General features: G+C 51.1%; 38 protein-coding genes, 1 pseudogene and 2 riboswitches. Of the genes and pseudogenes, 22 read left to right on the top strand and 17 right to left on the bottom strand.

Annotation, left to right across the window (positions count from 1 at the left end):
• Positions 1-298: 298 nt before the first annotated feature.
• Positions 299-1621 (top strand): MFS transporter, encoded by a 1323-nt coding sequence (locus tag HK25_RS03135; RefSeq protein ID WP_086635274.1) that lies wholly within the window; start codon positions 299-301, stop codon positions 1619-1621.
• 84 nt (positions 1622-1705) lie between these two features.
• On the opposite strand, the gene HK25_RS03130 is transcribed toward HK25_RS03135, so the two are convergent.
• From HK25_RS03130 to HK25_RS03120, 3 genes are all read right to left on the bottom strand, one after another.
• On the bottom strand, positions 1706-2182 hold the full coding sequence (locus HK25_RS03130) for a MarR family winged helix-turn-helix transcriptional regulator (RefSeq protein ID WP_233127632.1): 477 nt from the start codon (positions 2180-2182) through the stop codon (positions 1706-1708).
• A 161-nt stretch (positions 2183-2343) separates the two neighbouring features.
• A complete protein-coding gene (locus tag HK25_RS03125; RefSeq protein ID WP_086635273.1) occupies positions 2344-4455 on the bottom strand; it encodes a PQQ-dependent dehydrogenase, methanol/ethanol family in 2112 nt (703 codons plus the stop codon).
• Positions 4456-4475: 20 nt separating this feature from the next.
• On the bottom strand, positions 4476-5969 hold the full coding sequence (locus HK25_RS03120; protein WP_086554584.1) for an aldehyde dehydrogenase family protein: 1494 nt from the start codon (positions 5967-5969) through the stop codon (positions 4476-4478).
• 428 nt (positions 5970-6397) lie between these two features.
• On the opposite strand from HK25_RS03120, the gene HK25_RS03115 reads away from it, so the two are divergent.
• From HK25_RS03115 to HK25_RS03065, 11 genes are all read left to right on the top strand, one after another.
• The gene (locus HK25_RS03115; protein ID WP_086554585.1) at positions 6398-7549 is read left to right on the top strand and encodes an acyl-CoA dehydrogenase family protein; all 1152 of its coding nucleotides are present in this window, start codon (positions 6398-6400) and stop codon (positions 7547-7549) included.
• A gap of 60 nt (positions 7550-7609) precedes the next feature.
• Positions 7610-8890: a Rieske 2Fe-2S domain-containing protein gene (locus HK25_RS03110; RefSeq protein WP_086554641.1), complete on the top strand. Its 1281-nt coding sequence runs from the start codon at positions 7610-7612 to the stop codon at positions 8888-8890.
• A complete protein-coding gene (locus tag HK25_RS03105; RefSeq protein ID WP_086554586.1) occupies positions 8887-9360 on the top strand; it encodes an aromatic-ring-hydroxylating dioxygenase subunit beta in 474 nt (157 codons plus the stop codon). Before HK25_RS03110 ends, HK25_RS03105 begins: the two co-directional genes overlap by 4 nt.
• Positions 9360-10091: an SDR family NAD(P)-dependent oxidoreductase gene (locus tag HK25_RS03100; RefSeq protein WP_086635272.1), complete on the top strand. Its 732-nt coding sequence runs from the start codon at positions 9360-9362 to the stop codon at positions 10089-10091. Before HK25_RS03105 ends, HK25_RS03100 begins: the two co-directional genes overlap by 1 nt.
• Positions 10088-11047: a PDR/VanB family oxidoreductase gene (locus HK25_RS03095; protein ID WP_086635271.1), complete on the top strand. Its 960-nt coding sequence runs from the start codon at positions 10088-10090 to the stop codon at positions 11045-11047. Before HK25_RS03100 ends, HK25_RS03095 begins: the two co-directional genes overlap by 4 nt.
• A 51-nt stretch (positions 11048-11098) precedes the next feature.
• Positions 11099-11581, top strand: coding sequence for a flavin reductase family protein (locus HK25_RS03090; RefSeq protein WP_086554589.1), 483 nt, complete (start codon positions 11099-11101; stop codon positions 11579-11581).
• Between the two features lie 39 nt (positions 11582-11620).
• Positions 11621-12880 carry an amidase gene (locus HK25_RS03085; RefSeq protein WP_086635270.1) on the top strand — a complete coding sequence of 420 codons (1260 nt, stop codon included), beginning with the start codon at positions 11621-11623 and terminating at the stop codon, positions 12878-12880.
• A 2-nt stretch (positions 12881-12882) separates the two neighbouring features.
• The gene (locus HK25_RS03080) at positions 12883-13455 is read left to right on the top strand and encodes a nuclear transport factor 2 family protein (RefSeq protein WP_086554591.1); all 573 of its coding nucleotides are present in this window, start codon (positions 12883-12885) and stop codon (positions 13453-13455) included.
• A gap of 34 nt (positions 13456-13489) precedes the next feature.
• Positions 13490-13885 (top strand): hypothetical protein, encoded by a 396-nt coding sequence (locus HK25_RS03075; protein WP_086635269.1) that lies wholly within the window; start codon positions 13490-13492, stop codon positions 13883-13885.
• 469 nt (positions 13886-14354) lie between these two features.
• A complete protein-coding gene (locus HK25_RS03070) occupies positions 14355-14726 on the top strand; it encodes a hypothetical protein (RefSeq protein WP_086635268.1) in 372 nt (123 codons plus the stop codon).
• Positions 14727-14795: 69 nt separating this feature from the next.
• Positions 14796-15284 (top strand): TM2 domain-containing protein, encoded by a 489-nt coding sequence (locus HK25_RS03065; protein WP_086635267.1) that lies wholly within the window; start codon positions 14796-14798, stop codon positions 15282-15284.
• Between the two features lie 11 nt (positions 15285-15295).
• On the opposite strand, the gene petA is transcribed toward HK25_RS03065, so the two are convergent.
• Positions 15296-15955 carry a ubiquinol-cytochrome c reductase iron-sulfur subunit gene (petA, locus tag HK25_RS03060; protein ID WP_086635266.1) on the bottom strand — a complete coding sequence of 220 codons (660 nt, stop codon included), beginning with the start codon at positions 15953-15955 and terminating at the stop codon, positions 15296-15298.
• Positions 15956-16175: 220 nt separating this feature from the next.
• A riboswitch (FMN riboswitch) is annotated at positions 16176-16319 on the top strand.
• Between the two features lie 139 nt (positions 16320-16458).
• Between petA and ribD the strand changes: the two genes are divergently transcribed.
• The 5 genes from ribD (at position 16459) to HK25_RS03035 (ending at position 22671) form a co-directional block, all read left to right on the top strand.
• Positions 16459-17478, top strand: coding sequence for a bifunctional diaminohydroxyphosphoribosylaminopyrimidine deaminase/5-amino-6-(5-phosphoribosylamino)uracil reductase RibD (gene ribD, locus HK25_RS03055; protein ID WP_086635265.1), 1020 nt, complete (start codon positions 16459-16461; stop codon positions 17476-17478).
• Entirely contained in the window at positions 17460-18062 is a 603-nt protein-coding gene (locus tag HK25_RS03050) for a riboflavin synthase (RefSeq protein ID WP_086554597.1), read from the top strand. The genes ribD and HK25_RS03050 overlap by 19 nt, the downstream gene beginning before the upstream one ends.
• The gene (gene ribB / locus HK25_RS03045) at positions 18047-19384 is read left to right on the top strand and encodes a 3,4-dihydroxy-2-butanone-4-phosphate synthase (RefSeq protein WP_304528635.1); all 1338 of its coding nucleotides are present in this window, start codon (positions 18047-18049) and stop codon (positions 19382-19384) included. Before HK25_RS03050 ends, ribB begins: the two co-directional genes overlap by 16 nt.
• Positions 19385-19413: 29 nt before the next feature.
• A complete protein-coding gene (gene ribH / locus HK25_RS03040) occupies positions 19414-19899 on the top strand; it encodes a 6,7-dimethyl-8-ribityllumazine synthase (RefSeq protein WP_086554599.1) in 486 nt (161 codons plus the stop codon).
• Positions 19900-20076: 177 nt separating this feature from the next.
• Positions 20077-22671 (top strand): MMPL family transporter, encoded by a 2595-nt coding sequence (locus tag HK25_RS03035; RefSeq protein WP_086635263.1) that lies wholly within the window; start codon positions 20077-20079, stop codon positions 22669-22671.
• A 78-nt stretch (positions 22672-22749) separates the two neighbouring features.
• On the opposite strand, the gene HK25_RS03030 is transcribed toward HK25_RS03035, so the two are convergent.
• The 8 genes from HK25_RS03030 to HK25_RS02995 form a co-directional block, all read right to left on the bottom strand.
• The gene (locus tag HK25_RS03030) at positions 22750-24009 is read right to left on the bottom strand and encodes an FAD/NAD(P)-binding oxidoreductase (RefSeq protein WP_086635262.1); all 1260 of its coding nucleotides are present in this window, start codon (positions 24007-24009) and stop codon (positions 22750-22752) included.
• A gap of 122 nt (positions 24010-24131) precedes the next feature.
• Positions 24132-24371 (bottom strand): DUF3297 family protein, encoded by a 240-nt coding sequence (locus HK25_RS03025; RefSeq protein ID WP_086554602.1) that lies wholly within the window; start codon positions 24369-24371, stop codon positions 24132-24134.
• Between the two features lie 152 nt (positions 24372-24523).
• A complete protein-coding gene (locus HK25_RS03020) occupies positions 24524-27877 on the bottom strand; it encodes an efflux RND transporter permease subunit (RefSeq protein WP_086635261.1) in 3354 nt (1117 codons plus the stop codon).
• Between the two features lie 120 nt (positions 27878-27997).
• Positions 27998-28786, bottom strand: coding sequence for a hypothetical protein (locus tag HK25_RS03015; RefSeq protein WP_086635260.1), 789 nt, complete (start codon positions 28784-28786; stop codon positions 27998-28000).
• 62 nt (positions 28787-28848) lie between these two features.
• Positions 28849-29811, bottom strand: coding sequence for an HlyD family secretion protein (locus HK25_RS03010; RefSeq protein WP_086554605.1), 963 nt, complete (start codon positions 29809-29811; stop codon positions 28849-28851).
• 15 nt (positions 29812-29826) lie between these two features.
• Positions 29827-30033, bottom strand: a complete 207-nt coding sequence (locus HK25_RS03005) for a DUF1656 domain-containing protein (protein ID WP_086554642.1) — start codon at positions 30031-30033, stop codon at positions 29827-29829.
• The gene (locus HK25_RS03000; protein WP_086554606.1) at positions 30033-32120 is read right to left on the bottom strand and encodes an FUSC family protein; all 2088 of its coding nucleotides are present in this window, start codon (positions 32118-32120) and stop codon (positions 30033-30035) included. Before HK25_RS03000 ends, HK25_RS03005 begins: the two co-directional genes overlap by 1 nt.
• Positions 32121-32156: 36 nt before the next feature.
• A complete protein-coding gene (locus HK25_RS02995; RefSeq protein WP_086635259.1) occupies positions 32157-32504 on the bottom strand; it encodes a protease inhibitor I42 family protein in 348 nt (115 codons plus the stop codon).
• A 166-nt stretch (positions 32505-32670) separates the two neighbouring features.
• Here HK25_RS02995 and HK25_RS02990 point away from each other — a divergent pair, with 166 nt between their 5' ends.
• The 4 genes from HK25_RS02990 to HK25_RS02975 all read left to right on the top strand — a co-directional run bounded on the left by HK25_RS02990 (position 32671) and on the right by HK25_RS02975 (position 37730).
• A complete protein-coding gene (locus HK25_RS02990; protein ID WP_086635258.1) occupies positions 32671-33819 on the top strand; it encodes a metallophosphoesterase in 1149 nt (382 codons plus the stop codon).
• Entirely contained in the window at positions 33816-36530 is a 2715-nt protein-coding gene (locus HK25_RS02985; protein WP_086635257.1) for an AAA family ATPase, read from the top strand. Before HK25_RS02990 ends, HK25_RS02985 begins: the two co-directional genes overlap by 4 nt.
• Before the next feature lie 74 nt (positions 36531-36604).
• Positions 36605-37159, top strand: coding sequence for a molybdenum cofactor biosynthesis protein B (moaB, locus tag HK25_RS02980; RefSeq protein WP_086554610.1), 555 nt, complete (start codon positions 36605-36607; stop codon positions 37157-37159).
• Complete coding sequence (locus HK25_RS02975; protein WP_086554611.1) at positions 37152-37730, top strand: DJ-1/PfpI family protein; 579 nt, start codon at positions 37152-37154, stop codon at positions 37728-37730. Before moaB ends, HK25_RS02975 begins: the two co-directional genes overlap by 8 nt.
• A gap of 50 nt (positions 37731-37780) precedes the next feature.
• Here the strand turns inward: HK25_RS02975 and folE are convergent, their stop codons facing one another.
• The 5 genes and pseudogenes from folE to HK25_RS02950 all read right to left on the bottom strand — a co-directional run bounded on the left by folE (position 37781) and on the right by HK25_RS02950 (position 41881).
• Positions 37781-38392, bottom strand: a complete 612-nt coding sequence (gene folE / locus HK25_RS02970; RefSeq protein WP_086554612.1) for a GTP cyclohydrolase I FolE — start codon at positions 38390-38392, stop codon at positions 37781-37783.
• 27 nt (positions 38393-38419) lie between these two features.
• Positions 38420-38893: a Co2+/Mg2+ efflux protein ApaG gene (gene apaG / locus HK25_RS02965; protein WP_086554613.1), complete on the bottom strand. Its 474-nt coding sequence runs from the start codon at positions 38891-38893 to the stop codon at positions 38420-38422.
• Positions 38894-39086: 193 nt separating this feature from the next.
• Positions 39087-40289 (bottom strand): O-succinylhomoserine sulfhydrylase, encoded by a 1203-nt coding sequence (metZ, locus tag HK25_RS02960; RefSeq protein WP_086635256.1) that lies wholly within the window; start codon positions 40287-40289, stop codon positions 39087-39089.
• A 118-nt stretch (positions 40290-40407) separates the two neighbouring features.
• Positions 40408-40487: riboswitch (SAM riboswitch) on the bottom strand.
• A 78-nt stretch (positions 40488-40565) separates the two neighbouring features.
• A pseudogene (gene mutT, locus HK25_RS02955) lies at positions 40566-41003 on the bottom strand (8-oxo-dGTP diphosphatase MutT); the annotation flags it as partial.
• A complete protein-coding gene (locus HK25_RS02950) occupies positions 40988-41881 on the bottom strand; it encodes an ATP-binding protein (protein ID WP_086554643.1) in 894 nt (297 codons plus the stop codon). The gene HK25_RS02950 and the pseudogene mutT, both read right to left, overlap by 16 nt.
• 182 nt (positions 41882-42063) lie before the next feature.
• On the opposite strand from HK25_RS02950, the gene yajC reads away from it, so the two are divergent.
• Positions 42064-42435, top strand: a complete 372-nt coding sequence (gene yajC, locus HK25_RS02945; RefSeq protein ID WP_173559383.1) for a preprotein translocase subunit YajC — start codon at positions 42064-42066, stop codon at positions 42433-42435.
• The last annotated feature ends 129 nt before the right edge of the window (positions 42436-42564 follow it).

The following is a 42564-nucleotide window of genomic DNA, read 5'->3' as shown; positions in this document are numbered from 1 at the left end:
GATAAATAATTTTTTTATCCTTTTTTTATCTCATCATTAATGAAAATAGATTGACAAAAGGAGGTGGCTTCTGTTCTCATTTTGATATCGAAATTAACAGAGCGAGTGTAAGGAAAATTAAATTCCGGGCTCTCTTCTTCAAAGATAATTACGTGAAATATCAACTGTGATGGTGGTGTGAACCATGCTCTTTTGCAGGGCTTGTTCTGATGTCATGCCTGCACAGGTCACTATGTTATCAGCCCAGGAGATGACAGTCCTTACTTTGCTCTGATCTTATGTGACATGGAGACCGGGGATGAGCCGATTGCGGCAGGCGAATGCCATTACGTTATTTATGCTGGCTTATCTGTTGTCTTATATAGACAGGCAGATTCTTTCTTTGCTGATTGGTCCGATACAGGCGGATTTGCATCTGGGTGATACGCAGTTTGCCTGCCTTAATGGCCTGGCATTTTCTCTTCTGTATGCTGTTCTTGGTTTTCCGCTGGCCAGTCTGAGTGACCGCAAGCCTCGCCCGCCTATTATTGTGGCAGGCGTCATTCTGTGGAGCCTTGCAACAATGGCCTGTGGTCTTTGTAACGGTTTCTGGTCGCTTTTTACGTGTCGCGTGCTTGTCGGGCTGGGAGAGGCCGCTCTTGCCCCGGCTGTTTATTCCTATCTGGCTGATATTGTACCAAAAGAAAAACTGGCAGGTACACTCTCAGTTTTTTTTCTGGGGTCTTTTCTCGGTTCGGGCTGTGCGTTTCTGTTTGGTGGCAGCCTGCTAAGTGTTGCGCAGCATTATAACATGACCTCTCTTCATGCCTGGCAGGTGTGCTTTCTGGTTGTTGGTTTACCTGGTTTGCTTCTGGGGCTGATCATTGCGACAAGTGTGCGCGAGCCGGCTCAGCGTCGTGTTGCCGGGCCGCACGTACCTGCGGCACAGGCCATTGCTTTTTTCCGGCAACATAAAATGTTTTTCAGCCTGCATATGCTGGGTTACACCCTGCTGGCTGTGACATTGTTTTCTCTGTTTAGCTGGATGCCAGCACAGATGATGCGTATCCACCATATGAGCCACACAGAGCTTGGCCTGGTACTGGGCAGTATTGTTATTATCTGCGGCAGTGCAGGGGTATTTACCAGCGGGCGCTGCATTGACTATCTGACGCACCGTGGTGTGGTCTGTGCATCGCAGATTGTTGCTGTTACAGGCGCGTTCCTTGCGTGTGTGCCTCTGGTTATCAGTGTTCTGACAACTGACCGTCATCTGGCCGTGCCATGTTTTGCACTGGCATTCTTTTTTGCTTCTTTCCCCATGCCACCATCAGCAACTGTGCTTCAGATTGTGGTGCCGGTGCCGATGCGGGCACGTTTCTCAGCCACTATGTTGTTTTGTAACGCGATAGGTGGGTTGTCAGGCGGGTCAATTCTGATCGGTATGCTTAATGACAGGGTGTTTCAGTCTCCGCTTGCCATTGGCTTGTCTATGGCAATTGTTGCCGGCACAGCCAGTGTTCTGGGTGGTGTTCTGTTGCTGCTATGCATGCCGTCATATCGCAGGCTTTATGGTGCGCAGCAGCACCATCAGCATGTTTACGACGCAGTAAGCACGGGAGTGAGAGAACAGGCAGCCTGAAGAGGGTCTGTTAAAAATTAAAGAGTATATAGTGGCCTTTGTATTGCGGGTAATAATTTTACCTTAAATGCAGGGGCCATTTTTTTAATAAAGATTGTTATATAGTTTACGGCAGATTTTGAGGAGAGTTTGTATCTCATCATCATCGCAGTCATGAAAAGCGCGTTCGAAAATGAGCGAGGCAACAGAGCGCACTCCCTCAAAGGCTTCACGTCCTTTACTGGTCAGGCGTACTTCCGTCACGCGGCCATCCTGCTCTGAGACAGATGTGCTCGTCAGGCCTTCATTTTCCATACGGTAGATAAGCTTGGTCGTTGTTGAGATGCGAAACACTGCCAGCTCAGCAATGCGGCTCATCGGGGCACATTCTTCTTCATGCAGAATGGCAAGCACACGCCAGCGCGACATATCCATCCCCACACGCTTGAGGTGTGTATCCATGCGGAGCTGATACAGCCCCACCAGTCGGGCCAGGTGGAAAAAAGGTGAGGAGTCAGCAGAAAACAGAGGGTCCTGGGGGTCAGCAGAGCGCCATGTCTTGCTGGTCTTTTTTCTGATCACTGCACGTCTCACTTTCCTGAATATTGCCTTCTCCCTAGCGTTTTTACCGGGGTGTGTGAAGTTATCTTATAGAAGTTTGCTGCGTGCAGCAGCCAGCCAGGGTGTTAAGGAGGGGTGCTGAGCAGCCTCCTTAACACTTATGCTGGTGATTATGGCTGATATTACTGAGGTTTCTGGGAGAGTGAACGGCGAATTAAAAACTGCCGGATGTCGTCGATATCCTGTGGGGTTAAGACTTTTGAAAAGCCCACCATGCCATAGTTTTCAAGTGCGCCACGGCCCACAACGGCATAAAAACCCTCTTTGCTGTCCAGCGTGCCTGATGAGCGCAGGTCAGGCAGTACGCCGCCGGCAACAGCATTGTCGCCGTGACAGGCCATGCAGAAATGCTGGTAAAGGTCATACCCTCTGGTTGCATGTGCAGGGTCAAATGTTGCCGTTGTGCGAATGGGTATCTGGCCGGTATGTGTCTCCTGGGGCAGAGTTTCTTTTCCGTCCAGGGCAAACACCAGCAGGCGGGAGTGGTTAACGCTTTTATTGGCATAGCGCGCCATGGCACCACCCATCAGGGGGAATACACCACCCCAGCCCACTTCAACGGCAATATACTGACGGCCATTCACAGCGTAAGAGACCGGTGGCGCTACAATGCCGCTATGAGCATCAAAGTGGTAGAGAGGTTTACCGGTGCGGGCGTCATATGCTTCAAACCCACCCGTAGCCAGCCCCTGAAACACCAGGTTACCTGCTGTTGCCAGTACACCACCGTTCCATGGTGTTGCATGTGGCACAGTAAAGGCAACTTTGCGGGCAACGGGGTCCCATGCCTCAAGCCAGCCTTTCAGGCCACTGTCAACGGCATCGATAATCTTCTGGTCATCTGGCAGACCAGCCATATCAATGCCGAGATTAACGCCCATTTTATGGAGCTTAAAGTTCTTCTCGGTATGGAATGGTTCTGGCAGCTGCTGCGCCGGTATATAAACATAGCCAGTGTCAGGGCTATAAGCCATAGGAGCCCAGTTATGTCCTCCCAGCGAGCCGGGAATGCCCATCCATGTTTTGCCTGTGAGTGACCATAAAGCATCAGGCACAAAGTTAGGCCGGCCTGTTTTCGGGTCTACACCCTTCGCCCAGTTGAGGAATGTATAAGGTGTAGCAGAAATAAATTCACCTGTGGCGGCGTCAAGCAGATAGAAAAAGCCGTTTTTAGGCGCCTGTGCCAGCACGTGGCGTTTTTGCCCGTTAATAATCAGATCAAGAATCATCATGGGCTGTGAGGCTGTAAAGTCCCACTGGTCCATTGGTGTTTCCTGAAAATGCCATACATACTCACCAGTTTCTGGCCGAACGGCAACGATGCTTCCAAGGAAGAGGTTATCGCCTGTGCCGTTTGAACGTATGCTGTAGTTCCAGGGTGAGCCATTGCCAACGCCCAGATAAACGAGGTCGGTCTCAGGGTCATAGACGATAGAATCCCATACGGTGCCACCACCGCCAGATTGCGTCCAGGCCCCGGTCGGGCTCCATGTTTTGTAAACTTTGTTGTGCAGCACGCTGTCTGATGCTGCACCATCTGGTTTGTTGCCAGGGGCCGGAACAGTGTAAAAACGCCATTTCAGCGCACCGGTTTTCGCATCAAAGCCAGAGACAAAGCCTCGCGCACCAAATTCTGAGCCGCCGTTGCCGATAATCACAACGCCTTTGGCTACGCGGGGTGCACCATCAATGGTGTAGGAGCGAATGCCACCCAGTGTGGCCTCTTCAGGTATGGTGTTGACGCTCCACAGCAGGGTGCCGGTTTTTGCATCCAGTGCCTGAAGGCGGCCGTCGTAAGTGCCAACAAAGACACGACCGTCAGAGTAAGCTGCTCCGCGGTTGACCGTATCACAGCACCCGCGCACGGCAACATTGCCAGGTACACGCGGGTCATAGCGCCATAAAACTTCGCCGGTATCAGCTTTAACAGCCTCTACCTTGCTCCAGTTAGTGGTGACATACATCACCCCGTCAATAACCAGGGGGGTGCCTTCCTGGCCCCGCAGGGTGTCAAAGTCCTGATACCAGGCCAGGCCAAGGCGGGAAATTGTTTCGGTATTAATCTGCTTCAGCGGGCTGAAACGTTGCTCAGTCGTTGTGCGGCCATGCATAGGCCAGTTTGCAGCAGCAGGCTCCGGAGTTTGTGCAGCCGCGGGGGCAGCTGCACTCAGAGCGATGGCGGCACCAAGCCCTGAAAGGCGGCGCCGGGCAGAAAAGGAGAGGGGGCGACGCATAGCGGAATAAACCTTTTCTGTTAGTGGCGGATGCAGATCGCCTTTGTTTCTGTAAAAGCATCGAGCCAGCCGGTGCCAAAATCTTTGCCAAGGCCAGAGTTTTTAACGCCGCCAAAAGGCATGTTGGGGTCGATCATAACGTGGCTGTTAACCCATACGGTGCCGGCCTGCATGCGAGGCGGCAGCTCCATTGCCTGTGCCAGGCTGCGGGTCCAGACACTGGCTGCAAGCCCAAACTCGCAGTCATTGGCTAAAGCCAGACCTTCTTCAGCGCTTTCTACGCGTGTAAGGGTCATGACAGGTCCGAACACTTCTTCTCGTGCAAGTCTGAGTGATGGGTCGGGATTGAGGATCAGGGCCGGGCGTACATAAAAACCGCCATTTTGTGGTGGCTCCTGTCCCCATGCAATGTCAGCGCCTGCATTAACGGCATCCTGAATATAGCTGAGAACTTTTTGCTGGTGAGCCAGAGACGCAACCGGATTAATCTGTGTTGTTTCATCCATGCCGGGGCCGGGTTTCATGCTGGCTAAAGCATTTTTCAGGCCTTCGGCAATGGTATCAAACAGAGGGCCTTCAATATATACGCGTGAGCAGGCGGCACAGACCTGCCCCTGGTTTATATAGCCTGCCATAGCAAGGCCTGAAATGACCTGTTCAGGGTCGGCATCAGCCAGCACCAGAGCCGGGTTTTTCCCTCCCAGTTCGAGAGAGAGGCGGGTCAGGCGATCCGCGCTGACAGCGGCAATATGTTTGCCGACAGGAGTTGAGCCGGTAAAGCTGATTTTTGCAATTTGCGGATGACGGATAAGCGCATCCCCGGTTGTTGTGCCTGCACCGGTGACAACATTAAAAACTCCGTCTGGCACGCCGGCTTCAGTTGCCAGATGTGCCAGATAAAGGAGCGTCAGCGGAGTGGTGTCAGCAGGTTTGGCGACAACGCAGCAGCCGGCAGCCAGTGCCGGCAGGACTTTCCACACAGCGATTAACAGGGGGAAATTCCATGGCACAATACCCGCGACAACGCCCACGGGCTCCTTGCGGGTCATGGCTGTATAACGTGCCCCGGGTGGGAGAGGTATGGAAACATCCAGTGTCTGACCGGTGATTTTAGTAGAAAGTCCGGCAACATAACGTATCCAGTTACACGCACCACCTGCTTCGAGAATGCGTGACAGAACGACAGACTGCCCTTGCTCAAGTGTTTCCAGCTGCGCCAGAATTTCTGCGTCGCGCTCGACCAGAGTTGCGAGTTTAAGGAGGGTGGCTTCACGTGCGCAGGGGGGCAGGTTGCGCCACACACCTGATGTGAATGCCTTGTGCGCTGAAGTAACAGCACGATTAACATCTTCTGCTGAAGCATTGGGAACGGAGCTGATTTGCTGGCCTGTAGCCGGGTTGAATACAGCAAGCGTGTCAGTGCTTTGCGCCGGTGTATAGCGGCCATCAATATAGAGCTGGTGTGTCTGCTCTATAAAAGTCTGGACGGCAGGCAAAATAGAAATTTCAGGCATGGCACGACCTTTATGATGATGGGGGTGGTCCGGTCGGGGGATGTATTATATCGAAACAGCAATGACATTAAGGGTGATAATTTTCATTTTCAAGAGAATGTTCATGTATAAAATTTTGTTTTTTACAGAAGGTGCAGGAAACTGCGCCGCAGAGTTTATTTTAATGTGACCGAAAGAACTTAAACTATTTTTTACAATTAAAAATAAAGGGTTTTTCTGAGTTTGATTCGTAAAAATGGTGATTAATCCGGCACTTTAAACGAAAAGATGTTCGCTAAAATCGATTCGATATCGATAGAAAATTTACTTGAAATGGATAGCAATATAACGTAGACAAAAATCAGAGGACACGGAGCAGTCTGTTCCGCAAGTCCATGGTGAACTGAGGGGCAGAACACCTGTTCCCGTGACTGATCGAGAATATACAGATGCTTAATAATTCTCCCCGGGCGGCAGAGGTATTTCTGGAAGGCGGTGTCCTTGAAGAGACGCTGGCGATCATCCGGAAAAATGCCCTCGATTATCGCGCCATGCGCCGTATTCCTCAGGATATTGTAAACAGATTTCGCACTATTGGTGTGTATCGTGCTCTGGTTTTAAAACAGTTTGGCGGTCTCGAGCTTGGTCCGGCTGATTTTCTTGGCCTCGTAGAGACAATAGCTGAAGCCGATGCCTCATGCGGCTGGGTGGCAAGCTTTGGTGTGTCAGCAACGTATCTTGCAGCTTTACCGCTTGAAACCCTGCATAAATTTTATGCCGACGGGCCGGATGTCGTGTTTGCCGGCGCTATCTTCCCGCCGCAAAAAGTGCAGGCTGGTGACGGTGGTTTTGTGGTGAGTGGTCGCTGGCCTTATGCCAGCGGGTGCACCGGAGCATCGATGATTGGTGTCGGTATCGCCGTAGAAGGTGAAAGCAGCGGGTTGCCCCGCACGGCTGTTATGCCAGCTTCTGCAGTAACGATTGATGAAACCTGGAACACAATTGGTCTGAGCGCAACAGGCAGCCATGATGTGGTCGTGGATAAAGTCTTTGTATCAGAAGAATGGACATTTACCCGCGGTGGTAAGCCCACTCTTGAAAGCCCGCTTTATGCTTACCCCTCTCTTGCTCTTGCAGCTCAGGTGCTGAGTGTGGTCGGGCTGGGTTGTGCCCGGCGTGCTCTTAACGAAGTTCTTATTATGGGAGAGCGTCGCTCTATCACCGGTGCGCCGGCTCTGGGTGACCGCCCTTATGTGCAGTTGCTGGTGGGTGAGGCTGAGGCAGAGCTGTCTGCCGCCCGTGCGCTTTTTTATGAGACAACCCATAACGTCTGGGCGCGCCTGAGTGCAGGAGAGAGTGCCACCGAAGCAGATGCAAATGCTGTGCGTCTGGCTGCAACTCATGCTGCCCAGGCTTCTTTCAGCGTGGCCCGTAAATGTTTCACAATCGGTGGGATTGCCGCTGTTCAGGCTGACCATATTCTGGGTCGCTGCCTGCAGGACTGCGCAGTCGTTGCACAGCATGCCTTTATGGCTTCCGGCAATTATGAAGCAGCCGGAAAAGTAGAACTTGGACGCGGGGGACGGCCCGGTTACCCCTGAGGCTTCCAGGGCCAGACACGTCGCAATATGCCTGACTATACAGAGTAAGGATGAAAAAATATGACCATTCTTCCAGATCCCGCATCCCTGGTAAATGAAGACCGTGCGGATGGTTCAATTTATAATAATGCCGCTCTCTACGATATGGAGATGGACAGTATTTTTAAGCGTAACTGGATATGGGTTGCGCATCGCAGTGACCTGCCTGAACCAGGAAGCTTTATAACCACCTTCATCGGTCAGCATCCTGTTATTGTCTCACGCGACCGTAAGGGTGAGCTGCATGTGCTGCTGAACCGCTGCCGCCATCGCGGAGCAACGGTGTGTGAGCATAAAAGTGGCAAAACAGCCAGCTTTGTCTGCCCTTATCATGGCTGGGCTTATGGGCAGGATGGTGCTTTGCGTGCTGTGCCCCAGCCCAAAGGCTATGGTGAGAGCCTGGATAAGAGCAAACTGCCGCTCGTGTCTTTAAAGGTTGCAGAATATAACGGTATGATTTTTGCGACGTTTAACCAGGATATCATGCCGCTTGACGAATGGCTTGGCCCGGCAAAAATCTGGATCGACCTGTTTATGAAGCAGGGTGCAGGCTGGCCGGTTAAAACCATGGGTGAGCATAAATTTACTTTCCCTGGTAACTGGAAAATTCAGCTCGAAAACACGACCGACGCTTATCACTTCCCGATTGTTCATAAATCATTCCTTGATTCCGTTGATAACGAAACACAGAACATCTTCGACTTTGTTGAAGGCGATGGTTTTGTTGAAGATCTGGGTAATGGTCACTCTGTGATGGTCATGATCCCTGAGCTGATTGACCTTGAAGAAAACCTTGATGCGCCTGTTCCGGAGCGTTTTCAGGAGCTGGCAGATGCTCTTTCTAAAGACTATCCGCCTGAGAAAGTAAGGCAGATCGTAAGAGCTGTTGGTGGTTCAGGCTTTAACCTTAACCTCTATCCTAATGTCGCCTGCTCAATGGCTTTCTTCCGTGTGCTGCGTCCGCTTGCTGTTGATCAGACAGAAATACGTCATATCGCGATTGGTATGGATGGCGGGCCTGATATTGCTAACGAAGTGCGTCTGCGCCTGCATGAGCATTTCCAGGGGCCGATGGGCTTTGGTACGCCTGATGATTCTGAAGCCTGGGACCGTGTGCAGCGTGGTGCTCTGGCCGGTTATAACATCGACATTCTGCTTAACCGTGGTCTTGACCATGAAGCAAAGCGTGAAAGCGGTAACCTGTTCAGTGATGTCACTGCTGAAACCGGCATGCGCGCTGCCTACAAGCAGTGGCTGGTTGACCTGACCTGTGAAACTGCTGCTGAGGAGGCTGCACAATGAGCATTACTCTCAACGATGCAATTGAGTTCATTACTCTTGAGGCCGACCTGCTTGACTATGGTCAGTTTAAAGAGTGGCTGTCTCTCTACACGCCTGAAGGTCTCTATATTGTTCCGATTGATCCGGATGCAACGGATTATGAAAAAACACTGAATTATGCATATGATAATGCAGAAATGCGTCAAAACCGTGTGACGCGTCTGCTGGGTGGGCGTGCTATTTCAGCCATGCCACCGGCACGCACGGTGCGCATGCACGGGCGTTATCGCATGCTTGAGGCTGATGAGACAAAATGTGTTGTGCGCTGCGCACAGATGCTCACAGAGCTGCGTCAGGGGCGTGAGCGCTATTACTCAGCTAATGTGACCTTCCATCTGGTGAAAACTGATGCTGGTCTCAAAATTGATCGTAAAATCGTCAGCCTCCTGACATCGACTGAAGCTCTGACCGCTGTGAGCTACATCCTTTGATGCCCGTCGCTCTTATCACCGGTGGTGGTAAGGGGCTGGGTGCCTGCATTGCGCGGCACCTGGTCTCTGAAGGGTATAAGGTTGTTATTGCTGATATTGATGGAGCTCAGGCTCAGGAAACAGCTGACGAGATTGGCGATCAGGCGATAGCCATTACGCTTGATGTCTCATCTGAATCTGCGGTTGAAGAGGCTCTCGATGTCGTTGAGCAGCGTTGTGGTCTGCCCTGGCTGCTGGTCAATAATGCAGCCATTATGAAAGCAGAAAAACTGCTCGAAATTAGCATGGGCAGCTTTGACAGCATTGTTTCGGTTAATCTTCGCGGCACATTTCTGGTTAGTCAGCGTTTTGCGCGACGTCTGCGTGCTGTTGATAAAAGCGGCCGCATTGTCAATATCGGCTCTCTTGCCGGGCAGAACGGTGGCACAGCAACAGGGGCACATTATGCCGCATCAAAGGGAGCGGTGCATACACTGACAAAAGTGTTTGCCCGTGACCTGGCACCACACGGTATTACCGTTAATGCTATAGCCCCTGGCCCGCTTGACCTGCCGTCAGTTGCTGAAACAATCGGGGCAGAAAACGCAAAACGAGCCTTTGCCAGCCTGCCCACAGGTGAACCCGGACGGCCGGAAACCGTGGCGCGAATGGTGGCTGAAATGGCCCGTCCTGATGCCGGGGCAATGACCGGCTCTATTATCGACATTAACAGCGGACTTTATATGCGATGACAGACAGACAGGTTCCGCAGTCTTTTGCGGTTAAAGTGAACAGTGTTGAACAGCTTGGTGACGTACTGTCGTTTTCCGTAAGTATGCCCGATGCTTCGCCCATGCCGGAGTGGGAGGCAGGAGCGCATGTGGACCTGTTTCTCGGCGATGATATTGTGCGTCAGTACTCTCTGTGCGGCAATCCGGCAGACCGTTCGTGCTATCGTCTGGCAGTTTTGCTCGAACCTGCCTCACGGGGCGGGTCACGTGCGGTGCACGCTACTGTAAAGCCTGGTGCGACGCTGACGATTGGTGCACCACGTAATCTTTTCCCGCTGGCAAAAGATGGCACACATGCTGTGCTGGTGGGTGGCGGTATTGGTATTACGCCTCTCATTGCGATGGCTTACGAGCTTTATGACCGAGGCACATCATTTGCACTGCATTATGCAGCACGCAGCCCGGTTTTTGCACCTTTTCTGGCTTCGTTATCGTTTGCTGATTCAGTTGTTGTTCATGACTGCAGCCAGCCTGAGAATGCGTTATTCTCTCCGGGTGAGGTACTCGGTGGTGTCGCTGATAAAACCCGTACGCATGTTTACACCTGTGGTCCGGCTGGTCTGATGGATGCCGTTTTTACAGCAGGCGAAACACTGGGTTATGCCGGATCGAACCTGCACCGTGAGGCCTTTTCTGCTGAGCCTGTTACGGGTGGTGAAGGCTTTGAGGTTCTTGCCGCTAAGTCAGGCGTGAGGGTTGAGGTTAAACCTGATGAAACCATCATTAACGCTCTGAAAAGAGTGGGCGTTAAAGTTAACGTCAGCTGTGAGCAGGGTATCTGTGGCAGTTGCGTCGTCAGCGTGCTGGAAGGTGAACCTGAGCACCGTGACGAATATCTGACAGATGATGAACGCAGTGATCAGATTGCTTTGTGCTGCTCACGTTCGCGCTCACCCCTTCTTGTGGTTGATGCCTGAAATATAAAATGCACATCTGTAGTTGTATCTTTGGGAAAGGAATACACTATCATGACTTCGGTTACATCTGACGCATTTCGTAGTGCTATGTCTCATTTTGCAACCGGTGTTGCCGTGATTACCGCGCGTGGCACTGAGGGCGAGTGTGGTGCCACTATCAGCGCGTTTAGTTCAGTTTCACTCGATCCGCTGACTTTGCTGATCTGCCTGCATCATAAAAGTGCGACCTGTCGTGCGATTGAAGAAACCGGGAAATTCGGCATCAGTATTCTGAGAAGCGATCAGAAAGACATGGCCATGCATTTTGCCGGCCGGTCAGAGGGTAAGTCCTTCGATCAGTATTGTGTCAGAGATGAGAACGGGCATTTCTTTGTCAAAGACGCTCTGGTGCAGATAAGCGTAAGTGTCGTTGAAACCCTGCGTGGTGGCACGCATGAAATCTTTCTGGCGCGGCCTGAAAGCATAGAATTTCATCAGGATCAGAGCAGCCAGCCTCTCGTTTACTTCCGGGGTGCTTTCGACCTCGCTGCATAAGCCTTCACTCCTTTATTACCCATCAGGAAGACACAGATTATGACACAGCCACAGGTGACATCGCAGGATCATGCTGCGGCTCTTATCAGGCGTCTTGAAGCATGCGAGCCTGATGTGAAAGCTTTTACGACTTATGATCCGGTGCGTATTCGCTCTGATGCAGCGACAGCAAAAACCGGTCCGCTGACAGGGGTCAGCGTCGGAGTAAAAGATATCATTGATATGGCTGGTTATGTGACTGGTCATGGCTCTGCTATTTATGAAGGGAATTATGCGCGGGCAGATGCAGCCTGTGTCACACAGCTGCGTAATGCCGGGGCACTTTGTGCCGGTAAAACAGTAACAACAGAGTTCGCGTTTTTCCGCCCTGGTGCCACAGTTAATCCTTATGGTCCGGCACATACGCCTGGCGGCTCTTCAACAGGTTCAGCCGCTGCGGTCGCTGCTGGTATTGTTGACATTGGTCTGGCCTCGCAGACAGCCGCTTCCCTGACACGTCCCGCCTCATATTGTGGTATTGTTGGCTTTAAACCCAGCTATGGTCGTTATGCCGCTGCAGGTGTCAAAAGTCTGGCACCATCATTTGACACGCTAGGCACTGTGACGCGCGATGTTGCAACGGCTGCTCTTGCTGATGCGGTGTTAAAAGGGCCGGTTGCTGCACCTGTTACACTTGCTGCGACGAAGCCTGAGCGTGTGCTGCTGTGCCGCACACCGCACTGGGATGAAGCTGATGAGAGTACGCATAATGCGGTAGAAAAAGCAGCCGCTCTTATGGGGGCTCATGTCCCTGTGACTGAGCTGGATATGCGAGTATTTTCTGATGCTGCGGCTTTGCACATTACGATTATGAGTTATGAGGCCTCACAGGCTCTTGCCTGGGAATATACACATAAGCGCGACATGCTCAGCCAGCAGATTACAGGCCTGCTCGAAGCCGGACAAAAGATTTCCTACGCAACATACCGTGCCGCACTGGAAAAAGCGCAGGCTCTTCGCGAGGCTATAGCAGCTTTTGCAACACCCGGCACTGTCATGCTGGCTCCCGCTGCACCGGGGGAGGCACCTTTGCTGACTGAAGGCACAGGCAGCCCGATTTTCAGCAGGTTATGGACATTGCTGCGCCTGCCAACACTCACTCTGCCTGGTCTGACGGGTAAAAATGGCCTGCCGGTGGGTGTGCAGCTGCTCGCAGGCTTTGGTGCGGATGAAGAGCTGCTGAACTACTCCGCCTGGGCGGAAACAGTTCTGCCTTCACTGCCTGCGCCTGTCCTTTGCTTCAATAATGGGAATGTATAACGATGACGGTTAATGAGGCAGATTTCACAACACGTCTCAGCGCGCTTGAGCGACGTATTGAGGTGCTTGAAGCTGAAGCTGACATTCGTCGTATTCAGGCGCGCTATATGTTCCTGTGTGACACGCCATGCCCTGAATATGGGGTGACAGATGATGCCATGCGTATTGACCTGATTATGGATCTCTACACAGAGGATGCAATCTGGGAAGGTGTTGGTGAGTATTACGATAACCAGTTTGGCCGCGCTGTTGGTAAGGAAGCAATTCGTAACCACTTTAACGGGTTCTGGGGGCAGAAGCGCGATCCGGCTCTGTTGCTGAACGCGCATTATCTGACGTCTGAGCAGATTCATGTAAAGGGCGATGAAGCAGATGGGCAGTGGATTCATTGCCAGCCCTGGGTTTTTTCTGACGGGTCGTCACTGCTGCGCTCAAGCCGGCTGAACAACCTGTTTCGTAAAGTTGATGGTGTATGGAAAATTGCCCGTACCCGTACAGAAAACGTCTTTGTTGCCCCGCTTCAAAATGGCTGGGTTGAAAGTATGCCGACTTACTCTGTGCTGATGAAAGAGTAAGTCATTTTAAGATTACAAAGAAGAAGAGAGACCTATGGATCTGAAAGTTGCGGCACATAAAGAAATCGTTGATCTGCATGTTTTATTGCAGAGCTGGTTTCGCGGGGAGGGTGAGGCCAGCCCTCAGCTTATTCTGAACCACTTTACACCAGATTATGCTATGCTTGGAGCTGCAGGCCGGCCGGTTGCGCGTGATACTTTCGCTGAAGTTTTGCCGAAGCTTTTTGGTTCACGCCCTGGTCTGGTAATGGAAATTGAGGATGTTGTTGTCAGAGCTTCATTTTCTGACGGGTATTTTGTAACCTATAAAGAAATTCAGACACAGAATGGTAAGCGCGATGAGCGTGGATCAGCTGTTATGTTCCGTAAAGGTACAGCAGAGCAGCCCTTGCTATGGCAGTATCTGCAGGAAACATTCTTCGCGATTTGAAGTTTTCTGTCGTATATAGTGTGTTACAACAAGCGGGGCCTTCAGGTTCCGCTTTTTTATGTGTACCCTGATTTGCCTTGTTGATCACAACATATTACAATCATGAAAAATATTGTGATCGGCTTTGAATTTTTTACTTACAAAGTTAATTATTTGCAATCATTAATGTGTGTTAGCCATAAATATCGCATTCACACCCAGATAAACAAAAGATGAAAAGCATTATTTTATAAAACTATGAATTATTTTTTTTGTTAATATACACTATAATCTTACTTTTTATATAACAAGGAAGATTATTTATCTTATTTTAAACAGATGGAAATAACATATTATATTTTTTATTGTGGTGCGCACTTTGCTTTGGTGAAGGTGTAGATCAGGAGCATCATAATAAAATACTGGCCGGGGGTTGACCTGGTTTTTCTGCGCTTTAAAAGGCAGCACGGTTTTCTGGTTTTAAGAAGATATGTATATTCAAATTCCCAAAATAGTTAATGAGTGGCTGGTAGAGTTTTTTTCTATTACTCTCCTGATACTCGGAGTTCCCCTTGCCTGTGCCGGGGTATATTTTATCGTTTGTGGTGAATCATTTTACTGTTTTTTTATGGGCGTAGGTTTTACAGTGTCAGGTTATCTGGTTACCCGCCGTTTGCCTGAAGGTGTGTGGGTTTATCTGTTTACATGGGCTGCAGCCTGCTGCTGGGCCCTGTGGGGTGCCAGAGCTGATATATCTGAAGCGCTGCCCTGGCTTGTTGTGCCTGGTATATTTGTTGTTCCGGCTGTTATGCTCCTGCCGACTCTTTACCGCATCAGAAGAGAGAAAAACTTACGTAAATAGCATTTTTTAGATTTAAACTGCTCTTTTCGTGCTATTGAGAAATTACAATAGTATTTTCTGTGAGTGTATATGCGCGGGACAGTTCTTACATATGATTCTGTGAGTGGAGACGGCCTCATTAGTGGTAATAATGAGCAGCGTTACCATTTTGGGTCTGCTGACGTGCATTCTGATACCTCACTTCTCATTCCTGGCGCCGGAGTTGATTTTGAAGTGAAGGGAGAGGCCGCTACGTCTGTATTTGTCCTGCCCGTTCTTGTTAATTTTCCACAGAGAGAACCCTCATCCCAGGGGACGCCCATTACTCAGGGCCGAAACCGTGTTGTGGCCAGTGTTCTTGCACTGCTGTTTGGTGTGCTGGGTATTCATAAATTTTATCTGGGCTACAAAAAAGCAGGCTTCATTATGCTGCTGGTCAGCGTTGTAGGCGTTACTTTTCTCGGGCTTCCGGGTGTTGTGATCTACGCGGTCGCTTTTTTTGAAGCTATTATTTATATTTGTAAAACAGATGAGGAGTTTTACGACACCTATGTCGCGCAGGAGCGTGACTGGTTTTAACTCCCTGTCGTTCAGATCTGAACAATCGTAGAAAAACTGAAAGTCTCGCCCTCAGGGTTGGCACCAAGCCTTAAGTGGGTGGGGGATATCATGCTGTAAGGTGGCACGGGCAGATTGTATGGAGCCGGCGCATTTTTAAAAGCTCTGCCGGCGAGGTCGAAATGTGAGCCATGGCAGGGGCATACATAATGCCCTTTATTTTGCTCCGGGTTGTCACCGACAGATGGACTATACGAAGGCACACACCCCAGATGCGTGCATATGCCAACGTAAACACCATATTCAGGGCTGAGTGACCGGTGCCAGTTGCGGGCATAGGCTGGTTGCTGCTGAACCTGAGAGTCAGGGTCGCGCAGCTGTTCTCTGAGAGTTTTCTCCTGCAGGGTGATGAGGTCGTCCCTGGTGCGGTGTATAATAAACACCGGCTTATTCTCCCATGTCGTGACGAGCTGCTCCCCTGGTGTCAGGTGCGACAGGTCAATGTCCACAGGCATATGCTCTGAAAAGCTCTCCGGAGGGAGAAGCCCCTGGAGAAAGGGGATAGCGCAGGCTGCAGCACCTGTTACGGCACCTGCTATTGCGGTCATTTCAAGAAAATCACGCCGGCAGGGGTTTTGTGTGTCGTCCTGCTTATCCTGAGTGTCAGGAGATGAGGGGGGATGTGTCGGCATGGTGTTTCAGTTTCTGTGCATAGAAGGTCATTATAGTTTTCATGCAATGTTATCTGATGCAAGGGGAGACGATATGAATTATCGGGATTTTCTTATTCCGGTTTGGGAATGACAGCCATAAGAATATCTTATTTTATCCGCTTTTACCGTGTCATGCTCTTGCAACCTGCGAAAAATATACCCATTGTAAAAATACATTCGCTGGAACATTCAGTGAGTGTGACGTTCTCGGGGTGAGGTGAAAATCCCAACCGGCGGTAAGTGGTTCGTCCACAAGCCCGCGAGCGCCTGCCTCTGGCAGGGTCAGCAGATACCGGTGCAATTCCGGAGCCGACGGTTAAAGTCCGGATGAGAGAGAACGAGGAAACTGGTGTCCTTTCTGCTGTTGTGGCGGAGAGGCGCGGTGTCTCTTGTTGCGCCCCATAGTGATGTCTTGTCGTAAGGCGAGTAATGGAGGTGTCGGGGTGCCGGAGAGGGTTTCTTCTCAGAATAATTCCGTCATAATGTCGGCCAGAGTGTTGCATGCTTTTCGTACAGCTCTTGCTGAGGCCGCCCGTTTTGTCGGGCAGACGGCACCTAACCCTGCTGTTGGATGTGCCTTGCTTGATGAGCATGACGAGATCGTCCTGGTTGCTGCGCATCACAGGGCGGGTGAGCTGCATGCCGAACGCCTTGCTCTGCAGCAGGCGCGTGAGGCAGGTGTTATAGAACGGGTGCGTACTGCTGTTGTTACGTTAGAGCCGTGTAATCACACCGGGCGCACGCCGCCCTGCACTGAGGCTTTGCTGGATTCTCCTGTTAAAACAGTCTGGATCGGGTGTCGGGACCCAAACCCGCGTGTTGATGGCAGCGGCGCAGCCCGTCTTGCACAGGCGGGTCTTACTGTGCGCTGGCTTGCTGAGGCTGGTGGAGCAGCTGAGGTTTTTGCACGTTGTCAGGCGCTTCTGGCCCCTTTCGCCTGTAAGCAGATACACAGGCGTCCGTGGATCACAGTAAAGCAGGCACTTAACGCGCAGGGGAGTATGGTGCCTCCTGCCGGTCAGACAACATTTACGTCCTCTGCTTCTTTAACATTCGCTCACAGGATACGCCGTATGACGGATGGTATTCTGACTGGTACAGGCACTATTCTGGCCGATTTGCCGTCATTCACGGTGCGCCATGTTCCTGACCATGAGCATGTTCGTCGCCTGCTGGTTATCTGTGGTCAGCAGGATGCTTTGCCTCAAAGCTGGCTCGATCAGCGTCGTGCCTGTTTTGATATTCGTTTTTGTTCTGATCTGACTCATTTGCCGGCGCTGCTCGCGCAAACCAGTGCCATGTGGCTTATGGCTGAGGCTGGCCCACGTCTTCTGGCAGCGCTCAGGCAGCATAATCTGTGGGATGACTGGCTGACTATTCGTCAGGGTGCAGAGGCGCAGGATCAGTATTTTATCTCTCAACGTCAAAATGTGACCCCGCTGGCACTGCTTCCGGAGTGGGTACACTGTCAACAGGAGCAGGTATGTTTTCCGGAATCATAGAATCACTGGGGCATGTTCTTCTGGCTGAAGCCAGAGAAGAAGCACTGATCGCAGAAGTGGATACAGGCTTTAAGGATATCGCCGAGGGCGAAAGCATAGCTGTGAATGGTGTATGCCTTACCGCAGTTGAGCCGGCACCAACCGGTGTCGCCCGTTTTTTTATCAGTAGTGAAACACTGAACTGCACAGCACTCGGGCAACTGAAAACAGGCGGGCGGGTTAATCTCGAACGTGCCGTAACCCCTGCCACACGCCTGTCAGGGCATATTGTACAGGGCCATGTTGATGGCACAGCCCGTTTTGTCAGCAGCACTCCGTCGGGAGATGCCCATCAGGTTATCTTTGAAGTCCCTTCATCTCTGCGTCGTTATATGGTGGCAAAAGGGTCAGTCACACTCGATGGTATAAGCCTCACCCTTAATGAGATTGGCGCGGCAGATCATGATGTCTTTACGATTTCTCTTATGATCATTCCACATACATGGACGCACACCACACTTGGTACGCTCTCACCAGGCGATACGGTGAATGTTGAGGTTGATGTCATTGCGAAATACGTGGAGGTTTTATGTCAGAACAAATGAAAAAACCTGATGTTTCGGGTGCGGCCCCATCTGAAGCCCTGCTCAGGGCAGTCGCAGCACTTCGTGCCGGACGTATGGTCATTATGGTTGATAATGAAGATCGTGAAAATGAAGGCGATCTTGTTATGGCCGCAGAGTTTATGACCCCGGCTGCAATGAATTTTATGATCACTCATGCACGGGGCCTGGTATGCCTGCCGCTTGAAGGGGCGCATATTGACCGCCTTGGCCTGCCTATGATGGTGAGCAAAAATACGTCACGTCATGAAACGGGCTTTACTGTTTCAATCGAAGCTAAAGAAGGGGTGAGCACCGGTATTTCAGCGGCCGACCGTGCCCTGACAGTGCAGGTTGCCGCGGCCGAAACGACCACAGCAGCTGACCTGGCAACACCAGGGCATATCTTCCCGCTGCGGGCGGCAGATGGTGGCGTTCTGCAACGTATCGGTCATACTGAAGGGTCTGTTGATATCATGAAGCTGGCGGGCTTACGTCCTGCCGCAGTTATTTGTGAAATCCTGAATGACGATGGCACGATGGCCCGGCGCCCTGAGCTGGAGGTTTATGGTCATAAGCATGACATGCCGATTATCTCGATTGCTGAACTGGTGGAGTGGATCAGTCAGTATGGTAACGGCGCTCTTGCACCCTATGAAGAAGAGCTGAAACCTTCGGGCATACAGTCTGAAGCACCACTGGAAAAAATAGCCGTTTCAGCGTTACCAAGTGAATATGGGGGTAATGCTCTGCGTATTCATGCCTTTCGTGATGGCTCCGGCGTTGAGCATGTCGCTCTTGTGAAGGGTGATCCTTCTGCACAGGGTGAAGTGCCGCTGGTACGCTTACACTCGGAGTGTGTCACGGGGGATGCTCTGGGCTCATTACGGTGCGACTGCGGGGCTCAGCTTCATGCTGCCCTGAACAGAATTGGACAGGCCTCTTCGGGCATTCTGGTTTACGTACGTGACCATGAGGGGCGGGGGATTGGCCTTGCCAATAAAATTCGCGCCTATGAATTGCAGGATGCCGGATTTGATACGGTCGATGCGAATCATAAGCTGGGTTTCGAGGCTGATGCACGTGACTGGACAGCAGCGGCTGCTATTTTACGTGATCTTGGCATTACCCGTCTCGAACTGCTGACGAATAACCCGGATAAAGTTGAAGCCCTTGAGGGGCAGGGTTTTGAGGTGAGTAAGAGGGTGCCGATAGAAATCGCTCCTAACCGCTTTAACCGCGAATATCTGGAAACAAAACGGCAACGGATGGGGCATCGCTTTAGTCGTTTTTCTGCCGTGAGTGAACCATCAGACGCTGTGTAATAACACTGTGTTATTAAGAGGAAAATGTTATGAGTACCTATGTAACCCCTTCTTTGCCTGAGCTGAAACTTGTTCCGTCACCGCGCCTTGCAGTGGTTGTCAGCCGTTTTAATACAACCATTACTGAAGGGCTGTGTAATGGTGCGCTTGAATGGCTGGGTGAGCACGGCATTACAGTAGCCGCACAGGATATTTTCTCTGCCCCTGGTGCTTTTGAAATGCCTTTACTGGCGCAGACCCTGGCCCGCACCGGTAAGTACGAAGGTGTCATCTGCCTTGGGTGCGTCATTAAGGGAGATACAGCTCACTTTGAATTTATCAGCCTTGGCGCAACAATCGGGATGATGCAGGCTTCGCTCGAGACCGAAGTGCCTGTCGCGTTTGGTGTACTGACGACCTATACAGAAGACCAGGCAACACAGCGTGCCTTGCCTGACGTACATAATAAAGGGCGTGAAGCAGCCGCAGCCTGTGTTGAATCGCTTGCTTTGCTGCGCCGTATTAAAGAAGGCTGAAGCAGTATTTAAACATAACGTGGTTTCTCAGATGTGACGTTTTTGTTGCAATTTATGGGTGTGTCTGGTTGGGTTTCGTACGGTATCACTTGCGGCCGGAGCCATACCAGGCCAGATAGAGGCGGCAGTAAACTGTCACTATAATAGCCCGAATTGTTCAGGAGCTGATCTTCAGCCATGCTCTCTACTTATATCAGCCGTTTAACAAGCTTTTGTGTGCGCCATGCTTTTGCGGTTATCGCTTTGTTCATGGTGCTTTCTGTTGCGGCTGGTTATGCCGGGGTCAATTTTCTGGGTGTTACGACTGACACCAGTAAAATGCTTTCTGACAGGCTGGCATGGAAACAGCGATCAGATGAAATGGGGCGCCTCTTTCCACAAAAAGAGGGGCTTCTGGTCGCGGTTATTGAGGCTGATATCCCTGAAAAAGGCCAGGCAGTTGCTCAAATTCTGGCCGGACGCCTCTCTGCCGATCATAAAAATTTTGAATTTGCGAACCGGCCTGATGCAGACCCCTACCTGATGCGTAATGGTTTGTTATTTCTTCAGGCTCCCGTGCTTGAGCAGGTGCTTGATCAGACTATTTCTGCACAGCCGTTTCTTGCCGCCCTGGCGCAGGACCCTTCAGCGCGCGGCCTTTTTAGTTCTCTGTCTCTTGTTGCGCAGGGTGTTAAACTGGGGCAGGCAGATCTTAAGGGGTTTCAGGCGCCTCTTGAAGGGTTTGCAAAAAATCTTGAAAGTGCAGCGGCCGGTAAGCCACAGGCATTGTCGTGGGAGAGGTTGCTGGGAGGGGAGCTGGCCGATATGGCTGGCCGTTACCAGTTTGTGGTAACAAAACCGAAGCTTGATTTTGGTTCGTTGCAGCCTGGTGGCAATGCAGCAAAAGCCATGCGGGATGCTGCAAATAGTATTGAGTTTGTTCAAAACGGACAGGTTAAAGTACACCTTACCGGGCAGGTTCAGCTTGATGATGAAGAGTTTGCTACTGTTGCTGAGGGGATGGTAGCAGGGCTGATTGGCTCTTTACTGCTGGTTACGCTCTGGCTGTTTGCTGCCGTGCATTCCTGGCGTGTTGTTGTGCCTATTGTGCTGACGCTGATTGTCGGGCTGCTGCTTACTACTGGCTTTGCGGCTGTTGCTGTAGGCACGCTCAATCTCATATCAGTTGCATTTGCTATATTGTTTGTAGGTATTGCGGTTGACTTTGCTATTCAGTTTTCAGTTCGTTTCCGTGCTCAGAGTGAAGATGAAAATGACCCTCAGGGAGGGATAAGAGCGCTTGCCGCAACGGCTAAAGAAACAGGACATCAGATTCTGGTGGCAGCTCTTGCCACATCAGCCGGCTTTCTGGCTTTTACACCTACGGCGTTTCTTGGCGTCGCGCAGCTGGGGCTGATTGCCGGTGTTGGCATGCTTGTTGCTTTTGTCTGTACCACAACTTTTTTACCGGCCCTGCTCAGGGTTTTTCATCCTTCGCTTAACTGCCCCAGCATGGGTTATGCCTTTATGAAGCCAGTTGACATCTGGATACGCCAAAAGCGTAAAGGCTTCCTGTTTGTGTTTGGTCTGGTTGCTGTGTTTGGCCTTGTTCTGGTGCCTGGTCTTCAGTTTGACGGTGACCCGCTGCATACTAAAAATCCATATTCTGAGGGGATGAAGGCCCTTCAGATGCTGATGACAAATCCGACTTCTTCTCCCTACAGTGCTGACCTTCTGGTCGCTGATCTTGATCAGGCGCATAAGCAGGCTGAACGACTGGCGAAAGTGCCTGGTGTTCACGACGCTATGTGGCTTGGTTCTTTCGTGCCTGAAGATCAGAAAGAAAAACTGCCTCTGATTCAGGATGCTGCCGGTATCTTATTGCCTACTCTGATTGTTCCTGACCCTAAACCTGCTCCTGATGCTCAGGCATTGCGTGAGTCAGTCCGCACAACGGCTGCGGCTCTGGGTGAGGTTCTTGATAAGGTACCTTCTGACAGCCCTGTGCGGCGTATTCAGGCCGCTCTGAGTAAGCTGGCAAGCGCACCTGATGATATTCTGATGGCGGCGAATAAAGCTCTGGTCGAGTTTTTGCCTCCCGAACTGGATCAGCTTCGTGTCATGCTTCAGGCAAAACCTGTAGACCTGAAAGATGTGCCGAAAAGTCTGGCTTCTGGTTATATTCTGCCTGATGGTCGTGCTCTGGTTGAGGTGCATCCCAGTGGTGGCTTTGCGCAGAGTAAAGCGTTGAGGAAATTTGTTACCGGCCTGCAAAAAGTGGACCCGGATATTGCAGGTTCTGCGGTTGATATTGTTGAAAGCGCGCGTGCGATTGTAAAAGCGTTTGAGCAGGCAGCGACCGCTGCGATTATTATGATCGCCGCTATTTTATGTGTATCGCTGCGACGCATCGTTGATATGCTGCTGGTTCTGGCTCCTTTGCTTTTGTCGGCTTTAATGACGGTTATTCTGGTTGTTCTGCTGCCGGAAACACTCAATTTTGCAAACGTTATCGCTTTGCCCTTGCTGCTTGGGGTTGGTGTATCTTTCAATATTTATTTCGTGATGAACTGGCGTGATAAGGTGAAATACCCGCTGGCGTCTCCAACAGCCCGTGCTGTGCTGTTTTCAGCATTAACTACTGGTACGGCTTTTGGTTCTCTGGCGTTGTCACATCATCCCGGTACGGCAAGTATGGGTCGTTTGCTGTTGTTGTCACTGGGGTGCACGCTGGTGGCAACGCTTATTTTCGTACCTGCGTTGCTGCCAAAGCGAGATATTGATGAAAGATAATATCGTCGCGCTCAGGGTTATATTGAGTAAGATATAAAAAAGGCGCCTGCGAGAAGCAGGCGCCTTTTTAGTGTCAGGTCAGATTTTGACCCATTCAGGATGGTGTGGCACCGAAATGTCACGCCCCTTAAGCATCATATCCCAGTACACGTGAGGGAAAGCTTTTGTTTTAAGGAACCATGCAAAACGGCTGGCTTTGCGCTGGTCGTAAGGGAAGCTTGGGGCTGGCTTGCCACCATAAAGGAATTCAGCCAGCACCACTTTCCCGTAAGCCACTGTCAGTGGGCATGCGCCGTATCCGTCATAGATGGCTTTAGTCGGAGCGCCATCCAGTGATGAGAGAACATTAGCAACAACGACTGGTGTTTGCGCACGTGCCGCGGCCATTGTTTTGGCGTTAGATGTGCCAATAGCATCACCCAGGCCAAAAACCTGGTCATATTTATTGTGTACCAGTGTGCCGGGGTCAACATCAAGCCAGCCTGCATCGTTTGCCAGAGGGCTTGATTTGACAAAGTCAGGTGCGCTCTGCGGTGGAGTGACATGAAGCATGTCGAACTCTTTCACCACATGCTCTGTTTTGCCATTTTCTGCTGGCACAGCAAAAGTAGCTTTGCGGCCCGGGCCGTCAACAGCGACAAGGTTATGTTTGAAGTTCAGGTCAATGCCATAATAATCAACTGCATTTTGCAGTTCAGGCAAATAATAGCCCACACCGAACAGAGCTTCCCCTGCGAGAGAGAAGTCAACTTTGGTGCGGAAGAGAGTTCCCTGCTTGCGCCAGTAATCAGAGGCAAGATAGGCGATCTTCTGAGGTGCGCCTGCACATTTGATTGGCATAGGTGGCTGGGTAAAAATTGCCTGTCCGCCAGCAAGGGACTGAATGCAGGTCCATGTATACTCAACCGTTTCCCGGGAGTAGTTGCTGCATACGCCATTGCGGCCGAGTGTGTCACTCAGGCCATCTATTTTATTCCAGTCCAGCTGGATGCCGGGGCAGACAATAAGGCGACGGTAACCAATAACGCGTCCGCCGGTCAGTGTGACCTGATGGGCGTCAGGCTCGAAGCTTTTTACAGCTTCGCGGATCCATGTGGCCTGTGAGGGTATAAGGCTGCGTTCCTGCTTCAGGGTGCTTTTTAATGTCATTGCACCAGCACCAACCAGGGTCCAGCCGGGCTGATAGGCATGTGTTGTTGAGGGCTCGATGATGGCAATGTCAAGAGTTGGGCGTTCGCGTAATAACCGTGCTGCAACGGCTAGCCCGGCAGTGCCTCCACCTACAATCACAACAGTGTAAAGAAGGTCTGGCTTTTTACCTGTGTCTGACCTGGTCATATGAGCCCTTTCTTTTGCTATGTATACTCAGCTGAGTGTGTATAACATAATTAATTAAATAAATTAATAAGGTTTTTAATTAATGAAAATGATTAACTAAAAACCTTATTTTTTTCATATAGTTATTCTTTTACCCAAACCTCAACTGGTCCGCTAAGTTTCATCGTGAGAGGTCTGCCATGGCGATCAACTGTCTTGCCGATTGCAACACGGATCCACCCTTCGCTGATGCAGTATTCTTCAACATTGGTTTTTTCAACACCTTTGAAGCGTACACCAATGCCACGTTCAAGCAACTCACCGTTGAAAAAAGGGCTTGCCGGGTCGACTGACAGGTGATCTGGCAATGTAGTGTCTGACATGGATAAAAAAGCTCCTTGCTATAATCAGAAATAAAAGAAGAGTAGCGATACAGCATATCGCCAGGCTACAGGTGAGAAACCTAAGCCTGATATCTTTGTTTGTAAGGTTTTTATGGGGAAAAGATCAATGGATATTAAGATATCAGTGTCTTTCAGCGGCGGTGCTTTTTGCGTCGTGCAAGGCGTTTTCTGAGTTTTGGGCTGAGCAGGAGAGTCGTTGTTTTATGGAGCCAGCGGAAACGCTTTTTGCTCCATGCGCTCAGTCTGTGCATAAACAGATAAATAACGGGCGTTGAGTAAAGGGTCAGGAGCTGACTCATTGCCAGCCCGCCGATAATAGCCACACCCAGGGGGCGACGCAGTTCAGCACCGTAGCCATGTCCAAAAATCAAGGGAATGGCACCAAAAGCAGCGGCCATTGTTGTCATCAGAATAGGGCGGAAGCGCGTAATACAGGCACTGTAAATGGCCTGATAGGGTGTCAGATTTTCAGCCCTTTCTGCATTCAGGGCAAAGTCGATCATCAGAATGGCATTTTTCTTTACGATGCCAATCAGTAAGATAACACTCAGCATTGCAATGAGAGAGAAGGATTCACCGCACAGCCACAACCCCATAAGAGCACCGACAGCGGCTGAGGGCAGGGTTGAGAGAATAGTTAATGGCTGAATATAACTCTCATAGAGCACACCAAGAGTGACATACATGGTGATAATTGCAGCAATACATACCAGAAGCTCATTTCTCAGGTTTTTTTGCATATTGCCAGCCTGACCACTGTACTGGCCGTGCAGAGATTCAGGAACATGCAGGCGCTTCATGGTGCGAAGAATTTCAGCCGTTGCATCCTGAAGTGATTTGCCCGGTGCAAGGTCGAATGAAATAGCGCCTGATGTTGCCCCGTTTTCATGGCTGACCTGCAAGGGCGTTGGCTGAGATTCGAGGTCTGCCACCGAAAGCAGAGGGACCATCGTTTCCTGAGATGAGGAAACAGCCGAGCCGCTGGAGGCGTCTGCGCCGCCCGCCAGGCGGTTGGCTATTGAGTTTCTGAAAGAGAGTTCGTTCTGATTTGTTTTGCCGGTAGAAGATGCTGACGTATTTTTAACGCGCACCGTATTTGACGCAGTAGCACCCGAAGCTGTGCCACCTGCAGTTGAAACCCACAGGGATTTCAGCGTTTCAGGTGTCTGACGGAACCTGTCTGCAACTTCCATTATAACGTAATAGGTCGTCAGAGCGGTTGAAATGCTTGAGGCTGTTCTTTGTCCATAGGCGTCATAAAGGGCGTTTCCGATGAGCTGAGGCGTAATCTGATAGCGCGCAGCGGTATCGCGGTTAATAAGAACGTGCATGGCTGAGCCATTAGATGAAAGCTGGCTGCTTACACCGGTAAGAACATGGTTGCGTTGCAGGCTGGCTGTAATGCGCGGTATCCATGTATAAATATCTTTGTCGCTGGTGCTCTGAAACACGTAGCTGTAAGTGCCCTGGTGCTGGCGCTGCCCGCCGCCATTAATGTCACCCGCATTTGAGACACTAATTGTCAGCCCTGGTACCTTTTTAATCCTCTGGCGAATGCGTGCGGCAATCTCCTCAGGGCCGGAACTGCGTTTTTCTTTACTGATAAGCTGTGCAAAAATCTGAGCTTCATTCGGGTTATCTTCGCCGGCAAACCCCATGACATTCTCTATGTCGGGGTCACCCTGCATAATGTCCATGATATCTGTCGCTTTGGCAGCTGTCGCTGCGAACGAACTGGTCTGGTCAGCGCTGAGGTAGCTTTCAATTAATGATATATCCTGGGCCGGCAGAAGGGTTTTGGGCATCGCTATAAAAATGGCGATGGTCAGAAAAAAGCTGAGAGGGAGCGAAAAAAGAATAAGCCACGGGTGACGAAGCGCCCATCCCAGAGAGCTGCGATAGCCTGTGAGCATATGCTTCATAAGCCAGTCTGTCATGTCGGCTATCAGGTGAATACTATAAAGAGCAATATTAAGTCTGGGGCTGGTGTGAGGTTTCTCAGCCGAAGGTTCGTCAAGCATATAGGCGCACATCATCGGTGTGAGCGAGACTGACAAAAAAAACGAGATTGTAATGGCGGCTGACAGTGTCATGGCAAATTCAAAGAAAATTTTACCAGGAATTCCCCCCATCAGTAAAAGTGGAAGAAAAACAGCAATAAGAGACACTGTGATAGAGAGAATTGTAAACGTGATTTCCTGTGACCCGATAAGGGTTGCTTCCATACGTTTTTTACCACTCTCCAGGTGACGTGTAATATTTTCAACGACAACAATAGCATCATCAACAACAAAGCCTGAAGCAATGGTCAGTGCCATGAGGGAGAAGGTATTAAGGGAGAAATGGCACAGTTTCATAACGGCCAGAGAGCCAATCAGTGAAACAGGAACCGTAATGGCCGGGATAATGGTTGAGCGCCAGCTGCGTAAAAAAGCGAGCACAACAATAATAACAAGTACAACAGAGATGAAGAGTGTCAGCTGTGTGTCAGCCAGCGATCCGCGAATAGAGACAGAGCGGTCAGAGACAAGTTTAAAATCGACATCCGGTGGCAGGGCATTGCTGAATGCCGCGGCGCGTGCGCGGATACTGTCAGTGACTTCAATAACATTTGCTCCGGGCTGAGCCCGGATAAGCGCGATAATGGCAGATTTACCATTCATCCAGCCGGCTTTGCGTTCATCCTGCGGGCCATCGCTTACCGTTGCCACACTGTGCAGATGAATAGGCCGCCCGTTACGATAACCGATAATCAGGTCCTGGTATTGTTGTGCTGTGCGTGCCTGGTCATTTGTTTCAAGTGTCAGACGCTGTGCTGATTCTTCAATAAAGCCTTTAGGTGTGTTGGCATTAGCTGAGGCAAGTGCTGAACGAATATCTTCAAAGCCAACGCCATAACGATATAAAATCAGAGGATTCATTTCGACGCGTATCGCGGGCTTTGATGAGCCTGCCATTTCAACCCAGCCAACGCCTTTAATCCCGGCCAGCAGGGGTTTAAGATGTGTTTCGGCAAGGTCGCGCAGCGCGGAGGATGTGCGTGTTTCTGAGGTGAGTACAGCCAGCATGACCGGGCTGTCAGAAGGGTCAGCTTTAAAATATTGCGGTTGTGACAGCATGGTGGTTGGCAGGTCTTTTTTGGCAGCCTGCAGAGCAGCCTCAACATCACGCGCTGCACCGTTAATATCGCGGGAATCATCAAAAAACATCAGAACAAATGCGCTGCTGTCTGTTGATTCTGAGCGTATACTGGTGATGCCGGCAATCTGCCCCAGGTGCCGTTCCAGAGGGGTTGTCATCGAGCTTGCCATTTGCTGCGGCGAGCTGCCTGACTGTGATGCAACCACGTAAATAACCGGAAATGAGATATTGGGCAGGTCAGCGACGGGAATTGTTTTGTAAGAAAAAACACCTGCCAGGACAAAAGCCATGGCCATAAGGATGGTGCCGACAGGACGGGTAATAAAAAGTCGGCAGAAAGACAAAACAAAGTTTCCTTATTCTTCAGAAACATCACGCAGGGTGTGTATGGGCGTAATTATAAATATAAATCGTTACGAAAGAAAAATTTATTGTTATAAAAAAGACAGGCGCACCGCTGTTTATTACTGAGGCAGCGCATTGGCTGTGTCTGCCCGCTGTTTTCCCTTGGGCGCTGCGGCATTTGGCATAATTCTGCCGCTGCTGCCGCGTTCAGTTGCAAGTGTTCCCGAAACCCTATCAACAACAATATCCCCTTCAGAGACAGTGCGAAAAATGCCAATCTCAGTCGTAATGTGGAAAACAGCGTTTTTCGTGCTGGCAGACGTGACTTCGAGTGCCTGCAGATGACCTGCTTTAGCAAGAAATGATGACTGATCGCCGAGGTAAAGTGCGAGAGCCGGCGCGGCTACTTCATTGATTGTCAGGGTGGCAGAAGCTTCTTCGCGAATACGCGCTGAAGCAGAAAGTGTGCGGATGGTGACCGGTCCTCCCGTAGCAATAAGCCCCAGCTCTCCGGCCCGGCCCATTTCGAGGGGAGCACTGCCAGCTTTTATAAAAACAGTGCTGCTGCGATCATCAAGCGTGACAGGTGTTTTCCCTGTGTTGTCAAGTGTCAGCGGGAGTTCCGGGCGTGTCTTAATGGTGAGCGGCTGTGCTGCACATTCTTTTTGTATAATGACGATACTGCTGGTTTTAGGGTCTGTGGTTATTGTGACGCCAGCAGGAACAGGGTGCTCTGGCTCGGCATCACTTCTGAGCGTGGCAGAAGTTGTAATATGCAAAGCACTCAGGCAGGGCGCTGAGACAATCAGGTTTTTTCCATAAAGCGGCTGTGCAGCTCTGGCTGGTGACACCACACAGAATATCAGAGCCAGAAAAAAAGTGCAGAAATGCGACCGTATGTTCGTCATAAGGCTCTCTTATCAGATAATCTGCGCGGTCAGATAGGGTAATTATGTGTCAGGTCAGGCGGCTAGTGGCGTATGCCACTGCCACCGGTGCCACCCATGAGCGTGTCGTGCAGGCGGTCAAGTGTATCCGTCAGTGTGTCGTGGGCGCGCTTGCCTTTGCTACCCACTACAGTCACGGTTGTTGTCATGCCGGCAGCAAGCTGCGTTCCTGGTGGTATGCTGTCGATATGTACTCTGACCGGTATACGCTGAGCAAGGCGTACCCAGGTGTAAACCGGGTCAACTGCCGGCAGGCCCTGCACTGACGGTGTTGCATTAGGTGTGGCAATACCGTGCGTAATGCTGACCACATGCCCCCACATCGGGGCACTGTAACCCATAAGGTCCATTCTGACCCGGTCACCAATATGAATGGCGCGGATTTTGGTTTCTTCAAAATAGCCATCAACCCAGAAGGAAGAGGAATCGATAACCTGAATATTAGGTGTTCCTGCTGTGGCAAAATCCCCGGTACGCATAATCAGGTTATTAACATAGCCTGTTACGGTGCTGCGAATATGTGTGCGCTCAAGGTTGATATTCGCCTGTGACAGATGGGCCACCGCGTCAGCATACTGGGCTTTGGCAACTTCTGCTGTCGCTTCGTATACCTGTTTCTCTTCGTTAGAGGCGGCGACTTCGGAGAGGTTTTTACGGCGAACGCGCTGTGTGTCTTTAAGCACCATATCAGCCTGTCGTTCATTGACCTTTGCGGTGGCAACAGCAACAGCCACCTGAAAGTCAAACGGGTCAATTTCGTAAAGAATATCACCCTTATGAACAAACTGGTTATCTTTTACATTGACTGAAATAATCTGCCCTGAAACACGAGGGGCAATGTCAGCCACCTGCACACGTACCTGGCCGTTTCTGGTCCAGGGGGCAGCGGTGTAATAGTCCCACAAAACGAAGCTTACGATTGCAGCAACAAACAGAATAGTTCCTGTTGTTATTAATTGCAGGACGCGGCGTGCGCGTTCGAACACGGCAGATAAACCCTTTTAAAACAGTATAGTGTAGAGACCGATAAAGCATATCAGCATGCCGAACTCTGCCAGGGGAACATTCCAGATAACCCGACGGGCTCTTATTTTCCCCAGCAAAGGATTAAGCACAAGAAGAGTGGCTATAGCCAGTGCTGCGTGGATCACAAAAGAAGAAACCAGCAGCCCGCCAATATCGAGAACAGGCGTGAGATGAAATTCCATCATGTGAAAAAAGCTCTTTTTCGCCGGCCTGCGGGAGGGATTACCTCATAGAGGCGTAAGGCTGAACGGTTATGCTCAAGCAGATGGATCGTGCCAACAATAGCCGAGACGGCAGCAAGAGCGGTTGTTAGCTGCCCGTCGGGCAGGGACATACTTTTTTCGAGCAGCAGCCAGGCCCGGTGCTGCAGGCGTTCTGTCGCTTTGTCTGCATCGCGGATAATCGTGGCACGAAAAGCGGCTTCGGCCTGTGTGCGAATAGCGGGAATTGTTGCCGCACGTTGCAGATGGCGCCGCGCGCGCGCGAGTTCGATGTTGAGTTCATCCAGGCTTGAAAGACGGTTAAAGACACGTTTTTTGGCGCGCGTATCAGGCAGATAGCTATTCCATTCCAGAATACGGCACAGGCGGTCATAATGCCGGCTGATCAGAGCTGAGCCTGTGCGCTCTCCCCTGAAAGAAAATTGCCTGCGCAGGTCATGGCCAATTGTAATAGCCACGCGAAAGCGCCTGCCTGTGGCTGAAGGGGGCAGTAAAAGTACCAGTGAAATAAAGATAACAATCGCAGAAAAAAGATACATTACATTGCGGTCGATAAAAGCCGTGGGATCATAGTTTTGTGTATTTGCAACGCCCAGAATAACAAAAAAGAAAACACCGCCATTAAAGCCTATCGTTGCTGTTTTGGGGTTCATGAGCAGCAGGCAGCTGCAAAAAACAACAGGCAGAATAGCCAGGGCCATAAAGGGCATATCTGACCCTTTGGGCAGAATACCAAAGTTCAGAACAGCCGCTACAATAATGGCCATCGGGGTGCCGATCAGGGCCCCCATGCCAAACCCCCGGGCATTATAGGTTGTGGCAGCAAGGGTCATAATCATGGCGACCTGTGCCAGAGCGGTGTAGGTGGCCGGTATGTCAGAAATAATGCATAGCCCGGCAGCAATGCTAAAACCTACAAGCGAACGAAACCCTGAGAGCAGGGCTGCAATAACGTCGTCATGTTTTTCAATTTTCAGGTCAGGGGCTGTCGTACGTGCACGCCGGCCTTTTTCAAAAGCCTCAATGCCGTCGGTGGCCCAGCGGGTATCAAGCTGCAGCGCCATAGAGCGTTCGGTAAGCCAGATCTCATCAAGCAGAACATTACGCTCAGTTTCAGGGGTATAGATCTGGCGTGCAAGGGTTTCGAAGTTTTTTATTGTCTGACGTTGTGGTTCGGCCAGATGGCTGTCTTCAAAAGTTGATCTGACATGCTCAAGGACAAAAGGTGAAATATTTTTGCGGCGCAGGGCATTGTTGATGGCGCGGCTGCAGCTGAGCATTTCAAGTAATGCCACCATAGCTGAGCGCGCACCGGCCAGCCGGATGGCGGCATCAGACAGTTCGGTTTTAACGAATGAGGCATGTGTGGTCAGTGCCATAATCTGCCCCGCCAGCCCCGCGCAGGCGATATCATCAGGGATGTCACGCCCCGATATGGCCTGACGGGCAATATTTCTGACCGTATTGGCACTGGCTGTAAGGCCTGCTGCCAGCTTTTCCCAGGCAGTGGGTGAGCCAAAGATATCGTTGATAGCTGAGGTTGCAGCGATGCCCACAACAATGTCCGATACGCGCGCGATAGCAGTATCGAAAACATTGCCTGGATTGTCGATGCAGTTGATCCCGACAATAGCGACGGTATAGCCTGAAAGCATAGCAGCATAGGCACGAAAATCTTTTTCAAGAGTGCCGATAATCGTGCACAGTGTGATCCAGAGCGCAACGCCCCCCAGAAAAATGCCGCGTTCCTGGTTAAAGCAGGCAGTCAGAAAAAGAGCAACGAATGCTCCCAGAAAAGTACCTAGCAGGCGATACATAGCTTTTGAGAGGACCTGGCCCCGCAAAGGCTGTGCCAGTATCATGACTGTCACTGCAGCTGACGCAGGCGAAGGCAGCTGCAGCCAGAAAGCAGTGCTCAGTGCGAGCACCACTGACAGCCATGTACGAAAACAAAAAGAAAACCACCCTGGTGTGAAAATATGCTGCGGTAGCGGAATACCTACGCCAGCCCAGAAACCAGGACGATTTTCAGTTTTCTGAGGGGTCACTGCTGCACCATATGGCAGCTTGCCTGCCGTGCAGGTTTATTCAACAACGACTGTTCTGACAGTTGAGTCCTCAGGCAGTTTTTCAAACGTCCGGCCATATTTGAGAACGATCTTTCCCGTGCCTTTAGTAATGGCTTTAAAATAAAGTGTTTCATTGCCACCGCAACCCATTGCCCCATGACAATCCTGAGATTGTGTATACTCCATACCAGTTAAAACAACATTATGAGGAATATTCTTAACCATCCAGCCATATCCGGTAGTTGGATTGGACGGGAGTTTTATTTCAAAAACACTGTTATTTTTGACATGAATTGTGTCGTTTTCTGCTGCAAGACAGTATGTCGGTGCTATGATCATCAGAGCGGCAATTATCTTTTTCATAAGTTTTACTCCGTTTGTTTTGCTGAATGTAGGCTGATAATTTTTCTCAGTCTATTCTTGCTCTCTTTGTTCTCGGGTGTTTTTGTTGTCGCTATTCTGTTTTGTTGAAAATAATTCCGTGCAGATATCAGTGTTCAGAGCACGGTGAGAAAGTCAGGCGTCGTTTATGAAGTTTCTTCACACATCAGACTGGCAGGTAGGCCGGACATTTGGTTTCGCGGGAGATGTCGCTCAGGGTGCGCTTCAGGCTCAGCGTGTTGAGGTTATTCACCGGCTGGGGCTTCTGGCGCGCAGTCACGGCGTGCATCACGTACTGGTTGCAGGTGATATTTATGAGCACGAAACACCAGCCAGGTTAACTCTGCATCAGCCGCTTGAACGTATGCGTGAGTTTTCTGATATACGCTGGCACCTTATCCCTGGTAATCATGATGCCCATACACCCGATGGCCTCTGGTCGCGCCTGTTGCGTAACGGCAGTTTGCCTGAAAATGTAATTTTTCACAGTAAACCCGGGGCCGTGCTGATTGATGAGGCCGAAAATGCCTGGCTTCTGCCTGCTGTTTTGCAGCGCCGCCATGTGCTGACAGACCTGAGTGCCTATATGGATCAGGAGACAACTCCACCGGATGCCCTGCGTATTGGCCTGGCGCATGGTTCAGTGACCGGTTTTGGCAGCGGTGGTGAAGAGGAACATAACCAGCTGGCGCCTGACCGTGCAGAGAAAGCCGGCCTGAGCTATCTGGCTCTGGGGGACTGGCACGGTTTTAACGAGATTAATGCCCGCACATTCTATTCCGGCACACCAGAGACAGACCGTTTTGATATTGGCGGCGGCGGCGGCGGCGAGGCTTTGCTGGTGACAATAGCCGGCAGCCGGGCGACACCACAGGTTGAACGGTGCAGAACCGGGCATCATGTCTGGAAAAAACTGGGGGAGGTAACACTCACCAGCCATGAAGATATTTATGCGCTGGAGGCACGTGTCAGGAGTATTGCACCCGAGCATACCGGTTCAGTTCTGGCCTGGGCAGAAGTGTCTGGCCTGCTGAGCATGGAAGATATGGCGCTGTATGATAATTTAATTGTTCATAGCCTTGCCGGAGCAGTGACCTGTCTGCGCCTTTCGGGGGAGCCACAGCTGGCTGCGGATCTTGATGATCTTGATTATTTTGGCGAGGCCGGCGCTGTGCGGAATGCAGCCGGTGTTCTGCTCAGTAAAGTCAGTGGCGGGGGGGAGGAGGGCGCAGTGGCAGCGGATGCCCTGCAAAGACTTTTCCTTTTCTATAAAGATCTTGGAGGTGCAGGCGCATGATACTGACAGAGATACAGCTTAATGGTGTCCGGCGTTTTACTTCTCCGATAAAGCTTGAAGGCCTGGGGCCTGGCCTGAATATACTGGCTTTGCCTAATGAATCGGGTAAATCGACCCTTCTTCTGGCTTTGCGTGCCGCATTAATGTGGCGGCATAGTTCGGGTGGCGAGCAGATTAAAAGCCTTGCGTCTTATGGTGGCAGTGAGCCGCATATTATCCTGCGCTTTATGTGGGGTTCTGTGCCCTGTGCTTTTGAAAAACGCTTTTTGAAAAAGAAAGGCGCACGGCTGCTCATGGGGGGAGAGCAGTATCAGGGAGATGAAGCTGAAGAGAAAATTCGTAATCTGCTGGGGCTGAACGATCTTATTAATAAAAACAGCGTGGCGACAGGGTTATGGAGCGCGCTTTTAGTGCCGCAGGGAGAGAGCCAGTATCTGCCCGAGCTGACAGATGCCGGCTATACGAGTATTCGCTCCTGTCTTGATCAGGGCAGCGGGAGTGTTGCTCCGGCTGGCGGAGGTAAAGCTGCGCTGCTGTTATCACGCGTCAGGGAAAAGCTTAGTCCGTTACTGACTGAGAAAAAAGGTGAGCCGACCGGAGGGTATAAGCAGGCTTTGCAAAAAGAGGCAGAGCTTACCGAACGCTTTGAACAGCTTAAAGCCAACAGGCTGCGCCTTGCTGATGATCTGACAGCCCTGGAGCGTGACCGTCGCGTTTTACGTGACCTTGAAAACCCAGAGAGACGGGCTGAGGCTAAAAGCCAGCTTGAGCAGGTGCGGCAGGAGCGTGACCGGGTTTCTCAGTTTGCGCTCAAGGAAAAGGAAGTTCTGGCTGGCGTACGTCTGGCTGAAGGGGTGTATGAAACTCTGAAGGCCGAGCAGCTCAGGCGATGTGAAAACCGTGACCGTCAGAAAGAGCTGTCAGAGCAGATGCAGAGTGCACAGCAGCAGCTGGCGCAGCTGCGTGATCATGCCCGGCATGCACAGGATAAGCTGACGGAGGCTGGCTATCAGCGTAAAAAGGCTCATGAACAATATGAGCGTAGCGACCGTCGTAACAAAAGTATAACGCGTCAGCGGTTGCTTGAGCAGGATCAGGAAGCACTGAAGTCAGACCGTACAGTCCTGCATCGTTTAGAGCAGGCCAGTGCAGTGTGGCGCCAGGCTCAGGCTGCCTTCAAAGCCTGTCGGGTTGATCAGAAAGCTGTTGATGCCCTGCGCAAAGCCGAGCGTAACTGCGATAAACTACAGTTGCAGATGGAGGCTCAGGCGCCGTCTGTGTCTCTGCATCTGCTGCCAGAAGCAGCTGATCGTGTTACTGTTAATGGCAGTCTCTGCTCTGAGAGCACGTTTAAGGTGCTCGAACAAACCCGTATTGAGATAGAAGGTGTCGGCGCGCTGAGCATTACCCCCGCGCTGCAGGAGCAGCAGGGTGCGCAGGCACGCTGGCATGACGCAAAAAAACAGCTTGAGCAGGCTTTGCAAAAAGTCGGGTGCAGTACGATGGCTGAGGCTGAGCAGGCTTTTGATATATACCGCCAGACGAAAGCTGAGCAGGATGCTGCGCAGAGAGCTGTCCTGTCCTGCCTGCCTGAGAACAGGCAGAGCACTGACCAGGTCAGTGCAGTTATTGCCTCGTATCAGGAGCAGATTGCTGACAAGGAAGCCACGTTGCAGCAGCGTTCTGCTGAGCTGACCACTGAACAGGTCACACTCTTTGCTGAGGGTGAAATATTGCAGGCAGCAGAGAGTGACCTTGAGGTTGAGCAGGCCTTATCTGTGTTCAGAGAAGCGCAGAGAGAAGAAGAAGACAAAGTCGCTGTTTTAAAAAGCATACAGAGTGATGAAACTCAAAAAGCAGCTGGTGTTTCTGAGCTTGGCAGAGCCCTTGAGCGTGCCCGGCATGAAGAGGAGACGGCACAGAAACACAAAACAGATGCAGCGCTTGAAGCCGAGAGTGCTCAGGCTGAGCTGAGTCTGAAAGATGCACAGAGCAAAAAAGAGACTCTTGCGCAGGAGATGGCAGCTGAGGCGCGTTCACTCTCTGACCTTGAAGGGGATATCAGGCGCCGTGAAGAAGCTCTTTCTGCACAGGATGGACGTATCAGGGGACTGCATGGTGACGTAAGGGCCTGTGAGGAACGGGTGCGTCAGGCAGAAGGCGAAGGCCTTGATGAGCAGATTGCTGAAACAGAGCGCCTGATAAAGCAGGCTGAGCATGAGTGTCGGGGGTATGCGCGTGAAAGTGCTGCTCTGACATTGCTGAAGCAGACGCTTGAGGCCGCAGAGCAGGAGCAGACCGAGCGTTACCTTGCCCCGCTTGTAAAAGTGATGCAGCCTGCATTCTCGACAGTTTTCCCTGATATGACGCTGTCACTTGATGCCAGTTTTGGTGTGCAGGCTATAACCCGGCGCCAGACAGAGCAGTTTAGCGATTTGTCTATGGGAACCCGTGAGCAGATCGCAGTGCTGGCGCGTCTTGGTTTTGCGCAGCTTCTGCATCAGCAGCAGGGTAAAAGTCTGCTTGTGCTGGATGATGCGCTCAGTTTTTCTGATAAACAGAGGCGTGAGCGCCTGTTTGAGGTGCTGACTGATGCGGCCCGGCATTTCCAGATTCTTATTTTAACGTGCCGTGATGATATTCTCTCAGAGCTCGGAGGGCACACTTTGCATCTCCGTCCGTGTGAGGAGATGGCAGAATTGCGTGTATGACTGTCTTACAAACATTGTTTTGTAGGTGAACAGTGATATGACGGTGAGCCAGAGATGAGGGAGCAGATCTGCTGATGAGTAAACTGGATATGAGTTTGCCGTTTTTGCCTGTGCGTATTGCTGTCATGACAGTGTCTGACACGCGTACACTGAGCACCGATACATCTGGTCAGGCTTTGGTTGACCGTCTGGAACGTGCAGGGCACGTACTGGCAGACCGGGCTATCGTAAAAGATGATGTCGGGCTGATTACGACACAATTGCAGAGCTGGATCAGCACGCCTGATATTGATGTTGTGATTACAAACGGCGGGACTGGCGTTACCGGTCGTGACGTTACCCCCGAAGCTTTTGATCGTGTTCTCGAAAAACGTATTGAAGGGTTTGGTGAGCTGTTTCGGATGCTGTCGTATCAGAAAATTGGCACATCAACCATTCAGTCACGCGCTGTGGCCGGTGTTGCGCAGGGCACGTATCTTTTTGCTTTGCCAGGTTCGACTGGCGCTGTGAAAGATGGCTGGGATGATATTCTGCTCTTCCAGCTCGACAGCCGCCATCGCCCCTGTAACTTTGTCGATCTTATGCCACGTTTAAGAGAAGAACTGAAAGAAGGACATGATCATGACTGACGAGATAAAACTCCTGATGGTTGCAGGTGATTATGTCGAAGATTATGAAGTTATGGTGCCATATCAGGCACTGGTAATGCTGGGCTACAAGGTCGATGTTATCAGCCCGGGCAAAAAGGCCGGCGACAAAATTATTACAGCTATTCATGACTTTGAAGGCGCACAGACTTACAGCGAAAAGCCAGGTCATAATTTTGTGCTGAATGCGACATTTGATGAGATCGATACGGATGATTATATCGGCCTGATCGTTCCCGGCGGGCGGGCTCCTGAATATCTGCGGCTTAACCCGCGTGTGATTGAAATTGTTAAGGCGTTTGCTGACCGCCCTCTGGCTGCAATCTGCCACGGGGCTCAGCTGCTTGCTGCGGCTGGTGTTATTAAGGGGCGTCGCGTGTCAGCTTATCCGGCATGCCGCCCTGAGGTTGAGCTGGCTGGTGCGATTTATGCTGATATTCCGGTTGATCAGGCAATCACAGATGGTGAGCTGGTGACCGCTCCGGCGTGGCCGGCTCATCCGGCCTGGCTCGCACAGTTTCTCACCGTTCTGGGTGTTACTGTTTCTATCTGACCAGTCAGGTCAGTGCCAAGCCCCTGCTTCAGGCAGGGGCTTGTATGATCTCAGATGCCGCTGACAGCCGGCCGGTTGAGCATAGCCATCAGCTCCTGGCGGGTCTGTACGTTTTCACGAAACACACCCAGCATAGTGCTGGTTACCATAGAAACGCCGGGGCGGTGCACGCCACGTGTTGTCATGCATTCATGAGCAGATTCAATAATGACAGCAACACCATGTGGTTCGAGAACATCATTAATCGTGTTGGCGATCTGTGCTGTCATGCGCTCCTGAATTTGCAGGCGACGGGCATAGGCATCAACCACACGCGCCAGTTTCGAAATGCCCACAACGCGGTTGCGCGGCAGATAAGCCACATGTGCCTTGCCAATGATGGGAGCAAGGTGATGTTCGCAGTGACTTTCGAAACGAATATCGCGCAGAAGCACGATTTCATCATAGCCTTCAACCTCTGAAAACGTGCGTTTCAGCAGGTCATGGGGTTCGACCTCATAGCCTTCAAAAAACTCTTCATAGGCGCGGGCAACACGTGCTGGTGTATCCTGAAGGCCTTCGCGTGCAGGGTTATCGCCGGCCCAGCTCAGAAGAGTGCGTACAGCCTGCTCAGCTTCTTCTCGTGTAGGGCGTGCGTTGCCAGAAGGAGGGGCGTCGCTCATATTGTTCTCCTGCAGAATAGTAAAAGCTTAATGGACCTGCTGTGTCTGAAACGGGCTGTCGAGGCTGAAGGCCGGTATTTCGATGTCAAAACACCGTCCGGTATCTACGTCACGCATCAGATAGGTGCCGCTCATGAAGCCTCCCGCAGTTTTGAGGGAGACACCTGACGTATAGTCAAAGTCTGCTTTAGGTTTCAGCACAGGCTGTTCGCCAACGACACCCTCACCATGAATGCATTCAGTATGCCCGGAGGAGTCAGTAATATACCAGGTGCGCTCTGTCAGTCTGACAGATGCTTTCCCTGTATTTTCAATACGAATACGATAGGCCCAGCAATAAAGGTCTTCATCGGGTTCAGATTGTTCGGGCAGCCAGAAAACCTGGACCATGACCTGAACACCTTCAGTTTCGCTTTTGTAGCCAGGAACAGACGAAAGGAGTTCGCTAAGTACGTCTCCCGCATCGTTGGACATGGGCGGTGAAGCCGACCAGTCAGACATGAGCTTTCGTTCTCCTGGGGTGCGGGATGCCTGCGCTCAGTGACGTGGGGAGGCAGACGATATCCGGCAGTGAGGTCTAGGGTCTGTCGCCCTATCATGATTTTTCGAAAGGGGAAAGTTTCCCGCATCGTATTTCTGATTTTACGTCAGAGTGCGTTTATCAGGCAACAAATACGATGCAGGAAGGGTAAAATCAGGCTTTCTGAAGTTGTACTATGCCACGTGCGAGATCATCAATCAGGTCTGCGCTGTCTTCCAGGCCGACTGAAAGCCTGATGGCACCATCAGAAATGCCAAGGCGGGCCCGTTCGTCTGCACCAACTTTCATGTGAGTTGTAGTCGCAGGGTGTGTGATGAGAGAACGGCTGTCTCCCAGATTGTTTGAGATGGCAATCAGTTCAAGGGCATTCATAAAAGCAAAAGCGCCTTTCTGCCCTTTGTCCACCTCAAAGGCAATGAGGCTGCCAGCCCCGCTCATCTGGCTTCTGGCCAGGTCATACTGGGGGTGGTCTTTACGGCCCGGATAGCGGACCTGCAAAATGCCAGGGGCCTGGGCCAGATAGTCAGCAACAGCCGCTGCATTGCGGGTCATAGCATCAACGCGCAGAACGAGGGTCTCAAGTCCTTTAAGCATGACCCATGCATTGAAAGGAGAGAGCGCATTGCCTGTGTTGCGTGTGAAAGGCTGGAGGGTTTCAGTAATCCAGTCTTTGCGGCCCAGAACAGCGCCACCTAAAACCCGGCCCTGGCCATCTATATGTTTTGTACACGAATAAACGACGACATCAGCACCCAGTTCGAGAGGTTTCTGATAAACCGGGGAGGCAAAGACATTATCAACGACAACCAGAGCCCCGGCTTTGTGTGCCAGAGCTGAGATGGCGCGGATGTCGAGAATGTCGAGCATGGGGTTAGACGGGCTCTCGAGTAACACCGCAGCAGCAGGCTGAGACAAAGCTTTTTCCCAGGCTGAGAGGTCAGAGCCATCAACAAATATGGTCTCTACACCGTAGCGTGGCAGCAGTGCTGAAACAATCCAGTGACATGAGCCAAACAGCGCGCGTGAGGCTACAACTCTGTCTCCGGCCTTGACGTGCGCCAGAAGAGCGGATGAAACAGCTCCCATGCCTGTGGCTGTGGCCACGCAGGCTTCGGCCCCTTCAAGGTTTGCCAGGCGACGTTCAAGAGCGGCAACAGTCGGGTTGCCAAAGCGGCTGTACTGATAATGCTGCACTTCACCGGTAAAGGTTTTGGCTGCCTGTTCAGCATTATCATAAATAAAGCCTGAGGTGAGAAAGAGAGCCTCGCTGGTTTCGCCAAACTCGGTACGTTCTGCTTCAGCGTGAAGCAGTCGGGTTGCCTGACGCCAGGCTGACGGCGTTTTTTTAATACTCATGGCAGATATCCGGTTCTTACCTGTTCATAATGACTGAAAGAGAACCGGGGGTAAAAACAGGTTCGGTTTCAGTCACGCCTGATTCGTTGATGACCTCAGAAACCATGGGCATGCAGATAGTCTTTTGCCCAGAGCCTCTTTAGCGCGTTTCTTTTACCTCGGCGCAAGCCGGCCGTACAAATCCCGAGGTGTCAGGTGCATATAAAGTTATTATGCGTCTGACACCGTAATTTATGCAAATCTCCTGGTGTTTCGTCAAGCCGGGAAACAAAAGTGCTAAACAAACTTCTGAAGAAACGGGATGAGCGGCAGGTCAGCCGGTGGCATGGGGTAATCATATAAATCTGTCAGCGGTACCCAGGCGATGTTTTGCCCTTCACGGCCATGGGGAATACCCTGCCATGTCCGACACAGATAAAGTGGCATGAGCAGGTCAAAGTCAGCATAGCTGTGTGAGGCAAAAGTCAGGGGGGTGATGTTGTCAGCTGAAATGTGTAGTCCCAGCTCTTCATCCACTTCACGAATGAGCGTGGCTTCAGGGGATTCGCCTGGTTCGGTTTTTCCACCTGGGAATTCCCACAACCCGGCGAGTGATTTGCCTTCGGGACGCTGAGCCAGCAGCACATGCCGGTTTTCATTAATAAGGGCAACCGCAGAAACAAGCAGGAGTTTGCGTGGTGCTGAGTGAGGGGCGGTGGTCATGCTGTGTGCTCTGATGAGTGAGAGGCAAGGCGGGCTGTAAGATCTTCGATAAACTGAAAGGCAACACGACCGGAGCGACTGCCGCGTGTCACGGCCCATGCACTGGCCTGAGCTTTAAGTTCATCATCGCTGATGGCAAGCACGCGTTCTTTTGCGTAAGTCTGCACCATGTCGAAATAGACGTCCTGTGTACAGGCATGAAAACCAAGCCACAGCCCGAATCTGTCAGAGAGTGACACTTTTTCCTCTGTCGCTTCAGACGGATTAATGGCCGAGGCACGCTCATTTTCAATCATGTCACGAGGCATCAGGTGGCGACGGTTAGACGTCGCGTAAAACAGGGTGTTTTCAGGGCGGCCGGCAATGCCACCATCAAGCACGGATTTGAGTGCCTTATAATCACGATCTTCTTTCTCAAAAGAGAGATCATCGCAAAAAATAATGAAGCGTCGGGTGCTGCTCCGCAGCAGGGATAGCAGCTCAGGCAGGCTTGTCAGATCCTCACGCTGAATTTCAATCAATGCCAGGGCACCCTGGCCCGGCACGGGAGGGTGCCCTTCCTTCTGGTTGACCTGGGCGTGAATACCCTTGACCAGTGACGATTTGCCCATGCCACGTGCTCCCCACAGCATGGCATTGTTAGCAGGCAGACCAGCGGCAAAATGCTGTGTGTTTTCAAGTAAGGTCTGACGCTGGTGCTCAACGCCCTGCAGCAGAGTGGCAGATATATGAGCAACGCGCAGAACGGGGCGTAACCTGCCAGACTGTGGTTCCCATATAAAGGCATCTGCCTCATCAAGGCCGGAGAGTACCGGCGGCGGAGGGGAAAGACGCTCAAGTGCTGCAGCAATACGCTCCAGAGCCGGGAGCTGAGAGGGAGGAAATGTCATGGCATAGGGTTCCTCTGTCTGGTGGGTGTTATTTTTCCTGAGCACAAAAGTCAGAAATAGGGTAGATGCCATCATGAGAAAAGGGCGGGTCTGCACACAGGTGCTTGACGGAGCTGCCCGGAATGGGAAAAGTTTGCCCGTTCATTAATGGTAAAATAGTTTCTTACTGGTGAAAGCAGAGTTTGATGTCAGATTTCTTTATTTCTACAGCCTACGCACAAACAGCCGGTGGTGGTGGCGGTGGCATGTCAAATATTATTTCATTTCTGCCGTTTGTGGCTGTTTTTGCCATTATGTATTTTTTGCTTATACGCCCACAGCAGCAGCGTCAGAAGCAGCTGCGTAATGAGCAAAAGCAGCTCCGTCGTGGTGACCGTATTGTAACGGCCGGTGGTGTGGTTGGCGTAGTGCAGAAAAGCCGTGAGGACAGTAACGAGGTTGAAGTTGAAATTGCGCCTGGTGTGCGTGTGATGATCGTGCGTGAAACTATTTCAAGTGTTCTGACCAGCAGTGCGAAACCTGCAAATGACGAACCTAAAGCAGTGAAGAAATAATTTTAACATTTTGTAATTTATGAGTAAAAAGCGGGTTGTCAGACAGCCCGCTTTTATTATGAGCATTTTCATTTTCATTTTCAGCTGCTGTATATTTTTATATTAAAATTTATACCTGATTAATAATTC

It is taken from the genome of Acetobacter sp. DsW_059 (genome assembly GCF_002153695.1).
In the GTDB taxonomy this organism is placed as follows: domain Bacteria; phylum Pseudomonadota; class Alphaproteobacteria; order Acetobacterales; family Acetobacteraceae; genus Acetobacter; species Acetobacter thailandicus.
This window is presented reverse-complemented; position numbering and strand designations above follow the sequence as displayed.

What these genes read in the sequence shown, in the direction of transcription:
- HK25_RS03005 (WP_086554642.1), bottom strand. Translation starts at nt 30,033, where the DNA reads ATGGAATTTCATCTCACGCCTGTTCTCGATATTGGCGGGCTGCTGGTT.
- ribB (WP_304528635.1), top strand. Translation starts at nt 18,047, where the DNA reads ATGTCAGAACAAATGAAAAAACCTGATGTTTCGGGTGCGGCCCCATCT.
- HK25_RS03080 (WP_086554591.1), top strand. Translation starts at nt 12,883, where the DNA reads ATGACGGTTAATGAGGCAGATTTCACAACACGTCTCAGCGCGCTTGAG.
- ribD (WP_086635265.1), top strand. Translation starts at nt 16,459, where the DNA reads ATGTCGGCCAGAGTGTTGCATGCTTTTCGTACAGCTCTTGCTGAGGCC.
- HK25_RS03035 (WP_086635263.1), top strand. Translation starts at nt 20,077, where the DNA reads ATGCTCTCTACTTATATCAGCCGTTTAACAAGCTTTTGTGTGCGCCAT.
- moaB (WP_086554610.1), top strand. Translation starts at nt 36,605, where the DNA reads ATGAGTAAACTGGATATGAGTTTGCCGTTTTTGCCTGTGCGTATTGCT.
- HK25_RS03110 (WP_086554641.1), top strand. Translation starts at nt 7,610, where the DNA reads ATGACCATTCTTCCAGATCCCGCATCCCTGGTAAATGAAGACCGTGCG.
- HK25_RS03135 (WP_086635274.1), top strand. Translation starts at nt 299, where the DNA reads ATGAGCCGATTGCGGCAGGCGAATGCCATTACGTTATTTATGCTGGCT.
- HK25_RS02975 (WP_086554611.1), top strand. Translation starts at nt 37,152, where the DNA reads ATGACTGACGAGATAAAACTCCTGATGGTTGCAGGTGATTATGTCGAA.
- folE (WP_086554612.1), bottom strand. Translation starts at nt 38,392, where the DNA reads ATGAGCGACGCCCCTCCTTCTGGCAACGCACGCCCTACACGAGAAGAA.
- ribH (WP_086554599.1), top strand. Translation starts at nt 19,414, where the DNA reads ATGAGTACCTATGTAACCCCTTCTTTGCCTGAGCTGAAACTTGTTCCG.
- HK25_RS03090 (WP_086554589.1), top strand. Translation starts at nt 11,099, where the DNA reads ATGACTTCGGTTACATCTGACGCATTTCGTAGTGCTATGTCTCATTTT.
- HK25_RS03065 (WP_086635267.1), top strand. Translation starts at nt 14,796, where the DNA reads ATGCGCGGGACAGTTCTTACATATGATTCTGTGAGTGGAGACGGCCTC.
- petA (WP_086635266.1), bottom strand. Translation starts at nt 15,955, where the DNA reads ATGCCGACACATCCCCCCTCATCTCCTGACACTCAGGATAAGCAGGAC.
- HK25_RS03125 (WP_086635273.1), bottom strand. Translation starts at nt 4,455, where the DNA reads ATGCGTCGCCCCCTCTCCTTTTCTGCCCGGCGCCGCCTTTCAGGGCTT.
- HK25_RS02995 (WP_086635259.1), bottom strand. Translation starts at nt 32,504, where the DNA reads ATGAAAAAGATAATTGCCGCTCTGATGATCATAGCACCGACATACTGT.
- HK25_RS03075 (WP_086635269.1), top strand. Translation starts at nt 13,490, where the DNA reads ATGGATCTGAAAGTTGCGGCACATAAAGAAATCGTTGATCTGCATGTT.
- HK25_RS03115 (WP_086554585.1), top strand. Translation starts at nt 6,398, where the DNA reads ATGCTTAATAATTCTCCCCGGGCGGCAGAGGTATTTCTGGAAGGCGGT.
- HK25_RS03120 (WP_086554584.1), bottom strand. Translation starts at nt 5,969, where the DNA reads ATGCCTGAAATTTCTATTTTGCCTGCCGTCCAGACTTTTATAGAGCAG.
- HK25_RS03100 (WP_086635272.1), top strand. Translation starts at nt 9,360, where the DNA reads ATGCCCGTCGCTCTTATCACCGGTGGTGGTAAGGGGCTGGGTGCCTGC.
- metZ (WP_086635256.1), bottom strand. Translation starts at nt 40,289, where the DNA reads ATGAGTATTAAAAAAACGCCGTCAGCCTGGCGTCAGGCAACCCGACTG.
- HK25_RS03105 (WP_086554586.1), top strand. Translation starts at nt 8,887, where the DNA reads ATGAGCATTACTCTCAACGATGCAATTGAGTTCATTACTCTTGAGGCC.
- HK25_RS03015 (WP_086635260.1), bottom strand. Translation starts at nt 28,786, where the DNA reads ATGACGAACATACGGTCGCATTTCTGCACTTTTTTTCTGGCTCTGATA.
- HK25_RS02990 (WP_086635258.1), top strand. Translation starts at nt 32,671, where the DNA reads ATGAAGTTTCTTCACACATCAGACTGGCAGGTAGGCCGGACATTTGGT.
- HK25_RS03085 (WP_086635270.1), top strand. Translation starts at nt 11,621, where the DNA reads ATGACACAGCCACAGGTGACATCGCAGGATCATGCTGCGGCTCTTATC.
- HK25_RS03025 (WP_086554602.1), bottom strand. Translation starts at nt 24,371, where the DNA reads ATGTCAGACACTACATTGCCAGATCACCTGTCAGTCGACCCGGCAAGC.
- HK25_RS03050 (WP_086554597.1), top strand. Translation starts at nt 17,460, where the DNA reads ATGTTTTCCGGAATCATAGAATCACTGGGGCATGTTCTTCTGGCTGAA.
- HK25_RS03030 (WP_086635262.1), bottom strand. Translation starts at nt 24,009, where the DNA reads ATGACCAGGTCAGACACAGGTAAAAAGCCAGACCTTCTTTACACTGTT.
- HK25_RS02985 (WP_086635257.1), top strand. Translation starts at nt 33,816, where the DNA reads ATGATACTGACAGAGATACAGCTTAATGGTGTCCGGCGTTTTACTTCT.
- apaG (WP_086554613.1), bottom strand. Translation starts at nt 38,893, where the DNA reads ATGTCTGACTGGTCGGCTTCACCGCCCATGTCCAACGATGCGGGAGAC.
- HK25_RS02950 (WP_086554643.1), bottom strand. Translation starts at nt 41,881, where the DNA reads ATGACATTTCCTCCCTCTCAGCTCCCGGCTCTGGAGCGTATTGCTGCA.
- HK25_RS03095 (WP_086635271.1), top strand. Translation starts at nt 10,088, where the DNA reads ATGACAGACAGACAGGTTCCGCAGTCTTTTGCGGTTAAAGTGAACAGT.
- HK25_RS03070 (WP_086635268.1), top strand. Translation starts at nt 14,355, where the DNA reads ATGTATATTCAAATTCCCAAAATAGTTAATGAGTGGCTGGTAGAGTTT.